The 57,671-nt window shown below is 42.2% G+C and carries 55 protein-coding genes (1 of these 55 only partly in view); 52 read left to right on the top strand and 3 right to left on the bottom strand.

Annotated elements, in window-relative coordinates; all coding sequences use genetic code 11:
• The 51 genes from B9A22_RS08405 to B9A22_RS08150 form a co-directional block, all read left to right on the top strand.
• Window positions 1-683: the 3' portion of a phage distal tail protein gene (locus B9A22_RS08405; protein WP_084575282.1), read on the top strand. It extends 61 nt beyond the left edge of the window; only the last 683 of its 744 coding nucleotides appear in the window; its start codon lies off the left edge, out of view; the stop codon is at window positions 681-683.
• On the top strand, window positions 683-1,885 hold the full coding sequence (locus tag B9A22_RS08400) for an XkdQ/YqbQ family protein (RefSeq protein WP_084575281.1): 1,203 nt from the start codon (window positions 683-685) through the stop codon (window positions 1,883-1,885). Before B9A22_RS08405 ends, B9A22_RS08400 begins: the two co-directional genes overlap by 1 nt.
• Window positions 1,882-3,255: a hypothetical protein gene (locus tag B9A22_RS08395; RefSeq protein ID WP_084575280.1), complete on the top strand. Its 1,374-nt coding sequence runs from the start codon at window positions 1,882-1,884 to the stop codon at window positions 3,253-3,255. Before B9A22_RS08400 ends, B9A22_RS08395 begins: the two co-directional genes overlap by 4 nt.
• Before the next feature lie 3 nt (window positions 3,256-3,258).
• On the top strand, window positions 3,259-3,609 hold the full coding sequence (locus B9A22_RS08390) for a BppU family phage baseplate upper protein (RefSeq protein WP_084575279.1): 351 nt from the start codon (window positions 3,259-3,261) through the stop codon (window positions 3,607-3,609).
• Window positions 3,609-5,804 carry an SGNH/GDSL hydrolase family protein gene (locus tag B9A22_RS08385; RefSeq protein ID WP_084575278.1) on the top strand — a complete coding sequence of 732 codons (2,196 nt, stop codon included), beginning with the start codon at window positions 3,609-3,611 and terminating at the stop codon, window positions 5,802-5,804. Before B9A22_RS08390 ends, B9A22_RS08385 begins: the two co-directional genes overlap by 1 nt.
• A gap of 86 nt (window positions 5,805-5,890) precedes the next feature.
• Window positions 5,891-6,460: a hypothetical protein gene (locus B9A22_RS08380; RefSeq protein WP_084575277.1), complete on the top strand. Its 570-nt coding sequence runs from the start codon at window positions 5,891-5,893 to the stop codon at window positions 6,458-6,460.
• A complete protein-coding gene (locus B9A22_RS08375) occupies window positions 6,453-7,028 on the top strand; it encodes an N-acetylmuramoyl-L-alanine amidase family protein (RefSeq protein WP_084575276.1) in 576 nt (191 codons plus the stop codon). Before B9A22_RS08380 ends, B9A22_RS08375 begins: the two co-directional genes overlap by 8 nt.
• Before the next feature lie 53 nt (window positions 7,029-7,081).
• Window positions 7,082-7,699, top strand: coding sequence for a hypothetical protein (locus B9A22_RS08370; protein WP_084575275.1), 618 nt, complete (start codon window positions 7,082-7,084; stop codon window positions 7,697-7,699).
• Window positions 7,700-7,804: 105 nt separating this feature from the next.
• The gene (locus B9A22_RS08365) at window positions 7,805-8,635 is read left to right on the top strand and encodes a YecA family protein (RefSeq protein WP_176215441.1); all 831 of its coding nucleotides are present in this window, start codon (window positions 7,805-7,807) and stop codon (window positions 8,633-8,635) included.
• 22 nt (window positions 8,636-8,657) lie between these two features.
• Window positions 8,658-8,840, top strand: coding sequence for a hypothetical protein (locus tag B9A22_RS08360; protein ID WP_084575273.1), 183 nt, complete (start codon window positions 8,658-8,660; stop codon window positions 8,838-8,840).
• Window positions 8,841-8,952: 112 nt separating this feature from the next.
• Entirely contained in the window at window positions 8,953-9,807 is an 855-nt protein-coding gene (locus tag B9A22_RS08355; RefSeq protein WP_084575272.1) for a hypothetical protein, read from the top strand.
• Between the two features lie 315 nt (window positions 9,808-10,122).
• Window positions 10,123-10,830: a phosphatase PAP2 family protein gene (locus B9A22_RS08350; protein ID WP_084575271.1), complete on the top strand. Its 708-nt coding sequence runs from the start codon at window positions 10,123-10,125 to the stop codon at window positions 10,828-10,830.
• A 78-nt stretch (window positions 10,831-10,908) separates the two neighbouring features.
• Window positions 10,909-11,361: a VanZ family protein gene (locus B9A22_RS08345; protein ID WP_084575270.1), complete on the top strand. Its 453-nt coding sequence runs from the start codon at window positions 10,909-10,911 to the stop codon at window positions 11,359-11,361.
• Window positions 11,362-11,537: 176 nt separating this feature from the next.
• Window positions 11,538-11,744 (top strand): LexA family protein, encoded by a 207-nt coding sequence (locus B9A22_RS24955; protein WP_139796205.1) that lies wholly within the window; start codon window positions 11,538-11,540, stop codon window positions 11,742-11,744.
• Window positions 11,737-11,940, top strand: a complete 204-nt coding sequence (locus B9A22_RS08335; protein WP_084575268.1) for a hypothetical protein — start codon at window positions 11,737-11,739, stop codon at window positions 11,938-11,940. Before B9A22_RS24955 ends, B9A22_RS08335 begins: the two co-directional genes overlap by 8 nt.
• 73 nt (window positions 11,941-12,013) lie before the next feature.
• Window positions 12,014-12,256 carry a hypothetical protein gene (locus B9A22_RS08330; RefSeq protein ID WP_084575267.1) on the top strand — a complete coding sequence of 81 codons (243 nt, stop codon included), beginning with the start codon at window positions 12,014-12,016 and terminating at the stop codon, window positions 12,254-12,256.
• A gap of 171 nt (window positions 12,257-12,427) precedes the next feature.
• Window positions 12,428-13,774, top strand: a complete 1,347-nt coding sequence (gene miaB, locus B9A22_RS08325; RefSeq protein ID WP_084575266.1) for a tRNA (N6-isopentenyl adenosine(37)-C2)-methylthiotransferase MiaB — start codon at window positions 12,428-12,430, stop codon at window positions 13,772-13,774.
• 29 nt (window positions 13,775-13,803) lie between these two features.
• Entirely contained in the window at window positions 13,804-16,413 is a 2,610-nt protein-coding gene (gene mutS, locus B9A22_RS08320) for a DNA mismatch repair protein MutS (protein WP_084575265.1), read from the top strand.
• Window positions 16,410-18,233, top strand: coding sequence for a DNA mismatch repair endonuclease MutL (mutL, locus tag B9A22_RS08315; RefSeq protein ID WP_084575264.1), 1,824 nt, complete (start codon window positions 16,410-16,412; stop codon window positions 18,231-18,233). Before mutS ends, mutL begins: the two co-directional genes overlap by 4 nt.
• Window positions 18,234-18,244: 11 nt before the next feature.
• A complete protein-coding gene (locus tag B9A22_RS08310) occupies window positions 18,245-19,069 on the top strand; it encodes a class I SAM-dependent methyltransferase (protein WP_084575263.1) in 825 nt (274 codons plus the stop codon).
• Entirely contained in the window at window positions 19,057-19,992 is a 936-nt protein-coding gene (gene miaA / locus B9A22_RS08305) for a tRNA (adenosine(37)-N6)-dimethylallyltransferase MiaA (RefSeq protein ID WP_084575262.1), read from the top strand. Before B9A22_RS08310 ends, miaA begins: the two co-directional genes overlap by 13 nt.
• A gap of 39 nt (window positions 19,993-20,031) precedes the next feature.
• The gene (gene hfq / locus B9A22_RS08300; protein ID WP_084575261.1) at window positions 20,032-20,295 is read left to right on the top strand and encodes an RNA chaperone Hfq; all 264 of its coding nucleotides are present in this window, start codon (window positions 20,032-20,034) and stop codon (window positions 20,293-20,295) included.
• A 233-nt stretch (window positions 20,296-20,528) separates the two neighbouring features.
• A complete protein-coding gene (locus B9A22_RS08295) occupies window positions 20,529-21,449 on the top strand; it encodes a helix-turn-helix transcriptional regulator (RefSeq protein WP_084575260.1) in 921 nt (306 codons plus the stop codon).
• A 57-nt stretch (window positions 21,450-21,506) separates the two neighbouring features.
• Window positions 21,507-21,794, top strand: a complete 288-nt coding sequence (locus B9A22_RS08290; protein ID WP_084575259.1) for a DUF3795 domain-containing protein — start codon at window positions 21,507-21,509, stop codon at window positions 21,792-21,794.
• A gap of 36 nt (window positions 21,795-21,830) precedes the next feature.
• Window positions 21,831-22,286, top strand: coding sequence for a GyrI-like domain-containing protein (locus B9A22_RS08285; RefSeq protein WP_084575258.1), 456 nt, complete (start codon window positions 21,831-21,833; stop codon window positions 22,284-22,286).
• A 495-nt stretch (window positions 22,287-22,781) separates the two neighbouring features.
• Window positions 22,782-24,215 (top strand): sigma-54 interaction domain-containing protein, encoded by a 1,434-nt coding sequence (locus B9A22_RS08280; protein ID WP_084575257.1) that lies wholly within the window; start codon window positions 22,782-22,784, stop codon window positions 24,213-24,215.
• A gap of 533 nt (window positions 24,216-24,748) precedes the next feature.
• Window positions 24,749-28,273: a pyruvate:ferredoxin (flavodoxin) oxidoreductase gene (gene nifJ, locus B9A22_RS08270; protein ID WP_084575255.1), complete on the top strand. Its 3,525-nt coding sequence runs from the start codon at window positions 24,749-24,751 to the stop codon at window positions 28,271-28,273.
• A gap of 32 nt (window positions 28,274-28,305) precedes the next feature.
• Window positions 28,306-29,235: a phosphate butyryltransferase gene (locus B9A22_RS08265; RefSeq protein ID WP_084575254.1), complete on the top strand. Its 930-nt coding sequence runs from the start codon at window positions 28,306-28,308 to the stop codon at window positions 29,233-29,235.
• On the top strand, window positions 29,225-30,301 hold the full coding sequence (gene buk / locus B9A22_RS08260; RefSeq protein WP_084575253.1) for a butyrate kinase: 1,077 nt from the start codon (window positions 29,225-29,227) through the stop codon (window positions 30,299-30,301). Before B9A22_RS08265 ends, buk begins: the two co-directional genes overlap by 11 nt.
• A gap of 133 nt (window positions 30,302-30,434) precedes the next feature.
• A complete protein-coding gene (locus B9A22_RS08255) occupies window positions 30,435-31,820 on the top strand; it encodes an FAD-binding oxidoreductase (RefSeq protein ID WP_084575252.1) in 1,386 nt (461 codons plus the stop codon).
• Window positions 31,821-31,822: 2 nt separating this feature from the next.
• Window positions 31,823-33,061 (top strand): (Fe-S)-binding protein, encoded by a 1,239-nt coding sequence (locus tag B9A22_RS08250; RefSeq protein WP_084575251.1) that lies wholly within the window; start codon window positions 31,823-31,825, stop codon window positions 33,059-33,061.
• 217 nt (window positions 33,062-33,278) lie between these two features.
• Window positions 33,279-34,025, top strand: coding sequence for a FadR/GntR family transcriptional regulator (locus B9A22_RS08245; protein ID WP_084575250.1), 747 nt, complete (start codon window positions 33,279-33,281; stop codon window positions 34,023-34,025).
• A 580-nt stretch (window positions 34,026-34,605) separates the two neighbouring features.
• The gene (locus B9A22_RS08240; RefSeq protein ID WP_084575249.1) at window positions 34,606-34,809 is read left to right on the top strand and encodes a 4Fe-4S binding protein; all 204 of its coding nucleotides are present in this window, start codon (window positions 34,606-34,608) and stop codon (window positions 34,807-34,809) included.
• A 15-nt stretch (window positions 34,810-34,824) separates the two neighbouring features.
• Window positions 34,825-35,892 carry a 3-methyl-2-oxobutanoate dehydrogenase subunit VorB gene (locus tag B9A22_RS08235; protein ID WP_084575248.1) on the top strand — a complete coding sequence of 356 codons (1,068 nt, stop codon included), beginning with the start codon at window positions 34,825-34,827 and terminating at the stop codon, window positions 35,890-35,892.
• 2 nt (window positions 35,893-35,894) lie between these two features.
• The gene (locus B9A22_RS08230; protein ID WP_084575247.1) at window positions 35,895-36,644 is read left to right on the top strand and encodes a thiamine pyrophosphate-dependent enzyme; all 750 of its coding nucleotides are present in this window, start codon (window positions 35,895-35,897) and stop codon (window positions 36,642-36,644) included.
• A complete protein-coding gene (locus B9A22_RS08225; RefSeq protein ID WP_084575246.1) occupies window positions 36,644-37,192 on the top strand; it encodes a 2-oxoacid:ferredoxin oxidoreductase subunit gamma family protein in 549 nt (182 codons plus the stop codon). Before B9A22_RS08230 ends, B9A22_RS08225 begins: the two co-directional genes overlap by 1 nt.
• Before the next feature lie 94 nt (window positions 37,193-37,286).
• Entirely contained in the window at window positions 37,287-38,576 is a 1,290-nt protein-coding gene (locus tag B9A22_RS08220; RefSeq protein WP_176215440.1) for an MFS transporter, read from the top strand.
• A gap of 46 nt (window positions 38,577-38,622) precedes the next feature.
• Window positions 38,623-39,918 carry an NPN-dependent 2-hydroxyacid racemase, LarAH10 family gene (gene larAH10, locus B9A22_RS08215; protein WP_084575245.1) on the top strand — a complete coding sequence of 432 codons (1,296 nt, stop codon included), beginning with the start codon at window positions 38,623-38,625 and terminating at the stop codon, window positions 39,916-39,918.
• A 110-nt stretch (window positions 39,919-40,028) separates the two neighbouring features.
• Window positions 40,029-40,715, top strand: coding sequence for a hypothetical protein (locus B9A22_RS08210; RefSeq protein WP_084575244.1), 687 nt, complete (start codon window positions 40,029-40,031; stop codon window positions 40,713-40,715).
• Between the two features lie 81 nt (window positions 40,716-40,796).
• Window positions 40,797-42,083 (top strand): MFS transporter, encoded by a 1,287-nt coding sequence (locus tag B9A22_RS08205; protein ID WP_084575243.1) that lies wholly within the window; start codon window positions 40,797-40,799, stop codon window positions 42,081-42,083.
• A gap of 172 nt (window positions 42,084-42,255) precedes the next feature.
• The gene (locus tag B9A22_RS08200) at window positions 42,256-43,530 is read left to right on the top strand and encodes a nickel pincer cofactor-dependent isomerase, group 22 (protein WP_176215439.1); all 1,275 of its coding nucleotides are present in this window, start codon (window positions 42,256-42,258) and stop codon (window positions 43,528-43,530) included.
• Between the two features lie 71 nt (window positions 43,531-43,601).
• Complete coding sequence (locus tag B9A22_RS08195) at window positions 43,602-45,380, top strand: methyl-accepting chemotaxis protein (RefSeq protein ID WP_084575241.1); 1,779 nt, start codon at window positions 43,602-43,604, stop codon at window positions 45,378-45,380.
• A gap of 474 nt (window positions 45,381-45,854) precedes the next feature.
• Complete coding sequence (gene spoVK, locus B9A22_RS08190; RefSeq protein ID WP_084575240.1) at window positions 45,855-46,823, top strand: stage V sporulation protein K; 969 nt, start codon at window positions 45,855-45,857, stop codon at window positions 46,821-46,823.
• Window positions 46,808-47,413 carry a GTPase domain-containing protein gene (locus tag B9A22_RS08185; RefSeq protein WP_084575239.1) on the top strand — a complete coding sequence of 202 codons (606 nt, stop codon included), beginning with the start codon at window positions 46,808-46,810 and terminating at the stop codon, window positions 47,411-47,413. The genes spoVK and B9A22_RS08185 overlap by 16 nt, the downstream gene beginning before the upstream one ends.
• Window positions 47,394-47,981, top strand: coding sequence for a hypothetical protein (locus B9A22_RS08180; protein WP_084575238.1), 588 nt, complete (start codon window positions 47,394-47,396; stop codon window positions 47,979-47,981). Before B9A22_RS08185 ends, B9A22_RS08180 begins: the two co-directional genes overlap by 20 nt.
• Window positions 47,978-48,199, top strand: a complete 222-nt coding sequence (locus tag B9A22_RS08175; protein WP_084575237.1) for a hypothetical protein — start codon at window positions 47,978-47,980, stop codon at window positions 48,197-48,199. Before B9A22_RS08180 ends, B9A22_RS08175 begins: the two co-directional genes overlap by 4 nt.
• A 52-nt stretch (window positions 48,200-48,251) precedes the next feature.
• Window positions 48,252-50,045 carry a GTPase HflX gene (gene hflX, locus B9A22_RS08170; RefSeq protein WP_139796204.1) on the top strand — a complete coding sequence of 598 codons (1,794 nt, stop codon included), beginning with the start codon at window positions 48,252-48,254 and terminating at the stop codon, window positions 50,043-50,045.
• On the top strand, window positions 50,038-51,291 hold the full coding sequence (locus B9A22_RS08165; RefSeq protein ID WP_245823899.1) for a methionine gamma-lyase family protein: 1,254 nt from the start codon (window positions 50,038-50,040) through the stop codon (window positions 51,289-51,291). The genes hflX and B9A22_RS08165 overlap by 8 nt, the downstream gene beginning before the upstream one ends.
• 114 nt (window positions 51,292-51,405) lie before the next feature.
• Window positions 51,406-53,004, top strand: a complete 1,599-nt coding sequence (locus tag B9A22_RS08160) for a tetratricopeptide repeat protein (protein WP_084575235.1) — start codon at window positions 51,406-51,408, stop codon at window positions 53,002-53,004.
• A gap of 45 nt (window positions 53,005-53,049) precedes the next feature.
• Window positions 53,050-53,856 (top strand): PRC-barrel domain-containing protein, encoded by an 807-nt coding sequence (locus B9A22_RS08155; RefSeq protein ID WP_084575234.1) that lies wholly within the window; start codon window positions 53,050-53,052, stop codon window positions 53,854-53,856.
• Between the two features lie 101 nt (window positions 53,857-53,957).
• Window positions 53,958-55,337 carry a VanW family protein gene (locus tag B9A22_RS08150; RefSeq protein ID WP_245823897.1) on the top strand — a complete coding sequence of 460 codons (1,380 nt, stop codon included), beginning with the start codon at window positions 53,958-53,960 and terminating at the stop codon, window positions 55,335-55,337.
• Between the two features lie 102 nt (window positions 55,338-55,439).
• Here B9A22_RS08150 and lexA read toward each other — a convergent pair whose 3' ends face one another.
• The 3 genes from lexA to B9A22_RS08135 all read right to left on the bottom strand — a co-directional run bounded on the left by lexA (window position 55,440) and on the right by B9A22_RS08135 (window position 56,951).
• A complete protein-coding gene (gene lexA, locus B9A22_RS08145) occupies window positions 55,440-56,066 on the bottom strand; it encodes a transcriptional repressor LexA (protein ID WP_084575233.1) in 627 nt (208 codons plus the stop codon).
• Between the two features lie 421 nt (window positions 56,067-56,487).
• Window positions 56,488-56,733 carry a hypothetical protein gene (locus B9A22_RS25315; protein ID WP_084575232.1) on the bottom strand — a complete coding sequence of 82 codons (246 nt, stop codon included), beginning with the start codon at window positions 56,731-56,733 and terminating at the stop codon, window positions 56,488-56,490.
• The gene (locus B9A22_RS08135) at window positions 56,733-56,951 is read right to left on the bottom strand and encodes a hypothetical protein (RefSeq protein WP_084575231.1); all 219 of its coding nucleotides are present in this window, start codon (window positions 56,949-56,951) and stop codon (window positions 56,733-56,735) included. Before B9A22_RS08135 ends, B9A22_RS25315 begins: the two co-directional genes overlap by 1 nt.
• Window positions 56,952-57,270: 319 nt before the next feature.
• Between B9A22_RS08135 and B9A22_RS08130 the strand changes: the two genes are divergently transcribed.
• The coding region (locus B9A22_RS08130; RefSeq protein WP_176215438.1) for a tetratricopeptide repeat protein at window positions 57,271-57,671 on the top strand (401 nt) is incomplete at its 3' end.

Below are 57,671 nucleotides of genomic sequence, written 5' to 3'. Positions count from 1 at the left end.
TTGGTGGTCACACGATCCGTACTGATGACGAAACCAGGGCTTATTCCCATGGTCGAATTGAAACCGGGGACGGTAAGGTTGACAGCAAAACTATCGAAGTTGAAGTCTATATATTTGGGGTAAATCGGCTTGATCACGATCAGCAGTACAATAGTTTACTGGCTGCGTTTAACCAAAAAAAGTATAAACTGTTCGTGCGTGACGACAGATACATGAATATTGAATGTATGTCAAAAGACACTCATGAATGGTTTAAAGGTTTTCAGTTTGTCAGGTCAAAATTAACCGTCACGCTTAAGGCAATTGACCCGTTTTGGTACGACACGGGCAGTATTATTGAGCGCCGAACGATCACCGAGACACCAAAAACATTGATTATTGATAACCCCGGCAATATTGATGTATCGCCTGTAATTACGATTACAGCCACTAATACTTGCCCAAGTATTTTAATTACGAATATCACAGACGAAAACCGGCAGTTTCAGTATGCTGACTTGCAACTAACTGCCGGTTCTACTGTTAAAATTGACTGTCAGAATGGCACAGTCTACAGGGGGACAGCAAACTCGCTGAACGCATTTAACGGGACGTTTCTGAAATTGCTCCCTGGGGAAAACGAAATAACCTATGCAGGCGAAGATTGTGTAATTGACTTTGAATTTACGCGGCGGTGGTTGTAATGAATTTTATATTCGGCAAAAAACTGTTTGGGCGGTATATATTTACTGGACGTGTAGGGGCTGCCAGTGGAGGCACGACAAAGTTTAGTCCGCCGCTGGTAAAAGACTCCTACGCGGTAAAAATATACAACTCTGACGGCAGTAGAATAGCTGAGTACGGCAGCGAAATACAAAACAATCCTATTATTAGCCTGGAATTTGAAATCGCGGATACTGGATGCGGGGCGCTTGAGATTGAATTTGGCAGTTATCAGCCTATTATAAGTTACGGGACCAGGATTGACATCCATTTATTTAACGACGTTGCCCCCTGGTACTCAGGCGAGATTATTGAAAAACCATTACTAGGCAGCACTCAAAAAACGTTTAAGTACTCAGGCCATGGGTATTATAACCAGGTTGAATATTGCCTGGTCAATAAAACATACGAGAATATGGATATTGCCGACATCGTGAAGGATATTGTATCTCGTATTATCGAGCCGCAAAAAGACGTAGTTTATCGGTCGTCAAAAATAATCTCAACTGAATATATTGCCAGCAAGCTAAAATTTACCTATGTTAACTGCAAGGATGCCTTGGAGCAGCTCGCAGAGTTTGCTGGTGATTATGTTTATGGCGTGGATGAGTACCGGGAATTTTACTTTAAGCCTATCTCGGACGAAATTAATGAGCAGGCCCGTTTCTGGGTGGGTAAACATATCAGCGAGTTTGAGCCCTCCGAAACGTTAGACGATGTGTATAACTATATTTTTGTTAAGTCCGGCAGCACAGATGCCGAGTTTTCCGGGCCATATCAAGACGCAGAAAGTCAGAAAAATTATGGAGTCAGACAAACGGTGCTTACCATACCATCAGCGGTTAACCAGGCCGATACAGATCGCTGGGGGCAGAGTCAGTTAAATAAGTCTAAGGCAGCTACTAAAAAGGCTGATATTAAAGGATTATCGGTGCTGTATTACGATTCTGCCGGCGTTTTAAAAGCAAGGAAAATAACAACTGATGGCAAGGCCAGGATAATCAGCGAGGACGGCCAAAACCGGTATGATTTCCCCATTACTAAAGTTAAGTACAAAATATCTTCAAAGGGAATTATTCCTGAGATCGAGCTAGGCGACCACTCCAAAAATCGAATTGATGGATGGTTGCTTAAATTAAACCGCGACATTAAAAACAATGAATACCTGGGGGATGTAACATGAGTGATTATCGTTATGACCCGTTTCAAAACAGCCTACAGGCCGTTAGCGTTACAAATGAAGTACATATAATACCTAATAGCAGCCCGTTTACAATACGGTTGCGAGAGGTGCCATACAAGGCAAATCCATCGACGCTGACAATGCGTGTGATGGATTTTTTAGTTGCCGCCATCACAGACACGCAAAACTATGTTACCGTGACAAATCCGGACAGCCACAGTGCAGACGAAGTGTTGACAGTAGACAGCGAAAAGCTGCAGGTAACAGCCAAGTCCAGCAGCAGCGTCGCAACAACATTGTCGGCCGCAATTACATCGACTACGGCAACGACTTGCACGGTAACAACCGGATCGGAGTTTTTGGTCGGTAACGTAATAAAAATTGATAACGAACAATTATTTGTTACTGCTGTTAGTGGTAGTACGCTGACCGTAAAACGTGGTCATAACGGCACAATAGCAACAACGCATCTTAACGCTGCCGAGATTTACATATTAAATAATTTAACCGTAACGCGCGGTTATGACTCTACTACGGCCACCAGTCACAGCATTGCAACGCCAGTATATATCAACAGCAGTATGTCTGAGGTAGCCACAACGCCAACAGCGGGGCAGTTCTGGCCTGATTATTCAACGTCGGCAGACGGCGACGATAGTTGGAACACCGGAACTATACAGTTTAACTCGGTGGATGCTGGTAAGTTAGTTGCGGTTAGCTATCAAAAAATAGGTACGCTGGTTGACTCGCTACTGCCTGCCGAATATCCTTGGCACCTTAGAGACTTAGGCGATGGATCCGAAGGTGATTTTGTTAGCGCTGGAAATGTTACTTTGTCGGGTGAGCACCATTACCGCAACTTTGTTTTAAATACAAACCATACAATTACAATTGGTGATCCTGGGTTTTTAATAATTAAATGCCAAAATGTTTGTATTGTTAACGGAACGATTAATGGTAATGGAGTAGCGACTAACTTTGACGGTACTGGCGGCGGCGCAGGCGGCACAAGCGCATCAAAATTTAAAAGTGTATTTGTGGCTGCAACAAGCGGTAACACTCCTACATTGCCCATACAAAACGCTATAATTAGTAGCGGCGAAATAGCACTCGGAGGATGTGGAGTTGTAGACGGCGGCTCCGGCGGCTACGGCGGTGGTTATTGCCAGATTAACTCAGAATCTGTATTGTTTAACGGTCAAATAAATTTAAATGGACTAAGCAGCAACGGCGGTGGCGGCGGTGGCGTATGTGTTATTGCAGCAAAAAAATATATCAGTGATGAGGGGGTAGTTAGTGTTAGTGGCGGAATTACTGCCGGTACGAGCGGCGGGGCAGGTTGGTACAGAAAAATAACGCTAGGAGGGTAATTTATGGCTGAATCTATTATGGCTGATATCGAAGTCAACGAAGGCGATACGGCGACAATTGAAATTGATGTAATCCAGGATAATGGCGAACCTATGGATTTAACCGGTTTTACTGGTGTTTGTCAAATCCGCAAAACCGTACAAAGCCCAGATATATTGGCTTCTCCTGTTGTTACAATAACAGATGTTGCAAACGGAAAATTACAGTTTCCACGGCCTCATAATTTACCAATTGATGGAGATTTTCAAAATTATAGTTATTTTGCTTATGAGGTAAAGGTTTTAGATGCACTGGAACGAGGTACGCCGGTAGCAAAAGGCAACTATATTGTGATACCAGGGGTGATTAAATAATGATTACAAAAGTTGGAATACAAGGGCCTCCAGGGGCGTCGGGAATGGTTAATAGAGGTACATACATTGCCGAAACTGCGTATATTGTAAGAGATGTAGTGCAATATCAAGGTTCGTCTTATTATTGCAAAACAAACTCAACAGGACATTTGCCAACTGACGAAACGTATTGGAATTTGCTTGTTAGCAAAGGTGACCAAGGAAATCCTGGCGCGTCAATAGCATTTGCTACCAAAGCGGCTATGGAAGCTGATCTAGCGCATGTTGTCGGCATATGGGCTTGGGTAACATCGGACACTACAACGGCAAACAATGGATTTTATCGCAAAGAAGGCGCATCTGGAACGGGTGGTTGGGTAGGTCCTTATGATATGCCTGTGCCAGATGGCTCCATAACCGAAAAAAAAGTTGTACCAAAAGCGATTAATATTAGTAAGCTTAGCGACGAAGTATATAAATCAATAGTGGGTTTTAAAGCTAGCTACAAAGCAGCATCCGGCCTCAATGCGTATGTTAAGTTTACGTTTGACGCTGACGGATTAGGACTGTTAGCCAGCCAGCTAATGCGTGGTGCTTTTGAAACATACATTTCGGATACAAACCTAACAGCCTGTAGTATAAAAACATATCTAAGTAACTCTCCAACTGTAATAAGCGGGGGAGTTAACTTTTCTTCGCCATCTCAACCCTTAACTTACGACCAGTTTAATTCATACGCCAAAGATGTTACCTATTACAATACAAGTTATCGGTATATCCATGTGTTGGTGCAGTTTACCATGACGGCTAATGTCCTAAGCGAGCTATTTCTCCGCAACGTGACAATGACGGTTGGGACAACTGCTGTACCGATGATATCCTACGGTCTTTACAGCTATGACGCGACCGTATCTTCAAGCACGCTGTTAACTGACAGCAGTTATGTGGGTAGGGCACTGCTGCCACGAAAAGACTTCGAGACAGAGTTTGTTGATCGGTTCAACGCTAACTTAAGCAACAAGACTAAACTCTGGGACCGCTTACATACTAATCACGACAGCGGGACTAAATTATACATTTCCAATCTCTATGACCTGCAAGCTGTGTCAGGGTCGTTGTCTGGGATGGTTGAGATTAAGCATACTTTTGATATGTACAGTGAGAGCGAAAAAATAAACTCACTTGTCGGAGAATTTTTCCTCACCAATAGCACTGCAAATGGTGCGCTTAGCGGATTTACTCAGTTGACGCCTAATGCTACATTCTCTGCGTACGAAGCTGGCGTAGAAAAGCAGATGACAGGTGTGGCTACTGTTACGTGGTCAAACCCCAATAATTACCGCTATTTACAAATTCTTACTGATGTATTAGTTGACGATGTTGTGGACTTTTTTGATATTGCACTAGCTAGCCCAACATTGACAATCGGTGGCCATATCATACAGCCGATATCGCATTTTGTGCCATATTCGGCTAAAACAGGCAGTTATGTTGCGGTGGCTCCATTGGATGGCAGTCTGGTTACTTACGCTGTTTTAAAAACAATTGTTACTGAGAGTAAATGGGCAGGGAAAGTTTTCGTAACATATGGCGATTCCATCACACATTATGATGGTGAGCCGTTTAACGAGAACCATATTGAGGCTGGGCAGATAGCCAAAGGATACCAATCGTACATGCGCGAAAAGTTAGGCTGTGTTGTAGTCAATAGGGGGTCTGGCGGTAAAACTATGCCTGAAATCTATGGGATTATCAATTGTGCCACCGATTTGGCTACGTTTGATGCCGTAACGATAACTTCTGGGGCAAATGACCATTTGCAGGCTGTTGCATTAGGGACTCTTGCAGCGGTAGGCGCAATATTTAACACTAACACATTTTACGGCGCATTACAGGCGGCAGTCGAAAAGGTGCTGACGGTTAAGCCTAGTATGAAAATATATTTGATTACTCCGGTCCCCGGCTTCTTTGATGACACGACAGCTACATACGGGAACCAAAACAAAATTAGTGTTGACTTTGTCAATGCTATTAAAATTGTTGGAGAACTATATGGTTGCCCTGTGCTCGATTGGTATCACACTGTAGGTATTAACCCTCTAAATAAATCAGTTTATTTAGGGGATATTTCCAGTGTGCCGTATGATCTACATCCTACACAAGCATTATTTGCTAGGATGGGAGAAAGCGCAGCATCATTTATGGAAAACAACTAAAGGCGCCTAGATGGTTATTTTTATGGGTAGCACAAATTTGAGGTGAGAATGAGCCAAGAGGCTCTATTTTTATTGGGGGTGGGGAGTTGGATTTTAGTAATTTAGCAATTGACTTTTCAAGGCCATTAGATGCTGTTATGCAAAGCTGGCTGGTTAAATTGGTGCTTAGTGTAGCTTTGACATTAGGTAATTATTTAAGCGGCGCTTCTTGGATTTGGCCATTTGTGCTGTTTTGGAGCCTGGTGCTGATGGACGGAGTCAGTAAGATTCTATCATTATCGGTTCAAACTCTGAAAAATAGCGGTAGTCAAGGCGGTATCGTTGATGGGTATCGTATGGCAGTTAATAAAGGGGTTATATCGTCCCAAATTGCGCGTGAAAAGTTTGTACCAAAAATACTATTTTATTTTATTACGGTCACAGGTGCCAATATTGTTAGCGTTATCGCTAAGTGGGCCATGCCTATACTTGGCGATATTGCTTTTGTACCTGCCGGTTTAGCGTATGTTTATCTATCGTGGGTAGAATGGCAGAGCATTTGCGAAAATGGCCGCGATGCCGGTATTAATTGTATGGGGCCGCTGGCGATTATGGCCAGTAAGAAAAAGAATGAATTGCTTGGAAATACGGACGATGGAGGAAAAGATAATGTTTAAAGACTGTATCGACCCTGGCCACGCAGGTCAGAACATTGACCCAGGAGCTAAAAACCAGGTAACAGGCCTGCAAGAAGCTGACGTAAACTTGGCGGTAAGTAAATTAGTAGCTCACTATCTGGACGCTGCCGGACACCAGGTGACGTTGACAAGGACTGAGCTGGAGCAGCCGGAGACTGATAGCCTGCAGTACCGATGCGATGTATCAAATAATTGGGGAGCAGACGTATTTATTAGCCTGCATTGCAATGCTGCAACGCCTGCAGCCAAAGGATTCGAGGTTTGGACATCGCCGGGCCAGACTCAAGGGGATAGACTAGCAACGTGTATTTACAATCAGATTACCAGGGAGTTTCCCGATCGTGTTGGCCGGACTGATTACTCAGACGGAGATCCAGACAAAGAGAGTAAATTTTACGTGCTCACTCAAACCAATGCTCCTGCTTGCCTGGTCGAAATGGCTTTTATCTCAAATGCGGAGGAAGCGGCTCTGCTGGCTAATTCGACATGGCGGGATAGGATGGCAAGGGCTATTGCCAGGGGGATAACGGATTTCCACAGCCAATAAAAATAGCGCCGTAAACGATCGGCGCTAATAAGGTAAAGGAGAGGATTGGAGTTATGTTTAGTTTAACCAAGCGCCAGGCGGCTATACTGCTTGGCGTTGTTTTATTCGCGGTGGGAGGATACCTTGTTTACCAGTATTTTAACCAACCAGAGCCGGTAACGACTTTATCCCAGGAGCAAGCCGAAACATCGGCAGGGGTAGAGAAGGCAGCAGAAAATGCCCATGTAAAAATGTTACAGGAACAGCTTGATGAAGCCGCCAAACAGATTGCCGAACTTAAAAACAAGCCTCCGGACACAATTGTAAAAACCGTCCCGGTGGAAGTACCTAAAATAATTGAAGTAGAACGTAAAAAATCTGGTGCCGACTTTGCTATTGTGACCGATCCGGCGAATCCTGACAAGCAGGTTGATTTAAAGGAAATAGAAAAGCTGCCAGCTGATACGTCAGTAACACTGAATCAATATAATGTACATGCTTATAAAAAGGTTATTCGAGGCGTGAATGTGTATCCTGATTGGGGCGAAGTGGCCCAGGGTAAGTTTAAGTTGGATGAAGTAACTGTTGATATTAGTCGGAGAATCAGTAAGGATGGTAAGTATATAGGCGTTACTGCTGGATATAACTTTAAATATGACCATGCCAAAACTGGAATTAGGTATTCGTTTTAACCATAGCCACCTACCGGGTTCGTCCCGGGGGAGTGTCTTTTTGTGCAGGAATTATTTCCCTTTTGCCGAACGTTGTATAAAAATGGTAAAAGGGAGATGTTTCTTTTGGATTATAAGTCAATTAGTAGTAATAATTTCTGTCCCTGTATGAGCGGAAAAAAATATAAAAAGTGTTGTGAACCTATAATTGATATTATTAAAGTGTTGCCCGGAGTAAGAATTGACGAGCAGTATGCCTTGAAAGATGTACTTGCTAATTCGGAAACTTTTAGGAGTTTCTATAACTCAGAACGGGATAAAATAAAGAATTTTATTTTTTGGTGTATAGATCCAAATCTCAACGCACAAATGAGGACAGCTAGTATGTCTATGCAGGGAGATCCAGTTGTTTCTATATACATCATAATCATTAAGAAAGCACCAATAGCAGCGGAAGATGCTTTTGACGTTGCGCACGAACTACAACATTTGATATGTGCAGATGAGGGGTACTGCAGTATCGGTTGGTTAGATCAAAAATATAGTAGAAGCAATTTTGCATCTTTAATAGCTAATATTACAAACGACCCAACGGTTAATAGTAGATTGGCGAAGTTTGGATTTGATTTATGGGCGTATTATGACAAGGCCTGTTCATTGCAAAAAGGTTATTTTGGGAAATGTAATGATAATAATATTTCAGATCAAAGGCAATTAATTCCACTATATCTTCAAAAAGCATTAGACTGGGACGTTGCATGTAAAATAAGTAAGAGAAGCAATAATGATTTTTTAAATTGGTTTGATAATCAGTACCCAATATCATCGGCAGAAGCCAGAAAAAAATTAGAAGAGATTAAACAAATGGGATATGATACTCCAGAAAAAAGCCAGTATATATTAAAGAATATTATAAAAAGTCTCGGCTTAGATAATATTTTGCATGTAAGTAACTGAATAAACTATACGAGGTGTTAATATGATGAAAACTGATAAGCATGGGAATTTTCAAGATAGTTATATACCTAAAGAAGAGTTATCTTGTAAATTTTCGATTATATCCGACGGGATACCTGAATATTTTTCGATAGATAAAAAACTGATTGAAGAGTTAGGAGAGCGTCCTCAAGGGGGCGCTTTTCTTTTGCATGATATGTTATGATGAATATTGCCGCTTCATCCTTCGGGGTGGGGCGGCTTTTTTATTGGTACAAAAAAATGTTGTTAATGAGGTATTTACAGAGTATAATTTAGGAAATAATCCCATTAATTAAATGAAAGGTAAAAACATGACAAAAAAACCACAGGGAAAATGTATATTCTGTGGAGGTGATGGTCTTTCTAAGCAGCATGTATGGCCAGAATGGTTAAAAAATGTAATACCACGAGAGACATCGACTCATATTCAGCACCGTATGAAAATAAATTACCTGTCACCAGAATGTATATTAGTTCATCCCAGTTTTGAATTGCATCAAGGTCATGGTGGAGTTAAGAAAATTAGAAATGTTTGTAGGAAATGCAATTCTGGTTGGATGAGTAGTCTTGAAACTAAAGCAAAGCCTATTCTTACTTCATTGATTTTAGGTGAACCCATTACGCTGGATGCTCATTCGCAGCTTGTTATTTCAGCATGGTCTGTAATGTCGAATATAATGAATGAATTTACTGATCAACCGACTGCGGCAATACCTTCTTTTCATCGGCAAATACTTATGGAATCGAAACGTCCTGCAGAAGGATGGAATATTTGGTTAGGATGGTATAAGGGAGTTAATTGGAAACTAAGATGCAGACATCATGGATTTGCTGCGGTACCAGCGTCACAGCTTATTAACAATAATGTCAATAAAATCAAAGGCAATACTCATGTTTCTACGTTTGTACTTGGGGAGCTTATGATTTACTCAATGAGCTCAACATTACCAAACTTTAATATCGAATTTCCAGGTCCGTTAAGTCAGAGTTTGAGACGTATTTGGCCAATCAATCAGGAAAGCATTGTTTGGCCACCATGCCAATTGTTAACTGATTTAGATGTGAATTTTATAGCAGATGCATTTTGTCTCGACCTTATGAAAAACCACTCAAATAGGGTGGTACCATTTACCCCCTCTTTTCACCCTTAGAACATTTGTTCTGAAATATAACCAAATACACATTCTGAGGGGCATATTGTAAACTTTCGTCTGGATCACAGCCGAACACTACAAGAGCAGGCAGCGCTGTTCTATTTATAGGACTCTCCCCTTTTACTAACACTTTTGTACCTGGCGACTTATGTTGCCAGGGTATTTTTTATTTTGCATAACAAAGGTAAGGTTTAGTTAGAAATCCAGTGTTGTAGCAATTGTGGAAAAGTGTTACATGGTTTAATATGAAGATGCTACAAATAAGTGATAAATAACTTAGCCGTCCGCCTTCGGTGGGTGGCCACTAAAGGAATGGCTCAAATGTCAAAAATTAGACTAATCGTCTTAGTTCTTTTGCTTTTCTTATTCAATCGTCCAGTCGAAGCACATCACTACAACCATCTGATTGAGTCCGAGTTGGCTCTGAAGGTATATTCTTTTGACAAAGATATACAAAGCTGGGCTCAAGAACATCGTAATTCAAACAGCGATTGGTTATCAAAACAAGCCAGAGGATTTGGAGAAATGAAGTATACCGGTTCAGTTTTAGGGGTAATGTATTTTACCGCCAAGAATAATGGAAATGAAAAAATGAGAAGGACAGCAGTGATGGGGGTTGAAAGTATGTTAACTGCAAACGTTATAACTGGTACTATAAAATTACTTGCGCATAGAAGCAGGCCTAGAGAATCGGAATCACCGTATAACTGGGGTGGACCGAGCTTGTCAAAGGAACACGTATCATTTCCATCTCAACATGCAGCGACTGCATTTTCAGTGGCAACGGTTATTGCTACTGAATATCACGATAAACCATATGTATCACACATTATGTATGGATTGGCTACTTTGACAGCTCTATCACGAGTAAACGACAATGAGCACTGGGCCTCTGATGTTGCTGTTGGTTCATTGATTGGTTATTATACTGCAAAGCATGTAGTACATTCGAAATGCAGTAAAAATGATAGTTCTAGTGGGGCTAGTGCTCTAATAATGCCAGTAATAAAGAAGTTCTGATAGATCTAAGTTTTAGCTGCTTCATTCTTTGGCGAATGTGTTATAATAAGAAAAACATTTCTACGAAAGGCACTTTATATGAAGAAATGGCCGTATTGGTTGGCTGCAGTCTTAATAATATCATTGATCTACGTACTATCTGACCGAATTATAACTGTAAAAATATCTGTTACCAAAGAATATTGGCGTTTTATTCAAAAATATACTTTTTATCTAGGTTTTGGAGATGGTTTTTTCTCTTATATCATAAGCCCTAGCCCAAGTTTAATTTTGCAGAAACTAGTCCACGTTGTTACCTATTCTAGCTTAGGCTTGGCGATATACTTTGCAACAGGAAAGCAAAAAATAAAGACCTTGTTATATGTTACGGCTTTAGCTGTCTTTGATGAGTTGCACCAATACTATGTTCCCGGAAGAACTGCACGGCTTGGTGATATCATTCTTGATGTGTTTTCTGCGTATACCGTAATTAGTTTAGTTAAGTATTGTTGCGGCAAAAAGGCACTACAGAGTAATGATAATTTCCGATAAGTACTTGCACCTTGGCCGATGGCAACTAAGAAATAATAATGCGTATAATATTCATAGCCGTATTCAGCGAAATACGACTTCTTTCCCTTCATCCAAGCCGTTCACATCCGGGAGCGGCATTTCTCATTTATCCCCTCTTTACACTTACGAACATTTGTTCTATAAGGAGTGGCATTATGCTCTCAGCAAAGCAATCAGCAATCATTAATTTTTTACGCGAATATCCACCTTCTTGCCCGCCTACAGTTAGGGAGATTGGCGCTGCCGTTGGTCTGCGTAGCAGTGCTACAGTACATACCTATCTTACTCGCCTAGAAGCCCAAGGCTTAATTGAGCGCAAGCCAGGCTGTCCAAGATGTATAACGGTGGTTCGTCGTGACTAAACTATTTGTCAGTATCACCGCTAAGCACGATGTAAACGGAGTAATAAAACCAATCACCTTGAACTGGGTCGATGGCCGCAAATTCGAAGTTGACAAAATCCTCGACGTTCGCCAGGCTGCATCACTCAAAGCTGGCGGCCAGGGAATAAGATATACCTGTAAGATTGCTGGCAAGCAGGTATATCTTATTTCATGATGATGGTAAGTGGTTTGTTGAGAAATAACAGGAAAAACCGCCCCGCTGTCTAACGTAACAGTGAGGTGGTTTTGTGTTTAAGAACGCGCATTGGGTTGCCTTGATATCCGTAGTTATTATATTTGCGGCTGTTGATTCGGCTTTATATGTAGTTGGCTTTGGCGGCATGCTCTTGAGCGGTATCGCCAGTGATGATGTTTATGCACAAGTCTGGTCCCTGATCGGCGCTGTGTCCTGGGTTGCGAGTGTTGTTTTGGGCGGGGCTTGTGTTGGTGAGTTGTGGGGGCGGGGCTGGTGTAGGTATAAAAACGAATAAAGCCTCTGGCGTAAATGCCGGGGCTTTACTTGTTCTTATTATATAGAAGGAAGTTTTTCAGATGCATTGTTTGGGATATATATTATCTATCTTGTTTCCTTAATTTGTACAAGCCTGCAATTTAAGCTATAATAAATTTTACAATATAAGCAATTGGAGTTGAACATATAAATGGAATCGAAATCTGTCGAACAAAAACAAGGGCCAAAACTCTTTTATACTGAGACATACGGGTGTCAAATGAACCTTAATGACTCGGAACGTCTGGCTGGTCAACTGCGGACAATTGGTTATGAAGGAACAGAGAACGCTGATCAAGCTGACTTAATTTTGATAAATACCTGTTGTGTCCGGGAAAGTGCAGAAAAGAAAATTCATGGTCGGATTGGTGAGATGAAGCGGCGCAAACTTGTCAATCCCAATATAATTATTGGGGTTGTTGGTTGTATGGCGCAAAAGGACAAAGATAAAATATTAAAGAAATTTCCTCATGTCAATTTAGTAATGGGTACACACAACATTCATCAACTTGTTGAACTTGTTGCACAAATAGAAAAAAGCCGCGAACCTGTATTGGCTGTTTGGGACCAGGCTGAACGCCTGGCGCCTGATGTTCCAACAGTGCGCAAAGGTCAAATATCGGCCTGGGTGCCTATTATGTATGGCTGCAATAACTTTTGTACATATTGTATTGTCCCTTATGTCAGAGGGCGCGAACGGAGTCGGCCTCTTGACGATATAGTAGCTGAGGTTCGACAATTAGGAATAGATGGCTTTAAAGAGATAACACTGCTTGGTCAAAACGTCAACTCCTATGGTAAGGATAGCGAGTCACAGCCTGATTTTGCCGATTTGCTTCAGGCTATTGATAAGATTGATACAATTGCTCGTATTCGTTATATGACATCCCATCCACGGGATATCAACGACAAAGTAATTGAAACGATCAAAAATAGTAAAAAGATTTGTGAACATTTCCACCTGCCTGTTCAGTCAGGTAATGATGAGATACTTGAACGTATGAATCGCGGCTATACTACAGCATATTACCGTCAGCTTGTAGCTAAAATTCGTGAAGCTATTCCGAATGCTAGTCTTACAACTGATTTAATAGTAGGATTTCCGGGAGAGAGTGAAGAACATGTTATAGAAACTTTGGAATTCATAAAAAATATCAGATATGACGCGGCCTACACCTTTTTATATTCACAGAGATCTGGAACTCCGGCGGCTAAATATCCGGACCAAGTGCCGTTGCCAACGAAAAAAGCACGGCTTAATCAACTGATGGATATTCAGAATGAAATTAGCCTCGAAATAAATAAAAAGCTTGTAGGTAATATTTTAGAAGTACTAGTCGAGGGGCCAAGCAAAAACGATGAGAATAAGTTGATGGGGCGAACTCGTACCAATAAAATTGTATTGTGGGAGAAAACCGGAACAGAGAAAATCGGCGAGTTAGTCAATATACAAATTGATACAGCTCAGACTTGGGTTTTAAAAGGTCGCTTGATTTAACTTCTAATGGCAGAGGAGAAATTTACAGCATGGCAATAAGCTACACCCCGATGCTGGAACAATATCGGGAAGTAAAGAGCAGGCATACCAACGAGATACTGTTTTTTCGATTAGGTGATTTCTATGAGATGTTTTTTGAAGACGCTGAAATAGCATCACGTGAAATGGAGATTACATTGACTTCACGTGACGGCGGCCAAAATACTCGAGTGCCAATGTGCGGTGTTCCCTATCATGCCGCTGATAATTATATTGCAAAACTAATCAACAAAGGGTACAAAGTAGCTATTTGCGAGCAAGTTGAAGATCCAAAACAAGCTAAAGGTATTGTAAGGCGGGAAGTTGTCAAGATTATTACTCCAGGTACCATTTTAGCCGAATCTTTGCTGCCTGACAAAGCTAACAATTATCTAGCACTTCTACATGAGGAAGCAGATGAATTATGTTTAGCTGCGGCTGATATTTCGACTGGTGAATGCGTTTGGGCGACATTTTCAGGTAGTTCCAGGGCAAATACAGTTTGTGATCAATTATATCGCCTGCTTCCGGCAGAATTGGTGCTGGCAGGCAAACTCGGTGATCTCCCGACCATAAATAGCTTCTTAGCACAGCGAGTATCTACTTGTACTATTACTACACTATCTAATGCTGACCTTACGTTAGTTTCAGAATTACCGAGTAAGCATTTTGTCCAACAAGAGCTACCTAGTAGTACAGTGGCTCAGGCTGCAGTTGGATATCTGCTATATTATCTTCACTATACCTTAAAGAGTGATCTTTCTCATATAAATAAGCTGGCAAGAGTCAATACGCAGGATTATTTAATTCTAGATGCTTCGACATTGCGCAATCTTGAGATTACCCGTAATATGCGTGACGGTGGTCGCAAAGACACCCTACTGGCAGTACTGGATTTTACCAAAACAGCTATGGGTGGCAGGTTGCTAAAAAAATGGTTGGAATTTCCTCTTTTAAATCCGCTTACTATTTCTAAGCGTCAGGATGCAATTGCCGATTTGCTGGATAAGCGGGCAGTAAGAGAGTCGCTAAAAGAGCTTCTTAACAACATATACGATTTTGAACGTATTCTAACCCGTATTGAGGTAGGTAGTGCTAACGCTCGGGATTTGACAGCGCTTAAAACATCACTGGCTGTGCTGCCTGAGATAAAAATAAGGCTGCAAGAGTGCCATGCTGAACAGTTGGCAGGTATTAGTATCGAGGCCAGAACCCATGTAGATGTAGCCAACATGATTGAAACAGCTATTGCAGATAATCCGCCGTTAGGTGTCCGTGATGGCGGTATTATTAGAACTGGTTATGACTTAGAACTAGATGAGCTTAGGAGCATCGCTAGAGATAGTAAAGAATGGATTCAGGACTTAGAATTGCGTGAACGTGAAACTACAGGAATTAAGTCACTTAAGATAGGTTATAATAAAGTTTTTGGCTACTACATTGAAGTAACTCACGCCAATACTGGTGCAGTACCCCCAAACTATGTCCGTAAGCAGACACTGGTCAATGCTGAACGGTATATTACCCCAGAGCTCAAGGATTTTGAGACCAAAGTCCTTGGTGCTCAAGAAAAAATTATCAATATTGAGTACCAACTATTCGTGGTGATCAGGGATTATATCAAAGAGCGTATCAGTGAAATTCAGCAGACTGCCCGCCAAATAGCCCAGTTGGATGTAATTATTTCGTTGAGCGAAGCTGCAGCACGCTATAATTATATCCGGCCCAATTTGAATCATAGCAGGGAGCTTATCATTAAAGATGGGCGTCACCCAGTAGTTGAGCGTCTCTTAAGTGGCGAGATGTTTGTGCCTAACGATACTGAGCTAAACCACCGCGACAGTGAAATAATGATAATTACCGGTCCTAACATGGCTGGTAAGTCTACTTATATGAGACAAGTAGCGCTTCTTACAATTATGGCTCAAATAGGTAGCTTCATTCCAGCAAGAGAAGCCTCTATCTGTCCTATTGATCGGATTTTTACCAGAGTAGGTGCTAGTGATGATTTGGCAACTGGTCAGAGCACTTTCATGGTTGAGATGACAGAGGCTGCTCAAATCATTAAATTTGCTACAACGAATAGCTTGATTATCTTAGATGAAATAGGGCGTGGTACCAGTACCTTTGATGGTATGAGCATTGCTCGGTCTGTTGTCGAATACATCAAAGATAAGGTTAAAGCTAAAACATTGTTTGCTACCCATTATCATGAACTAACCGAGCTAGCTGAATCTAGTAAGGTAATTAAAAATTATTCAGTTGCTGTAAAAGAACGCGGCAATGATATTGTTTTTTTGCGCCGGATTATACCAGGTGGTGCTGATAAAAGCTATGGTATTCATGTTGCCCAGCTTGCCGGATTACCGAAACGAATTATTGAACGGGCGCAACAAATTTTGCATGAATTGGAACAATGTAAAGCAAATTCTGATCTTATTCCACCAACTACTAAACAGCAAAATAACAAACATACCGCGCTCGCCACAGTATCACTGTTTAGCTCAAGTATTGCCGATGAATTACTCAACATTGATGTTATGACGCTTACCCCGCTGGAGGCGCTCAATACGTTGTATCGTCTGCAAAATAAGGCCAGAGAGGAAAGCGGAATGTTATGAGCCAGCAAGTAATTCATATATTAGACGAGAATACAGCCAACAAAATAGCTGCAGGAGAAGTTGTCGAACGTCCGGCTGCCGTCATTAAGGAGCTTGTTGAGAATTCAATAGACGCTGGCAGTAAAAATATTGAAATTGAAATCATAGATGGTGGAATAAAATTTATTCGTGTCACAGATGATGGAAATGGTATGAGCCGTGAAGATGCGCAACTTGCCGTAAAGCGTCATGCTACTAGTAAAATTCGTACTGCCGAAGATTTAGCAGCAATAAATTCATTGGGATTTCGCGGCGAAGCCTTACCTAGTATTGCCGCAGTATCTAATTTTACATTGACTACCCGTTTGCTAGATGAGCCGATGGCGAGCTATGTAGAAATTCAAGGCGGCATATTTGCCGATGTTCGCGAAGCTGGGGCGGGATGTGGCACTACCATTACGGTATCTGATTTGTTCTTCAATACTCCGGCCCGGCGTAAATTCTTAAAAACACCGTCTGCTGAGAGTGGTCATATAAGCGATATAGTTACAAAGCTGTCAATGTCTCATCCTCAGATCGCTTTTAAATTGATAAGCAATCAACGCATGGTATTATCTACCAGAGGCAGCGGGCGGTTGACTGATGCAATTGCTGATATCTATGGGCATAAGGTTACTCCAGAACTTTTGCCGGTGGAGTATAGCAACGAAGGTATTGAGGTGTCAGGCTACGTGGCTAAGCCAGCATTACTTAAGAGCAGCCGCCAATGGCAGACGTTTATGGTCAATCAGCGGGTGGTAAATAGCAGAATGATGGCCAAAGCATTGGATAATGCATATTTTTCGCTACTACCTAAAAACGGTTATCCATTGGCTGTGCTTGATATCCATATTTCCGTTGAATCAATCGATGTTAATGTCCATCCCCAAAAAAAAGAAGTTAAATTTAGTGATGATCAAAAGATATACAGGGCAGTATATAAAGCAATATCCTCTAGCTTGGCTGCGCCTGGATCGCACACGCAAGCAGCAGCAACTGTGCAGTCTGGGCCGATGGTAAGCCAGGGATTGCCAGGTGGTAGCGAGAGTTACGGCAGCGCCAATGTTCAACCTCGTAACCCTAATATAATTGACTCTAATACGTCCGTAGCCTCCCGGCAGTGGATGCCAGAATTGTGGCGGGAAGAAAGTGTTTCCTTTTCTGATGTTAGAGAGTCGATTAAACAGGAGGAGCAACTTACTGAATGCGCCACTTCCGTTTCCCGGTATACGGATGATCAGCTTTATCCATTAGGGCAGATCGACTCTTGTTATATTGTAGCTCAGGGGCAAGATGGCCTTTATATTATTGACCAACATGCTGCCCACGAGAGAATACTATATGACCGGATGAGCCGCTCAAAAGGACGTGTACCGGTACAACAGCTGTTAGTAGTACAATATCTCGAATTTACGAACGATGATTGTGACATCATTACTGGGAACCAGGATACTTTTTATCAACTGGGGTTTACTCTCGAACAAGTTGGTCCTGATACCATGCGGCTAATAGAGATGCCTGCTGATATTCCCCTGGCTGATGCGGAAGCGGTATTGCGGCAAATCTTAAAATTAATTGCTGAGATGCATCAGCCTACTGCCCAGGAACTACGGCATGCCTATCTCCAAATGGCAGCATGTCGCAGTGCCATTAAAGCAGGTGAGAAACTTAATATGCGGCAAATTCAGGCTCTGATCAGTGAGCTGTATACAACTGATTTGCCATATACTTGTCCACATGGCCGTCCAACTATCGTAAGATTTGGCCCAGATGAGTTGGCAAAAATGTTTAAGCGTACATAGGTGTGATTAATATGGATTTAGTTGTAACAACAGTTCATAAGCCACCATTGAGTGTTATCCAGATGGCGAAAGATATGGCTGCCGAAATGTCTATACCGTTTGTTCCACGTGACCGCCATTCACTGGCAGCTATCAGAGAGCAGTATGAGGTAAATGAGCTTATTGTGGCAACTGCCGATGGCCCAATTGCACACTCAGAAGCCGGTGAGTACTTTTTTCACTTAAGCATGGCCGAACTGCGCATAAAAAACTTAATAAATGGAAAACATGACCATATGGTAACCGCAATGGGGCTTAAAGCCGGTATGTCAGTTCTTGATTGCACATTGGGTCTGGCGACAGATGCCGTTGTTGCCAGTTTTGTAACAGGCGCAAACGGGGCGATTACTGGACTTGAAAGTTCCCCGGTAATTGCTTTGATAACAAGATATGGCCTGCAAAATTTTTCAGTTCAATCTGAAGCTGATATTACAAGCGCGCTGCGCCGAATAACGGTAGACAATGTGGACTATTGCCAATACCTTGAATTCTTGCCAGACAATAGTTTTGACATTATTTACTTTGATCCCATGTTTCGTAATCCTATTAACAAAAGTTCCAGCTTAAAGCCAATTAGGACTTTGGCAGACATGCGCCCGCTTACACTTGAAGCGATTAGGCAAGCTTGCCGGGCAGCCAAGCAAAAAGTTGTAGTAAAAGAAGCTGCAGGTAGCAGTGAGTTTGCGCGACTGGGAATAGTTACAACCGTTGGAGGAAAATACAGCAGTATTAAATACGGTATTATTGATTGTATGCCAGAGAAGATGGCTGGCGGAGGCCCACCATGGAACGGTTAATTGTAATTATTGGACCTACTGCTGTAGGAAAAACCAGAGTTAGCATTGATTTGGCAAAAAAAATTAATACACAGATCATTTCGGGCGATTCCATGTTGGTATACAAGGGGATGGATATAGGTACCGCTAAACCTGACCTAGATGAGCGCAGCGGTATTATGCATCATCTTATTGACATCCTAGATCCGTGTGAAGAGTTTAATGTTGTAGATTTTCAGAATTATGCCCAAAGACTTATCACACAAATTAATAGTAACGGGCTTATCCCAATCTTAGCAGGCGGAACCGGCCTTTATATTCGGGCATTGCTTGAAGGCTATCAGTTCAATCAGGCACCAAGCGACGAAAACCTTCGGCAGAAATTAGCTAGAATGGCAGAACAACATGGCAATCAATACCTACATGATATGTTGGCTCAAGTCCAGCCGCAAACTGCGGTCAGGTTGCATGTTAATGACCTGCGTAGGATAATTAGAGCACTCGAAGTATATCATCTGAGCGGTGAAGCTGTTTCGCAGGATAAAGCGGCACCAAATAGGCTGCTATATGATGCTGTCGTGGTTGGTCTTACTATGGAACGTGCTGCGTTATATGATAGGATTAATAGGCGTGTTGATCTGATGTTGGAACAGGGATTAGTCGATGAGGTATCACGGCTATTGCATAAAGGTGTACCGCCAGACTGTCAGGCCATGCAGGGAATTGGATATAAACAAATAATTGAGCACCTTATCGCAGGAAAGGATTTGTTAACTGCTACAGAGAATGTAAAACAGGCTACTCGTAATTTTGCTAAGCGTCAACTGACTTTTTACCGGAGTATGCCCTATATAGCATGGTATAATATTGATGAGTTCGATAATTATAACAACTTAATGGAAATAATTTACAATAATGTTGCAGGAAAGTTCTGTCTAAGGTAAAATAGGAAAGAGTAGAACATCAATACGGAGGGATTTCATTTGACTAATAAAGTCATTAATCTGCAAGACAGTTTTTTAAATCAAGTACGAAAAGAAAACGTGCCGGTCATTATATATCTGGTTAATGGATTTCAATTACGCGGAGCCGTAAGAGGGTTTGATAATTTTACAGTAATCATCGAAAACGAAGGAAAACAACAGTTGGTTTACAAGCATGCTATCTCAACTGTGACCCCATTTCGCCCACTGTCTGCCGCTAATTTACATGAGAAAAAGGACGAGGCTGCCAAAACTGATAAGTAGAAGTTGGCTTGCAGTACTCCAGGCAAAATGCCTGGGGTACTTTTCATTTTCTTAGAGCGGAGTTATAGGAGTGGTGATTTCTTTATGCTATGTTTATCCTTTAAAAGCTACTCTTGTGTAGTGTTATACTTGCCCCAATAAATACAATGCTCATCATTTACTGATTAAGTAATTTATGAGTATAATCATGCACATCACTCCGTTATATGTTATAACTATGGTAGGTGATGGAAATGAAAATAGCCAGATTATTGGAAATAACCACCCTGCTGCTCAGCCGCGGCACACTGACCGCCAGCAATTTAGCAAAGCGCTTCGGTGTCTCTACCCGGACCATCTATCGGGATGTTGAAGCATTATCTACTGCCGGTGTCCCTATCTATATGAGCAAAGGCAATGGCGGCGGTATTTCGCTCCTGGAAAACTACACGCTGAACAAAACACTGCTGTCCGATCAGGAGAGCGGCAGTATCTTGCTGGCTTTAAAAACGCTCCAAGCTACCCAGTATCCTGAGATCGACAAGATACTGGATAAAATGGAGGCTGTTTTTAAAAATACGCAGGCTAATGACTGGGTGGATATTGACTTTTTCTATTGGGGAAGCCACCCCAATGAGCGAAACAAATTTGACGCCATTAAACATGCCATTGTCAACCGAAAGGTCATCACTTTCGAGTACGTCAATGCGAACGGTGACAGAGGCAGCCGCGCAGTCGAGCCTCTCAAGCTATTTTATAAAGGCAGCTCATGGTATTTGGTTGCCTATTGCCGCAAACGAAACAGTCAACGCCTGTTTCGCATATCACGGATAAAGAACGTCGTGACAACGACTGAGTCCTTCATTCCGAAGCAACTGCCAGACTCAGAAAAAGAAGCCATGGAAAAACCGCCTCCCATGATAACGTTTAAATTAAGGTTTTGCGACAAGGTACTTAACCGGCTTTATGATGATTTTGACGATGCCTATATTGTAAAAAAGGAAGATGGAACGCTAGAAGTGGAGGTCGCCTTTCCTGAGAACGAATGGCTTTATGGCTATCTTCTGTCTTACGGCCACTTTGTCGAGGTGCTGGAGCCGCCCCACATCAGGAATATCCTCATCGAGCGAATGAAGGAAACATTAAAAATGTATGAAGATTCTTCTCATATATGACATACAGTTGTCTTATTCGCTGTGCTATCATCAGATTATGAAAGGAGCTGATAGAAAATGATATGTGTTTGCGGCGCCAGTTGTGATGGGTGCACCTATCATGACAGTGAATGTAATGGGGGATGCGAAGCCCGGCAAGGCCGAGTGTTTTGGACAAAGTATATTAATGCTGATGTATGCCCTGTTTACCAGTGTGTAGCGGATAATGGCTATAAAAATTGCGGTGATTGCGCAAAATTGCCTTGTGAAACCTGGTGTACTCTAAAAGACCCTGAGATGAGTGATGAAGAACATCAAAAATCAATTGACGACAGAGTGGCCAAGCTAAAGACTATACGCATTTAAAGCACGGATACATGATCGTGAAGGAGAGGATGAACAATGTTAGCGATTGAGCTAAGCGAAGAAAAGGCTCAACCAGTAGTGTCAATCAGAACCACCACCAAGTTGGAATTGCTTCCCCAGGTCATTGGCGAAAGCTACATGAAAATTATGTCCTATTTGCAGGAGTTTGGTGAGAAACCAGTATGTGCCCCGTTTACCGCCTACCACAACCTGGATATGCAAAACCTCGACGTTGAGATGGGCTTCCCTATTGCCAGACTGTTGCCGGAAAAAGACGACATAAAGGCTCGTGAACTTCCTCCAGGTAAGGTAGTTTCCAGTATATACAAAGGCCCCTACAGTGGCATGGAGCAACCCTATAACGAAATGTTCAAATGGATTGAGGAAAACGGTTATACTTCGACGGGTATTTATTTCGAATACTACTTCAATTCCCCGCAGGAAGTTCCTGAGAGCGAACTGCTGACGAAAATTGTCATGCCATTAATCTGATTGACATTGCCCTCCCCGCTGATTTCTAACGGCGACTGGAGATAACATACGGGCGGACAAATAGCGTGAGAAAAACTGACGCATAGCGCAAATACATTACCTAGGCTTGCTCAAGACAGATAAAGAGAATAGATAATCAAGTAAGAGAAGCTAAGAAAGAGATCCTGTAAAATTAAGTATGTGAAGCCTTAGAGACGGTGGAGAAGAGTCTCTAAGGTTCACATACTTTTCTGCAGTTTTTCCCGTATTATCATAAGAACGGGTCTTGTAGGTTCCGAGATTCATCACTATTGCAGCGAGCGCCCGCGCCCATTCTAAGATATTTGTTCAGATATATACAAAAAAAGAGGAGTTTTTGCTATTAAGATATAAACTATTCTACAGTTATAAAGTGTTTTGGGAGTCTTTTAGAGGCAGGCAGGCCTCTCGCCGTATTGACAGTCAGTATACGGCGTTGTTATTTCAGGAAATTACAATAATGGAGTGAGCTCTGATATGGCCGTTGTATCCTCGCCGCCGCATTCACAAAATATCAATCTTACTTTCGAAGAGATATCTGCTGTATTTGAGCAATCCTACGATGGTATACTTGTCCTCGATGGTAATGCGGATGTGGTGTTAGTAAATGACTCTTACTTCCGGATAACAGGCCTTGACAAGAACGACATCGAGTGTAAAAACTTTCGTGAGTTCGCACAAAACAGTCCCTATAAAAAAACAGCTTGCATCGAGGCACTAGACACCAAAAGACCGGTGACCCGAACCCATAACAACCTAATCCCAGGGAAGGTGGTCATGGTTACTGCCAAACCGATTCTGGATGAAACTGGACGCGTGCGCCTGGTGATTGGTAATTGTCGGGACATGTCCGAGATGGTGCAATTGCGGGAACAGCTCGAAAGAGCGCAGGAAATTGAAGAACTATATTATAAGAGTTTAAAAAATCCTAAAGCAACAGGCCTTGTTGCCGTTAGTAGTAGAATAAATGAGATTTTCCATGCTGCACTAAAAGTAAGTTCCGTCGATATTACCGTCTTAATAACCGGGGAATCCGGTGTAGGCAAAGAAGTATTGGCAAGGTATATTCACGAAAACAGTTCCAGAAGGGAGGCTCCTTTTGTTGCCATCAACTGTGGAGCTATTCCAGATACTCTTTTGGAATCAGAATTCTTTGGATATGTTGGTGGTGCATTTACCGGATCATTGAAGCATGGAAAGAAAGGCCTGTTTGAAACTGCTGACGGGGGAACGATCTTCTTAGACGAAATCGGTGATTTGCCATTTAGTCTGCAGGTAAAACTGCTCAGGGCATTGGATGCTGGTGAGATTACCAGGGTAGGAGCCAATTCGCCAACTCCGGTAAATGTAAGGATTGTAGCTGCAACCAATAAAGATTTGGGAAATATGGTGCGTGAAAACAGATTTAGAGAAGATCTTTACTATCGCTTAAATGTTATTCATTTCCACATTCCGCCACTTCGGGAGCGTCCCGAAGATATCCGGCCGCTTTGCATGTACTTTCTGAATGAGTGTAACCGGCGTTACGGACAGAGCAAAAGGCTTAGTTTCGAAGTTCAAAAGGCATTAGAAAGCTACATCTGGCCTGGGAATGTACGCCAGTTAAAGCACATGCTTGAACGGATGGTTGTTCTAAGCGACGGAGAACAACTGGAATTATCATCTATTTCTGATGATGGTGATCTCCTGAGATGTAAGAACCTAACCGATGCGCCGACTGACATGATAATGGTAAATCGGTTTAGCCTGATCCCCCAAGTGGTCGAAGAGGTGGAAAAGCAGATTTTATCTCATGCAATGAGACTTCATTCAAGTAGCCGCCAAATCGCCAAAGCTACGGGGATTGATCAAACAACAGTATTGCGGAAGATCAAGAAGTACGGTCTTGATCAATTATGCCTAGAAAAGTAATGGGTTTGCACAATAATCCGGGAACGTGAACTCAGAAAAATAAACCTTACCAAATAACAATTCGAAAAAGAGAAGGTTCTTGTTGAACAGGAATCTTCTCTTTTTTTGTGAGATTATCTTGTCAAGGACTACTGAGCGATCAAGCTGATTTCATGACGTCTTCGATTATATGTTCTGAGGGAAAATGCCTCAAGTTGGCTGCAATAAATTGAGTGCTAATTGCGAATTCAACGCATTTGTACCTATGAGGCAAGATGCATCGAATGAGGCAGCATTTTATGCCCATACATAGTATTTTTTTATTATTGGTTCGTTATGAAGTCTTACCGCAATCCGGCAAAGAGAAGCAAATCAGGTATACTAGAGGCTGCCTAGCGTGGTGCTACAAAGTCAAAGTTTTATTGGCACAATATTTGCATTGGTAAAAGATATAACAATGGCCAATCTGGCTGGGCGTCTACCTGGGAATGAGAAAAGCCTGGAATTTGGGGCTCTACCTACATATCGAGACAATAGTGAAAGGGGCAATTTATATGGAAAAAGTAATGCATACAATGGATGGTAATGAAGCAGCAGCATATATATCTTATGCTTTCACTGAGGTTGCAACCATTTATCCGATTACACCATCTTCTCCTATGGCGGAGTATGTTGATTTATGGTCGGCAAAGGGAAAGAAGAATTTATTTGGTCAAACAGTCCGGTTAGTTGAAATGCAGTCAGAGGCAGGGGCTATCGGGGCCATGCACGGCTCCTTGGAAGCAGGAACCTTGACAACTTCTTACACAGCATCACAAGGATTGCTTTTAATGATACCGACGATGTATCGGCTGTCCGGACAATTAAAGCCGGGTGTACTTCATGTGAGTGCTCGTACAGTGGGAACTCATGCTTTCTCAATATTTGGCGACCACTCGGATGTTATGGCTTGCAGGCAGACAGGTTTTGCCATGCTGTCTACGGGAAGTGTGCAGGAGGTTATGGATTTATCCGGTGTGGCGCATCTAGCAGCTATTAAGGGCAGAATTCCGTTTTTACACTTCTTTGACGGATTCAGAACTTCACATGAAATTCAAAAAGTAGAATGCTTAGATTATAAAGATCTCAGCAAACTATTGGACGAAGAGGCTTTTGAAGAATTTCGCAAGAGTTCCTTAAACCCTGAAAGACCCGTAATGAGAAGTGCGGTAGAAAATCCTGACGTTTTCTTTCAAGCCAGAGAAGCAGCAAATCCTTTCTATGATAAACTGCCGTTTATTGTAGAAAACTATATGAATGAAATCAATAAACTTACAGGCAGAAATTATAAGTTATTTAATTATTACGGAGCAGAAGACGCGGAATATGTGATTGTTGCCATGGGATCTGTAAGTGGAACAATTCAGGAAACAGTAGATGCTTTAAATAGACAGGGAAAAAAATCAGGCTATCTTCAAGTGCATCTTTACAGACCATTTTCGCTGGAGCACTTTTTTAGAGAGATGCCAGGTACCGTGAAAAAAGTTACTGTTTTGGATCGAACCAAGGAACCGGGTGCATTGGGTGAACCGTTATATCTCGATGTTTGTTCAGCATTTATTGACCAAAGAATAAGACCTCAGATTTTTTCAGGACGGTATGGGTTGTCCTCGAAAGATGTTACTCCGGCCCAAATGGTAGCTGTTTATAATAATATGATGAATGTTGAGCCCAAAAAGTACTTTACTGTAGGTATCAATGATGATGTAACTCATTTATCTCTAACGGTAGGGGAAGAATTAGATCTTGCCGATGAGGGAACAATCAGTTGTAAACTTTGGGGTCTTGGCTCCGACGGTACCGTAGGCGCTAATAAGAACTCCATTAAAATTATCGGGGATCATACAGATAGATATGTTCAAGCCTATTTTGAATACGATACGAAAAAGTCTGGCGGTGTCACGAAATCACACCTGCGTTTTGGGAAAAAACCCATACGTTCAAGCTATTATGTAAAAATGGCAGATTTTGTAGCATGTCATAATCAGTCTTATATCGATAAATATGATATTGTCTCCGATATTAAAAATAACGGCATCTTTTTATTAAACTGTAGCTGGACAGGTAAAGAGCTGGATGAAAACCTCCCGGCAACTGTAAAAAGAGTACTGGCAAAGAAGAATGTTCAATTTTATATCATTGATGCAATTAAAATTGCCAAAGAGATTGGACTGGGAAATCGTTCGAATACCATTCTTCAAGCAGCGTTCTTTAAATTATCTAATGTGATTCCTGTGCCGCAGGCTGTCGAGTATATGAAAGAGGCGATTCTCAAAACCTATGGCAAAAAAGGCGATAAAATTATCGCTATGAATTATGCTGCGGTGGATCAAGGTGTAGATGGTCTACAGAGAGTAGATATTCCTTTATCATGGCTAAATGCAGCAGACGTAGTTGCTGAATTTAATGGGAATGTACCTGATTTTATTAAGAATTTAATGATTCCTATGAATGCCCAAAAGGGCGATGACATTCCTGTTAGCTTATTTGTTGGGATGGAAGACGGTACATTCCCTATGGGAACATCGGCTTTTGACAAAAGAGGTATTGCTGTTGACGTCCCTGAGTGGATTGCGGATAACTGTCTCCAATGCAATCAATGCTCGTACGTATGCCCTCACGCAGCAATAAGACCTTTTCTGATTACAGATGGAGAAACAGCAGCAGCACCACAGGGCTATGAAACGAAAAAAGCAAAAGGACCAGGCTTAGAAATTTATAATTATAGAATGCAGGTAGACGTATTAGACTGCTACGGTTGTGGAAGCTGTGTGCAAGTTTGCCCTGCAAAGGAGAAAGCGCTTGTTATGAAACCTCTGGAAAGCCAAAATGAGGAAATAGCAAACTGGGATTATTCCTTAAAGCTTTCACACAAAGACAATCCTTTGGATAAGTTTAGTGTAAAGGGAAGTCAGTTTGAGCAGCCGCTACTTGAGTTTTCTGGTGCATGCGCAGGCTGTGGAGAAACTCCATATATGAAACTTATGACCCAGCTTTACGGCGATAGAATGTATATAGCCAATGCAACCGGTTGTACCCAGGCCTGGGGTGCGGCAGCACCATGTTTTCCGTACACAGTCAATAAGGATGGATTCGGTCCTGCATGGTCAAATTCCTTATTTGAAAACAATGCGGAATTTAGCTTGGGTATGTGCCTGGCAGTGAAGCAGCAAAGACAAAGACTTGCCATGAAGTTGGAACAACTATTGAAACTTACCAAGGATGAGGTTTTGAAAGAAGCCATTGCTAAATGGCTGGAACATATTGACGATGGTAACGTTACAAAAACTGTAAGCAAAGAGTTACTAGCGGCGTTACAGGCGGTAAGTTTAACTGGTGTGGAACAAGCAGTTAAAGAATATGTATTGAATAATAAAGAACATCTTGTAAAGAAGTCGATGTGGATGTATGGCGGTGACGGATGGGCGTATGATATTGGATACGGTGGATTGGATCATGTGTTGGCATCGGGAGAGGATGTTAATATTTTAGTTGTAGACACAGAAGTATATTCCAATACAGGCGGACAATCTTCAAAAGCGACACCAATTGGCGCGGTTGCACAGTTTGCAGCTTCCGGCAAAAAAATCCAGAAAAAAGATCTTGGGATGCTTGCGATGACTTATGGCTATGTATATGTGGCGCAAGTAGCCATGGGCGCAAATCAGGCTCAATTAATTAAAGCACTAAAAGAAGCGGAAAGCTATAAAGGCCCATCGCTGGTCATTGCCTATGCGCCATGCATTAGTCACGGGCTGACAAAAGGAATGGGGTACGCCCAACTAGAAGCCAAGAATGCGGTGGAAGCAGGTTACTGGCATCTGTACAGATACAATCCCCTGCTTAAAGAAGAGGGTAACAATCCATTTGTGCTGGATTCAAAAGAACCCAAGGCAAGCTTTAAAGATTTCCTGATGGGAGAAGTAAGATACTCATCATTATTGAGAAGTTTCCCTGAAGAGGCAGAAGTATTATTTGCGATGGCAGAAAAAGCAGCCACTGAAAAATATCAAGCTTATAAAAAAATGGCTGAAAAATAGGGTTTCGGGAAAACAATGAGGATGGTAATGCGATGATAAAAAAATTCGAAGAAATTGTAAAGACTGCACAGACGAAAGGGCCTAAAACGATTGCCGTGGCAGTCGCACAAGATTGTGAAGTACTGCTGGCAGTTAACAGCGCCAAGGAATTAGGGATAGCAAACGCTATATTGGTAGGCAATGAAGCGGAAATCCGGCAGATAGCGCAAGAAAATCATATCGATATAGGTAAGTTTAAAATAATTGAAAAAAAAGATAACACTGAGGCATGTAGAACGGCGGTGCAGCTTGTTGCGAATGGTGAAGCACAAGTTGTTATGAAAGGAATGGTAGACACCGCCATAATATTAAAGGCTGTACTTGACAAAGAATTTGGACTTAGGACGGAAAATGTATTATCCCATGTTGCGGTAGCAGATGTGGATGGCTATGACAGATTGTTCTATATTACCGATGCGGCAATGAATATTGAACCGGATTTACAGACAAAAAAACAAATTATTGAAAATGCAGTGCAAGTTGCCAATGCACTAGGCAATGATAATCCCAAAGTGGCTTGTGTTTGTGCGGTTGAAAAAGTCAATTCAAAAATGAGGGCAACCCTAGATGCTGAGGGACTGGTAAAAATGAGCGAAACCGGTGACTTAACAGGATGTATGGTGGCAGGACCACTTGCTCTTGATAATGCAGTATCGGTTGAGGCTGCGAAACATAAGGGGATTACAAATACGGTCGCAGGTAATGCAGAAATACTCTTAATGCCATTTATAGAATCGGGAAATATGTTGTATAAATCAATCGTTTTTTTTGCAAGGGGCAAAATAGCGGGGATTATTGTGGGAGCCAAGGCACCTATTGTTTTGACATCAAGGGCTGATTCCGATATCGCAAAGCTCAACTCAATCGCAATCGGTGTTTTAATGGCAAGTAAATACGAGGAGAAAAAAAGTTGTGAAAGATAAATTTAGAGTATTAGCCATTAACCCAGGATCAACATCAACAAAAGTTACCGTCTATGATAATGAACAGCTACTTTTTGAAAAGGTAGTAAGATATTCGAATGAGGAATTGGCACCATTTGCAAGTGTTATAGAACAATATGAATTTAGAAAAAATGGGATACTCAGATTATTGGCAGAAAACAACATAAATATTGGCACCATGGATACCGTAGTTGGGCGGGGCGGGCTGTTAAAACCTATCGAAGGCGGCACTTATGCGGTTAACGAAGCTATGATCGAAGATTTGCGTCATGCGGAAAGAGGTGAGCACGCATCGAACTTAGGCGGAATTATCGCCAAGGAAATAGCCGATAACCTTAATATTCCTTCTTTCATTGTTGATCCTGTTGTAGTTGATGAACTTGCAAATATTGCGAGAGTATCCGGCCTACCAGACTGCGAGAGAATAAGTATCTTTCATGCATTAAATCAGAAGGCTGTTGCTCGGAGAATTTCAAAAGAATTAGGTAAGTCGTATGATGAAGCTAATTTAATTGTTGCTCATATGGGCGGTGGTATAACGGTAGGTGTTCATCAAGGCGGGAGAGTCATTGATGTCAATGACGGTCTTTATGGTGAAGGTCCATTTACGCCGGAACGAACAGGCGGAATCCCTACAGGGCAATTAATTAAGCTATGTTTTTCAGGAAAATATTCGATGAACGAGGTCAAGAAACTAATTGCCGGCAAGGGAGGCTTAGTGGCCTATTTAGGTACAAATGATGGCAGAGAAGTTGGAAGAATGATCGAAGCAGGTAATGAGAAAGCAAAACTGGTTTATGAAGCGATGGCCTACCAGATTGCAAAAGAGATTGCGGCAGGTTCAGCCGTATTATTCGGAATGGTGGATTCTATCGTTCTAACTGGTGGCCTTGCTTATGATAAGATGCTAGTCAAACTGATTGCAGATCGAGTAAGGTTTATTGCCGATGTAAAAGTTGTACCAGGAGAAAATGAAATGAGCGCTTTGACAGAAGGTGCGATAAGAGTGCTTAGAGGCGAGGAGAAAGCAAAGGAATACAAATAAATATTGAGTTGCTTAATTTAAGTATCCTTTCGAAAAATCACATATATAACCATGAGATAGGTGTTATGTACTTGCGCTCAAAAAGTTTTAGACGAGGCTGGAGCAATAAGGGATATTGGAGGAGAGGAAAGTTATGTTGAACGAGCAAATCATTAAAAAGCTGCGCAGTATAGTTGGCAAAGACGAGGTATTCACATCGAAAGAGGATCTAATCTGCTACTCCTACGATTCGACGTGGATATCTCACTTGCCTGACGCAGTGGTTGCGCCTGCCAACACCAAGGAAATCGCCTTGATCGTAAAACTGGCCAACGAAGAAAAAATACCGATAGTTCCGCGTGGTGGTGGGACAAATCTTTCAGCCGGCTCGGTGCCTGTCGAGGGTGGAATTGTCATCGCCCTGCACCGGATGAACAAGATACTGGAGATCGACACCGATAACCTCACAGCGACGGTCGAGCCGGGCCTGATAACAGCGGCGCTACACAAGGCCGTTGAGAAAGTAGGACTTTTTTATCCGCCCGATCCGTCAAGTATGTTTATGTCCACCCTCGGTGGGAATGTCGCCGAGAATGCTGGCGGGCCACGGGGCGTCAAATATGGTATTACCCGCGATTATGTCCAGGGCCTGGAAGTGGTCACTCCTACGGGAAGCATAGTCCGGTGTGGCGGCAAAACCATCAAAAATGTTAGCGGCTACGATTTGATGCGGCTCTTTACCGGCTCGGAAGGAACGCTGGGCATAATTACGGAAATCACCGTCAGACTCCTGCCATTGCCGGAAGCCAAACGGACTTTGCTGGCCGTGTTTGACAGTCTGGATGATGCGGCCAAAGCTGTATCGGATGTCATTAAAAATCGAATTATTCCAACCTCCCTTGAACTCATGGATAACAATGCCATGAAACTGATTGAGGCCTTCAAACCGGTCGGCTTGCCGTTGGACGCCGATGGCGTCGTTCTGATCGAAGTGGACGGCGGCGCCGATGAAGTCGGCCGACAAATCCAAAAAGTAGAAGAAACTTGCAAAACTTGCGGCGCCCGCGAGGTAAGGGTCGCGCAGGACGCGGATCAGGCGGCTAAATTGTGGGAAGGGCGGCGCTCGGCTTTCGGGGTAATGGCCAAGAGCGCACCTACGGTCATCACTGAAGACGCCACCGTACCTCGCAGTAAAGTGCCCGATATCGTCCGCGCCATCCAGCAGATCGCTGCCAAATACCAGCTCAATATTCCCATTTTGGGTCATACCGGCGACGGGAACATGCACCCGATTATTCTGACCGACGAGCGCAATGTAGAAGAAATGAAACGCGTCGAGTTGGCGATTGACGAAATGTTCCGGGCGGCGTTGGACATGGGCGGTACCCTCAGCGGGGAACACGGAATCGGTATAGTTAAACAGAAATATATGCAATGGGAGTTTGGCGACGATGGTATAGCGCTCATGCGTGCGATCAAAAAGGCGGTCGATCCCAACAATATTTTAAATCCTGGCAAAATGTTCATACGAGGTGAGTAACCATGACACATTCAATCAGCGATTTTCAAGAGGAATCGTTCAAATGCATCCGATGTGGGCTGTGTCAGATGGTGTGTCCGATCTATGCGGAACTTGGTTCTGAACCGGCGGTGGCTCGTGGCAAAGTTAGACTGGTAAAGGAACTGATCGACGGCAACATTACGGTTTCGCCACGCTTTAAAGAAATTATGGATCTATGTCTTAACTGCAAAGCATGTGTAGCCAACTGCCCGCCCGCGGTGCATACTGATAAACTGGTTTTAGCGGCCAGAGCCCACATTGCCGACAAGGTCGGACTGCCCTTCCCGGTCAAAGCGGCGTTGCAGAATTTTCTTCCCAACAATGACATGCAGGGATTTGCGGCAAAAATGGCTTACTTTTATCAAATCTCCGGCATGCAGAAGCTGGTGCGGACCAGCGGCATCCTCAAAGCAGTATCCACGGATATGGCCCATCAGGAGAGCTTGATGCCGAATTTCGCACCCCAGACTTTTCGCAGTATCCTTTTCCAACGGTCGCAGAAAAAGGGCGGCAAAATCCGGGTGGCCTATTTTATCAGTTGCATGACCAACATGGTCAATCCTGCCCTTGGGAAAGCGGTTATTGATGTGCTTGAGCGTCATGGCTGTGAAGTCGTAATCCCAACGGACGTCCAATGCTGCGGTACGCCCCACCTGGCTTACGGCGACAGGGAGATGGCTAAAAAACTGGTGGCTCACAACGTCAAATTGTTGATGGAAACCGGCGCAGAAGTAATCGTAACTGATTGTGCGACCTGCGGCGGTGTTCTGAAAGAATACGGAGAATTGCTGCCTGAAGCCACCGATTTTGCGAAAAAAGTCCGCGACGTATCTGAATTTCTGGTAGATACCATCGGTGTCAAAGCAGGGAACAAACCCACCGAAGCAATCGTGACCTATCACGACTCGTGTCATCTGAACCGCGGCCAGGGAGTCAAAGCGCAACCGCGCGAAATCCTCAAAGCCATACCGGGTCTCGTATTCAAAGAAATGTCGGAATCGGATCGGTGCTGCGGCAGTGCTGGCAGCTTCGGCATGACCCACTACGAATTGTCACAACGCATTCTGGACCGGAAGCTCAACAACGCAGCAACCGTAAACGCCGCCATAATCGCAACCGGGTGCCCGGCGTGCCGAATGCAGATTAATCATGGTATAGCCCGCAGAAATCTGCCGATGACAGTAGAACACCCAATTGAACTATTAGCCAAAACCTTTTAGAAGGAATGCCATTGTGAAACGATTCCAACAAAGGGAAATTTCCTCCGTCATCGTGATCGACTGAAGGAAGTGCAGAGACTAGAGTTCTTTAAAAAATGTAGTTCGAAAAGTGATTGACATATGGCTTTTAGTATACTACACTGAAATTAATAATAGTTAGAAAATTTAATCAACTCATCATACCAGTAATACAGGAGAACTGTGAAAGGGAGATTTAATGGGTACAAATCACCTGCTCCACGACAGAGAAGGCATAGTGCGTGGTAATATTTTTGATGCTACTGTAGCGCGTTTACGAGCATTTATTGATTGCGGAAGTCTGAGTGCAGGAGACAAGTTGCCGTCGGAACGTGAGCTCGGAGAACAGCTTGGTGTTAGTCGATCTGTATTACGGGAGGCACTAAGAGTTGTAGAATCGCAAGGCCTTATAACTATGATTCAGGGCAAAGGTGCATATGTTAGAAAACCTGGAATTCGAACTGTCATTGAACCGGTTCAGCGACTGATAAGGAATGGATCAATCACATTAGCAAACCTAATGCAAGCAAGGGCTATTATTGAGCCAGAGGTTGCAAAAATTGCTAGTCTTAATGTCACTGAGGATCAGATTAGTAGGCTTGAGCAAGATTGCCGCGAGATGATCAAATATTTAGATTTTCCTGAAAGATATCTTCAAGCTGACACAAACTTCCATAGAGGCTTGGCGGAAGCCACTGGCAACCCTGTGCTTATTATTATGATGTGGCCTCTAATTAACTTATTTGCTGGGTTTGTTCCATTGTTTTACGAACGACCTGGGACTCCGCAGAAGGTATTTTCAGCACATGAAGATTTACTTAATGCGCTTAAGTTGCATGATCCAGAGGGAGCCGAAAAATCGATGCAGGCACATTTGGCAGAGGTAACAGAATGGTTCGGAAATCTCGCCGGCGAAAAAATTTTCAATAGTGATGAGGACTATTGATGGAATTTGTAATAAACTAGGAAATTTCACAGGTAGAAAGGTGACGGATTTTTGAACATTGTATCTCTGCAGTAATTATAAATATCTGCGAAGTGTAATAGTTTAAGTGTCGCGTCGTGATATTTAATATATCACAAGTAACTTGTCATACCAGTCATACCAGTTGGCGTTATTCTGGTTTCCCTGAGATAATGTATTCTTTTTCAAGGAGTACCGATATTCATAAAAGTATAACATATTGTATTATGGAAACCACTTGTCATACAGGTAATACAGGTGGTTTGATCAGAGGGCGATCTGATGAATTTACGACAGGAATTTCAATCTAAGTTGTTTTCTGCGGATCAGGCCTAAAGCTTCATCAATATTGTTCATCCGGATTCTTACGAGGAGTTAATCAGAGATACGAGAGATGGTATATGGCGGAAGACCAACAAAATCTCCTAATCTTTATTTCGTGGTACAGGCGAATATTACAATGCTTCAAAAATAGCGTATGCCCCAGATAATATAATTTGCGTTCGGGGAAGCCCTATACAAGTGCTTCCGATAATATAAAAAACTTAAGGAGGAATGGGTTATGCCAAAACCGGTTATTCGAGAGGAAAGGTGTAAAGGGTGCGGGCTGTGTGTAGATGTATGCCCCAAAGACATTATTGTTATGTCTTCGGATTTTAATGCCAAAGGATATCATCCTGTGTCTTGCCCCGATGATTCAGAGTGTGTTGGGTGCACGCTATGTGCGAAGGCCTGTCCAGATGTAGTAATTGAAATTTACGAATAGAATGGGAGTGAAAAAATGTCAGAAAAAGTATTGATGAAAGGTAATGAAGCTATCGGTGAAGCTGCTGTCATCGCCGGTTGCAGGTACTATTTTGGTTATCCTATCACACCGCAGTCAGAACTTATTGAATACATGGCAAAGCGTTTACCGCAAGTTGAAGGTGTATTTTTGCAAGCTGAGAGCGAAGTTGCAGCAATTAATATGGTTTATGGTGCCGCTGGTGCCGGAGCCAGAGTCATGACTTCCTCATCAAGCCCGGGAGTGAGTCTTAAACAAGAAGGAATTTCTTATATTGCGGCCGGTGAATTGCCCTGTGTAATTGTGAACATTATGAGAGGCGGTCCAGGACTAGGCGGCATACAGCCAGGCCAGGCCGATTACTTTCAGGCAACAAAAGGTGGCGGTCATGGTGACTACCACTGTATTGTGGTTGCGCCGAACAGTGTACAAGAAATGGCTGAACTAACAGTGCATGCTTTTAATCTTGCGGATCAATACCGTAATCCGGTAATGATTTTAAGTGATGGTGCTCTCGGCCAAATGATGGAACCAGTTAACTTTCACGATCTCCCTGTAATTCCGGTAGATAAGCCATGGGCTACAACGGGCATGGGTGAGCGGGATAAACCTAATATGATCGATACTCTTCGGCTTAAGGCTGATGAGTTAGAAGAATTAAACAATACGCTGCAAAAAAAGTATGCGTTGCTTCAGGAACGGGAAGTTCGTTGGGAAGAAACCTTTACTGAAGATGCAGATCTTGTGCTTGTGGCTTACGGAATATCGTCGCGTGTTGCATATTCAGCCATGGAAATGGCGAGAGAAAAGGGCTATAAGGTAGGTCTGTTCAGGCCCGTTACGTTGTGGCCTTTCCCGAAAGAAGCTTTGGCGAAGGCTGTAAATAAGGCATCAGATGTTTTAACGATAGAGCTCAGTGCTGGGCAGATGGTTGAGGATGTTAACCTTGCAATCAAGTGTTCCAAGCCGGTTCATTTCTATGGTCGCACTGGCGGCATGATGATGAATCCTCAGGATGTTTACAAGCAAATAGTCAAAATATTTGAAACAAAAGGGGGCAAATAACAATGACGAAAAAGTTGTTTGCTAGACCGCAAGCGTTGACTGATGTGTCGACTCACTACTGCCCAGGTTGTCAGCACGGAATAATTCATCGCTTAGTGGCGGAAGTGATTGATGAACTAGGAATACAGAAAAAAACAATTGGTGTCGTACCTGTTGGCTGCTCAGTACTGGCAGATCAATATTTTGATATAGATTCTCAACAAGCAGCTCATGGTCGTGCTCCTGCAGTTGCCACCGGCATTAAACGTGTACATCCAAAAAATGTAGTTTTCACATACCAGGGAGACGGCGACATTGCTGCGATCGGCATGGCGGAAGTAGTGCATGCAGCCGCGCGTGGCGAAAAGATAACGACAATATTTGTAAATAACGCTATCTATGGCATGACTGGCGGTCAAATGGCACCAACTACGTTGGTAAACCAAGTAACAGCGACATCTCCCTATGGCCGCCAGCTTTCATCAGCCGGGTCGCCAATACGTTTATCCGAGCTGCTGGCAACCTTAGATGGGGCAAAGTATATTGCTCGAGTTTCAGTCAATGACCCGGCTAATATGACTAAGGCAAAAGCAGCGATTAAAGCGGCTTTCGAAGTTCAAATTCGCGGGGAAGGTTTTTCGTTGGTGGAAGTATTGGCTACATGCCCAACAAATTGGGGTAAGTCTCCGGTAGAAGCGAAAAAATGGTTGAAGGAAAATATGCTACCACAATTCCCACTCGGCATCTATAAAAATATTGAGGGGGTGAAATAATGAGGCACGAAATTATTATGTCAGGCTTTGGCGGGCAAGGGGTAATGGTCATGGGCCAACTTCTAACCTATGCGGGAATGCTGGAAAATAAAAATGTGTCATGGATGCCTTCCTATGGTCCTGAAATGCGGGGCGGGACTGCAAATTGTTCCGTCATCATCACAGAGGGGTCTGTGGGTGCGCCAATTGTTACCGAGCCGACGGCGGCTGTAATAATGAACTTGCCATCACTAGATAAGTTTGAAGCAACAATCAAGGCAAATGGGGCTCTGATTATCAATAGTTCGCTTGTTAATAAACAGGTACAACGCGATGATATCAAGGCCTATCTTGTTCCTATTAATGAAATTGCCAATGAGTTGGGTAGTATAAAAATGATCAATATGGTGGCTTTAGGAGCACTATTGGCTGCCACAGATGTCGTAGAGAAAGAATCACTTATGAATGCTTTTGCGAAAAAGTTTGCTTCGAAGCCCGGAATGGTGCCTGCAAATCAAGAAGCTCTTAATAAGGGCTACGATTTCGTGATGCAGATTAAGGCGAATTAGTTAAGTGTTTTTGGTTTAATGAAATTACATAGAGCGGAAGGGGGAGTGTTAGGTTTTCCCAAGGTGCAAATTTTTTAATTAGGAGGGGCCATACTTGAGTAACGTAACCGTGCGGCAGGTAGCTGGTGTCAAGCCAACTAAGGAAAGATGGGTGTTAGTGCTTATTCTACTCTTGACGTTGCTGATCGCTTATTGGGATCGGGTTAATGTTTCTATACTTTTGGCAGATAATTCATTTCTTACTGAAATGGGAATCAAAGGTGATCCGGTCCAGATGGGGTTAATCATGACGCTCTTTCTCATCGCTTACGGTCTAGCTAATGTATTGCTTAGCCCATTAGGAGACTGGATGGGACCGCGGAAAGCAATGTCTCTGTCTATTCTTTTGTGGACAATTTCAGTTGCCATTGGTGGTTTTGCTACGGTTTTTACAACCCTACTAGTATCGCGTGTTATTTTAGGCGTTGGCGAGGGTATGCATTGGCCAATGCAGAGCAGTTTCGTTAAGAATTGGTTTCCGCCAAGTGAACGCGGCAAAGCAAATGCTGTATGGCTCATTGGTCTTATGGGGGGACCGGCTCTAGCGATGCCTTTCTTTAGCTGGGTTCTTTCAATGTGGGGCTGGCGCGGCACATTCTTTTCTTTAGTCCTGCTAGGTATGATACCGCTATTAATTCTATGGTTTTACGTTACTGACCATCCTCGCCAACATAAACGGGTAAATCAGGAAGAGCTTGATTTGATCGAGAGTGGATTGAAAGTTGAAGCAGAACTACAAAAAGGAATTGCAACCGAAACCCTAGTGCAACGGATTAAGAGTTTCGCGACAGACTATCGTTTTTGGCTGCTAACTGTCAACTATTTTTGCGTTGCGTCTATTTGGTGGGGAACAATGGCTTGGTTACCAAGTTATCTCAAGGAAGCACGGGGATTTTCCTGGGCTGCTATGGGGGCGCTTTCTTCATTGCCGTATTTGCTGGGTGGCGTGAGTCTACTGGTTTTTGGTCATCTTGCAGATAAATGGGGTCGGCGGGCACCTTTCATTTGTTTTGGACACGTCGGTGCTGCTCTTGGAATTTATTTTGGCGCCCATGCACCAGATGATCTTACGGCTGCAATACTAATTTCCGGTGGTATCGCATCAATCGCTCTTGCTCTGCCTCAATCTTGGACAATATTACAGCAAATCGTTCCTTCTAAAGCTGTAGGTGCGGCTACTGGTTCGATGAACGGTCTAGCAAATGCCGGATCAGCGTTTGCTCCGGTATTGATTGGCTATTTCATTAGTGTTACAGGGGGATATGTGGGTGGACTAATGTTTCTAGTGGGAGTAGCAATTCTCGGAGCGCTTTGCATGGCAGTGTTATCTCTGAAAAACTACTAAGAGAAGTAGAGTATAGATTAATATTTGAGTTTAGGAGGTACTTTTTATGCCGGAAACAGTATTTGAATTTGGTTATGGAAGTAGCAAGATAAAGGTAGGTCTGTCAGAAGAAAAAATTATTAACAATGTTTTGGGCAAGCCCTGTCCAGCAATTGTAGATGTTCCGGCTGCAGTACGTGAGGCGCTCCGCAATCCAATTGGAACTCCTCCGCTTAAGGAGGTTGTTAAATCTGGTGACAGGGTTGCAGTAGTGGTCAGTGACATTACTCGTGCTTGGGTCAAGTTCGATCAATTTCTTCCGGTTTTACTAGACGAATTGAATGAAGCAGGCATTCCTGATCAGAACATATTCATTATCATCGCTCCTGGTGCTCACCGTTTGAATACGAAAGAAGAGTTTATTGTGCTGTGTGGGGAAAAGGTATGCCAGCGGGTTGCCGTCTATAACCACGAATGCCACAATCAAGATGAACTGGTGTACACCGGCAAGACCAAGAGTGGAGTCGAGTGTTACATTAATAAGAGAGTAGCCGAGGCCGATAAAGTAATTTTGACTGGTGGCATTGTTCACCACCTGATGGCTGGTTTCGGTGGCGGTCGCAAGGCGATATTACCCGGCATCAGCGGGTTTAAGACTATTCAAGGAAATCACCTATTTTGCATGAATAAAGAAGTGGGTAAGGGACTAAACCCGAACTGTATTTCCGGCAAGCTTGACGGAAACGAAATGAATGAAGACATGATTGAGCAAGCTGCTTTGGCAAAGCCGGATTTTTTACTAAATGCCGTGTTTACGCCGGAGAATAAGTTTGCCAAGTTTGTCGCTGGACACTGGTATGAAGCTTGGCTGGCGGGAACAAAAATGGTAGATGAAATATACGGTATTCCCATTAATGCACAGGCTGATTTGGTAGTCTCGTCTGCCGGTGGCTTTCCCAAAGACATTAACCTATACCAGGGTGTAAAGACAATTGACAATGCCTATATGGCTGCAAAACCAGGCGGAGCTGCTATTTGTTTTATGGAACTGCCAGATATTATGGAGCCGGCTGAATTTAGCGATTGGTTTAAATATCCAACAATGCTAGAGCATGAGATGGCTCTGCGGGAGAATTTTACAATTCCCGGATTTTTGGCTTACCGATTATTGGATATAGCTCGCCAATTGTCGTTAATCATTGTTACGAAAAAGGAAAATACCGAATTTATTAGAAAAGCTGGCATGATTCCAGCGGCTACAACAGAAGAAGCACTCGCGATTGCTCAAGAGAAGCTGGGACGTGAAGATTACACTATTACAGTAATGACTACCGCCGCAAATACAGTGCCTGTGCTGAAATAGGCAGTCGAAGTACAAGCGGATGAAAAAAGAACCTGCTTGCTGTTGTGGGGCGGGTGGCTCATTCAGTTTGGCACACTATGATATCAAATTTGTATAGGTGGTGGGATCATATGCAGGATACCGATAGTCCACTGATTCAAGGTGCAAGAATAAAAATATTTCTGGGCGAATTTGGTAGTGGCAAGACCGAACTAGCTGTAAATTATGCATTGCAAATCAAGGGGCTGGGCTTTAAGACGGCAATAGTCGATATTGATCTCGTAAAACCTTACTTTCGTACCCGGGAAAATCGGAGCTTGCTAGAAAAAAATGGAATAGAGGTCGTAGCTCCAGAACAACGCTTGGAAAGTGCAGATCTTCCGGTTCTGCCGCATAACTTGACGAGAGTGCTAAGTCAACCAGATTACCAAGTGGTAATGGATGTAGGGGGAGGGATGGCCGCTACTGTTTTGGGACAATTTAATGAGTTGTTTACCAATAATCCGTACCAGGCGATGCTGGTTGTGAATACTTGTCGTCCTTTTACGAGCACGGCGGCAGCAATCGTGGAGTTATTTCATTGTATTGAACATGCATCAAGACTAAAAATAGCTGGGATCATTAGTAACACTAATCTGGCAGGCGCAACCACTGAGCAACATATTCAAACTGGATTGGCTATTACTGAGGTTGCGGCTGCGCAGTTAGCGTTGCCTATTCATTGTGTTGTAATACCGGAATGGCTGTCGGGCAAGGTAAGCACACACTATCCAATATTTATCCTAAAGCCATATACCCAGTATCCGTGGATTGGTTAGATGCGTCGATGAAAGAGCACTTGTAATTAAGTGGAAGAGTATTCATTAAGTTCGTGTAAAATGGAAAAGGGGGCCCCATATATGAAAAATTTCAGATGGGTTTTAGCGGCATTAATGTTCCTTATAACTTTTATGTCTTATATGGACCGGGTCAATTTATCGGTTGCTACACCTGAAATTATGCGAGAGTTTAATTTCACGAAGATGGATATTGGCTTTTTCCAAACGGTTTTTTTCATGGGGTATGCCGCGATGCAAGTGCCTGGGGGCATACTGGCGGAGTACTTTCGTCATCGGATAGTTGTTGTAGCCGCCGTTACCTGGTGGTCGGTATTTACGGCCCTTACTGCAGCAGCTAGCACATTTTCTCAGTGGGTGATTATTAGGGGGGCGTTTGGGTTAGGGGAAGGTCCTGTTTATCCGGCGCTCAGTACTTTTATCGCCCGGTGGTTTAATCCGGCTGAAAAGGGGAAAGCATCTTCAATTATGCTTAGCGGTGCTTTTGTTGGTCCGGTATTTGGACCCGCGATTACTGTCGCATTGATGCTAGCCTTTGGCTGGCGTTCCGTATTTGTGATCTTTGGTGTGGCAGGTATTTTTATCGCATTAGGATGGCTGATATTTGCGAAGAACTCCCCGAAAGAAAGTCCATATGTGTCGGCGGCGGAATTGCAGTACATTGATGAGGGGCGCAATGCGGCAGTTGAGGATAAGAAAGAGCTTGCTCCGTGGAAAAGTTTTATTACTTCAACACAATTTTGGGCCATAGGGATTCAATATTTTATCGTAGACTATATCATGTATGTATATCTTGCTTGGCTGCCCTTATATCTTATGGAAGCTCAGAATTTTTCGCTGGCAAAAATGGGTATTGCCGCCTCATTTCCATGGGCTGCATTATGTATTGTGACACTCTCGGTAGGCGCATTCAGCGACCGGTTGGTGGCAGCAGGCGCTTCCAAAGCTAAGGCGAGGTCTTACCTGGGGATAACAGGATTAGTATTGTGTTCATTATTCCTCTATTTAGGGGCCATTGCTACTAATCCGACGATGAATGTGTTTTGGCTTACCTTGTCATTAGGCTCTCTTGGCCTGGCGTTCCCTGCAGGTTGGTCAGCGTGTATCGATCTTGGCGGGAAGTTTTCGGGCTCTGTTTCAGGTTGGATGAATTTTTGGGGTAATATTGGTGGCTGCATAGCTCCGCTACTCACAGCATGGATAGCAACTAATTATGGTTGGCAGGCTGCTATAATCGTAACAGCGTTGTCCGCAGTAATTGGGATTATCGCTTGGTTATTTGTTAAACCTGATATTCCACTTCAGCGTAGCGAAGTAATACATACTGGGTCCCAAAGTAAATGCCATTAATATCCGAATATTTTTAGAGCATTAGAAAGATTAAAATAAATTATTTATCGCCTGGCCTCAGAAGTTAAACCTGCTAATATGACGGCAGGTATATACAAATCTGTGGCCAGGCGAGTTGTTAGCAATGGATCGGGAGAGTCAATGGAAAAGTCGAGGGGACGAGGTGGAAATTATGTACGCAGAAACCGTTAACTTTCCTAGAATGGCTAGGGTTAAACAAATCATAGCACAGTCAGCTATTAAGGACATTAGAAGCGCAGTCAGCGAAGAAGTGAAGCGAATTAACGTAGCAGACCTTATCAAGCCTGGGGAGAAAGTCGGTATAACTGTTGGTAGTCGTGGTATAGCTAACTTAAAAGTTATCGTGGAGGTGCTTATTGAGGAGGTGGAACAGGTAGGCGGGGAACCCTTTATTCTACCGGCAATGGGTTCGCATGGCGGAGGAACTGCTGAAGGACAGATAGAAATGCTCAAGTCTTTAGGGATCAGTTCGGAAACAATGAATGTTCCTGTCATTGCCTGTGGTGAAGCCAGTCAGATCGGTACAACCCAGCAAGGAATACCTGTCTATGTTAATAACATAACACTGTCGGAACAACTCGATAAGGTCATTATTTTTAACCGAGTTAAGGAACACACTGAATTTGAGGGAGAGATCGAAAGTGGCATTCACAAGATTTGCGCAATAGGGATCGGCAATCCAAAAGGGGCTTTAACCGTACACCAATATTCGCTTGATTTTGGTTATGAAAAAACCATTACCGAGGTCGGCGCTTATATTATTAACCACTTGCCAGTAGCCTTTGCTTTTGCTACGGTAGAAAACTATTATCACAAAACAGCGCACCTTAAAGCGATGTTGCCTAATGAAATCGCTGATGAAGAAAAAAGGCTGTTAAAGTTGGCAAAGTCGAACCTCGGCAAGATACCTTTCGAGGAGCTAGATGTTCTTATTATTGATGAAATGGGCAAAAACGTAAGTGGTGCCGGTATGGACACCAACGTTATTGGTAGAATTCTGGTATTTGGCCAAAAGGAACCGGAAAAACCTGTCATAAAAAGAATTGTTGTACTAGACACCACTGAAGAAAGCCATGGTATGGCTACTGGTGTCGGTCTGGCAGACTTTACGACCAAGAAACTGGTAGATAAACTGGATTTATGGTCTACTTATTTTAATTGCATTACGGCCCAGGCTCCAGAAAAAGGCAGAATACCCATCTACTTTGCTACGGAGAAAGATAGTATTGGGGCAGCTTTGACTTGTATTGGCATTACTAAGCCTGAAGACGCTAGAGTTGTCCATATTCAAAACACTAATGAAGTTGAGATTATTGAGGTTTCTGAAAGCCTGGTTAAAGAAGTGGTGGATAGATCAAATTTGCAATTACTAGAAGAACTAAAACCAATGCAGTTTGATGAGGTAGGAAACATCATTAGAATTTAACATGAAGAACAACAGTTACACTATTTTAGTAATTAATAGAGCAAAAGGTGAACAGGAGAGGATATTTTTTAATGAACAGTTTGCGCACAAAAGCAGTAGCTGCAATATGCGCTATTTGCTTTTTTACGGTAGCCGTTCTAGTGGGGTATAACTTATATCGTATGAAAATTGAAACACAAAACAACATATCTTTAATGCGCCAAACCATGATGGAACAGTTTGAGCGGACGTTAAAACTGCAGGTTGAGAGTGCAGTAAGTATCATTGAAGCGAGTTATAAAGAACAGCAAAAAGGTATTCTTACTGAGCAAGATGCCAAAAAGAAGGCGGCTGATACTATCCGCGAGATTCGGTATGACAATGGAAATTACCTATGGGTTGATACCTACGAAGGCTTAAACATTGTCTTATTGGGTAATAAGAACTTTGAAGGCAAATCACGCTGGAACTTTAAGGATGCCAAGGACAATCCGGTTGTACAGGATTTGTTTAACGCAGCTAAAGCAAACGGCGGTGGTGGCTTTAGCGACTATTGGTTCCCTAAACCAGGGCAGAATGAGCCTTTGCCTAAGCGCGGCTATATTAAGATGTTTGAGCCTTACCGCTGGACGGTGGGAACTGGGGCTTGGTATGATTCTATTGATGCCGCCATTATCAAGCGTCAGCGCGAGTACGAAGAAGCCATGCAAAATTCTATGATGACTCAGGGAAGTATTGGCGTAGTTTTTCTTTTAATGGCTTGTGGATTAACCTTAATTTTGGTACGGTCTATAATTAATCCTTTGCACCACACACAAACCATCGTTAGCGAAATGGCAACAGGTAATTTAAGGGTAAACATAGATGATCGTGTTTTACAACGCAAGGATGAGATCGGAATTTTGGCAACTGCTTTCAGCAATATGAATACTAATTTAAAACGACTTATCACTCAAGTTGCGCAATCTGCCGAGCAAATAGCCTCCTCCTCCCAACAATTCACAGCTAGCACCGACCAATCCGCAGAAGCTGCTAATCAAATTACCGCCTCCATTGTCAATGTGGCGAAGGGGGCTGAACAGCAGCTTATCGCTGCGGAAAACACGAGCACGGTAGTAGAAGAGATGTCTTTAGCTATTGAGAAAATAACAGCTAGTGCCAACTATGTTGCTTCCCAATCCGCCAAAGCTGCTGATACTGCGCAAGATGGCAGGAAATCTGTCGAGCAAGCAGTTAGTCAAATGGGGCATATTGAACAGACAGTCAATGCCTCTGCTAAAGTAGTAGCCAAGCTGGGAGAACGATCCCATGAAATTGGCCAAATTATCGATACTATCTCCGGCATTGCCGGACAAACAAACCTTTTGGCCCTCAATGCCGCTATTGAAGCAGCCCGAGCCGGAGAACAAGGTAAAGGCTTTGCCGTTGTGGCAGAAGAAGTAAGAAAATTGGCCGAGCAATCGCAAGAAGCCGCTAAACAAATTGGGAAACTAATCACTGAAATTAAGGGAGAAACCGACAAAGCGGTAGCGGCCATGAACGAAGGGAATAGCGAAGTAAAAACTGGAGCCGAAGCGGTCAATGTTGCGGGTCACACATTTACCGCGATTGCAGGCATGGTAACTGATGTATCGGCCCAAGTCCAGGAGATTTCAGTAGCCATCAGGCAAATGGCTGGTGTTAGCCAGCAAATCGTCAGCGAAGTAAAGCAAATCGACAGCTTGAGTAAAAATGCGGCTGGAGAAGCACAAATGGTATCAGCAGCCACAGAGGAACAATCGGCCTCCATGCAAGAGATTGCATCTTCTAGTCAAGCTTTGGCCAAATTGGCTCAGGATCTTCAGCTTACAATTCAGCAATTTCAAGTTTAGAAAACCCTCACACAATTTTAAGCTTAGACTATATCAGGTGTTAGAGCAGGTACATCTAGGTAACAATGAATGCACCGAATCTATAGCGGAACAATTGCTTCAAAACGCAACATGTCTATATTAGGCTGCTGAGGATTTAATATACATAAAATATTGATTGAGAATTACTTGGCAAAAAAATGAAACCAGGCAGCGCCTGGTTTCATTTAAATTTTAAGCATCTTGCGCTGTAAGCAAAAAGCAAAAAAGAAAAGTAAAACTCCATCATAGGCTAACAACAGAGGGTTCTCATCGAATAGAGACGTTCAAACTTCTTGATATGTCGCGGTACACGACAAAACTTCCGGGGAGTTTTCCTGACAGAAAAGTAGGTTCATACCTGGAGTACTTTTTCATTTTCACAGTCGAAATGAATCACCATTCGCTGTCTTTTGCGTATAATGTATATCACGAAGACTGCGGTGGGGTGAGAGTATGGCTTACCTGTGGCCTGAAGATCTATTAAGCGCTATTGAATCTGGACAAATGTCTCCGTTAGAAGCGTTTAGGAAGTTACGTGAAATGGAAAACACCTCTGTCAGCCGCGATTCCGCTAGTCTACAATCTAGTGTAGAGCAACGTATTGAAACTATTTTGCGTGAACTGGATAGTCTTATTGGTCTTACTGAAGTCAAGAAATTAGTACGTGAGATCTATGCTTTTATCGAAATTCAAAAACGCCGGGAAAGAGAGCACTTGAACACCGAGCCTATGGTATTGCATATGATTTTTAAAGGCAATCCAGGTACCGGTAAAACAACTGTAGCCAGAATTATGGGCAAAGTATTCCGAGAAATGGGAGTTTTATCACGAGGGCACCTTATCGAAGTGGAACGGGCAGATTTAGTAGGCGAGTATATTGGTCATACTGCCCAGAAAACAAGGGAACAATTAAAAAAGGCATATGGAGGAATACTGTTTATTGATGAGGCGTATTCTTTGGCTAGAGGTGGGGAAAAAGACTTCGGTAAAGAAGCAATTGACTGTATGGTGAAAGCCATGGAAGATCATAAGGATGAACTTATATTAATTTTGGCCGGTTATCAGAAAGAAATGGAAAAATTTCTTCAGACAAATCCTGGCTTGAGATCCCGTTTCCCGATACATATTAATTTTCCTGATTATAATAAACAGGAGCTATTACAAATTGCTGAGCAGCTATGTGCTAAACGTCAGTATCAACTTAATAGTCAGGCCAAGACTGTGCTATTAAGTTTGTTTAACCCTCCTGAAAATAATAGCGATGATAATTTTGGTAATGCTCGTACTGTGAGGAATATTATTGAGAAGGCTATCAGGAGGCAAGCCGTACGCTTAATTCGCAAACATTCTACTACCAGAGAAGAGTTGATGGTTATTGAACCAAGCGATTTATCGGGGGTGGAAAAATGCGGGAATGTGTAATTATCGGGTGTCCTAACTCGGGGAAAACTTTGTTTGCCCTTAATTTTGCCGGATACCTGGGGGCAAAAAACGTTGATGTGACGTTTCGAACCTACGATGGGTTGATGACTTGCCGCCATTTTTCTCTTGAAGAGGCTAAAAGGGAATTGTGTGGAATGGTTTTGCATAAAACACGATCCTTACAGTCGATGGTTCTAAAAATGACTATAGGAAAAACAGCGGTTAATTTTAAACTTACTGACACCTGTGGTGTAAGCGAGCAAATACATGCCGACGAAGGCATACGGAAGGGTATGGCCCAAACTATTGGTTTGTTGCGTTCGGCTGATTTTATTCTTCATATAATTGATCTATCACTCGTTAACAAAGATTATGCAGCTAATAAAGCCAGTATTGATTATGAGTTTTATAACTACGGTATTGCCCGCAATGCTTATATATTGTTAGGTAATAAAATTGACCTTGGTTCAGCTAAAGATAACCTGCCACGACTGACAGCCGCTTTCTCTAAGGCAATCGTTGTTCCTATTTCTGCTTTATATAGCCAAGGATTTAGAGAGGTGAAAGCTTATGTGGCCAGAAATATTTGAATTTCTATCCACGGCAGCAGCGGTGGCGTGTTGTTCGGCTTCAGTAAAATTAGCTGATGATTACTTAGATAAAGAATATGACGCTGTAGCTGGAAAAACTAACTGGGCTGAAGTATTGGGCAGAGGAACCATGCTCTATGCGATGTTTTTACTGGCAATGTCAGCTGGAATTAATACTAGATTAAGTCTTTCCCTGTTTTTGGCTAGCTATATTGTTGGGATGTTTAACAGCATGTATGAAAAATTGCCCAGCCGATTAAATGGATTTCAAGAATCACTAGTGGCTCTGATTATTGGCGTGGTATTCTTTGACTGGAATAGTATGTTGTTTTCACTTAGCTTTGTGGCAGCCGTACAATTATTTGATGATTACTTAGACGCCCAGTATGATCGTTTATCAGGACAACGCAATTTGGCTAACCGGTTTGGAGGGCTAGAATGCTTGATTATGGGTTTAATATGTGCACTGGCAGCCTGGGGAATAAATGAAAATTTGTTTGTCCCTGCAGTGGTTGGGAGTGCAGTGGTTTATATATCCTCACTGAGCTGTGAGAGGGTACGGATGTGATACTATATGTTATTGTAAGCTTGCTGGTTTCATTTCTATTAGGGTATATCCTGGGCAAACACCAAGGGTGGGTAGCAGGTTGCTCCGAAATGGAGGCTGATATGCCGCTAAAGATACGGCAGAAATCACTGGAACAAGGAAAATGTAGTATCTGTGATGAATACTGGACAAAAATGTCGAGCAATGAAAAAAATAACAAGGATTTGGAGACTTTGTAACAAAAATAGTGTAAAGTACTAGTAATAGTTTAAAGTTAGGGGTGTTTGATGATTGCCTGAGATATATGGAGAAACGGACGGCTTAAAAAAAATGATTCTGGATAGTTTGGAACAATTATATGAGTATACGGTTCCTTTTAGCCAGACAATTACCAATGAGCTTGCCCAAGGCATGGCTACTATAACAGAACAGGTAAACCGTGAAATTGCCGTGTATATAAACCGGCGGGGAAGCGTTATTCGTGTCGCTGTAGGGGATACCAAGACAGTATCGCTACCAGAAACCGATGGACGGCGCGCTCTTAACCGGTTGAGCGGTATTCGGTGCATACATACCCATCCTGGCGGGGACAGCCGGTTAAGTAATGTAGACTTGGCATCACTTAAAGAAATGCGTTTTGATATCATGACGGCAATTGGCGTTCGAGATGGCATCCATGAAATTAGTTTTGGCTTTATTTCAGGCCATACAGCTGATAGTTATGATGTAGGAACCGTTGGTCCACTTTCCTTGTCCGAGTTTACGCAGCTTGATTTAGGCTATTTGACTAATCAGATTGAGCGCCAACTAGAAAGCAAAGATATAACTTCTACTATGGCGCAAGTTGAAAAGGCACTATTAGTCGGTGTTGAAAGGCAAGGATTATGGGATGTCAGTGATTCTCTTAGTGAATTAGCACAATTAGCTGAAACGGCAGGGGCTGCAGTTGTAGGCTCCGTTTGGCAGAAACGAAGTCGTCCTGATGCTGCATTTTTTATCGGACGAGGTAAGGTTCAGGAAATTAGCCTTAGTCGCCAAGAACTAGGTGCCAATTTGATTATTTTTGATGACGAGCTTTCTCCCGCTCAGCAACGCAACCTAGAGCAGACGCTGGGGATTAAAGTCATTGACAGGCCGGCGCTAATACTAGATATATTTGCGCAAAGAGCGCGTTCACATGAAGGGAAACTGCAGGTTGAACTAGCTCAGTTAAAATATAATCTTCCCCGCTTGGGCGGGCAAGGACTGGTATTGTCTCGCCTTGGAGGTGGCATTGGTACTAGGGGGCCTGGTGAAACAAAACTCGAAGTTGATCGACGACGAATACGTTCAAGAATTAATGATATCGAACAAGAAATTGAAAATCTAAAAAAACATCGAAATTTGCATCGTGAGCGACGCCAGGCAGCTAGAATACCAACAACCGCTCTGGTGGGTTATACCAATGCCGGCAAGTCTACACTCCTAAATAAACTTACCGATGCGGGGGTGTTGGCAGAGGACAAGCTGTTTGCAACATTGGATCCAACTACTAGGAGAACTAAACTTCCCGGTGGTAGAGAAATTTTATTGACAGACACTGTGGGCTTTATTCAGAAGCTACCCCACCAGTTGATTGCGGCGTTTCGGGGAACACTTGAAGAAGTTATTCAGGCTGATTTGTTATTGCATGTTATTGACGCCAGTCATCCCCAATATGAAAAGCAGAGCCAAGCAGTGTATCAAGTGTTGCGGGAGCTAGGGGCAGACACTAAACCGGTAATAACAGTTTTCAACAAGGTAGACAAAATAGAGAGTCAACATGTCATAGAGCGTATGCTCCGGGAGCCCGGAAGTGTTGCTGTTTCTGCAGTCACAGGGGTAAACTTGGATAACTTGCTTGGTCTGATCGAAGATAGCCTTAAAGCAAAAACAGTAGATGCAATATTAGTTTTACCGTATGACGATAGCGGTGTGCTATCTAAGCTATATGATACTGCCACAGTAAATTCTGTTGATTACAACCCAGATGGTATTTATGTCGCTGTATCTTTACCACCAGAGCTATTTGAACGTTATAAGAAATATGTATCAGGAGATGAATAAATTAGTGAGCCTATTCCCTGAAAGTATTATAATCCTAAAAAATAAAGCCCTTGAACAGGCACGTCCACTTTTTACAGCCATTGATGAAATATCAGAACAGAATACCGCTAGAGTATTAAGGGCTTTTCGGAATCATCAAATTTCTGAATATCTCTTTCGAACAACTACCGGATATGGATATGGCGATAGTGGGCGGGAACGTCTGGAAGCAGTGTGGGCTGAACTCTGTGGAGCTGAAAAGGCTTTAGTGCGAACTCAGTTTGTGTCGGGAACACATGCATTGTCCTGCGTCCTATTTGGATTACTGCGCCCTGGAGATGCATTATTAGCCGTTACCGGAGCACCCTACGACACAATGCAAACCGTCATTGGACATACGGTACACACTCCCGGCTCATTAAAGGAATGCGGGATCAGCTATCAAGAAATATCCATGACTGCAGACGGAATAAATATCGGCGCGATTGCTGGATATATTAGGAACAATACCAAAATCGCACTTATTCAGCGTTCCCGGGGCTATAGCCTGAGAAAGCCGCTAACTATTGAGGAAATCAGGGAGGCATGTGCCGAAATCAAGAAACATAAGCCTGATTGCATATGTTTTGTTGATAACTGTTACGGCGAGTTTGTTGAGGTAGCTGAGCCGACAAGTGTTGGCGCTGATATAATGGCTGGGTCGCTTATTAAAAATCCAGGTGGTGGCTTGGCGCCTTCTGGCGGATATATTGCCGGTAAAGCGGAATTAGTAAATATGGCTGCGTGTCGTCTAACAGCACCGGGGCTAGGGGGAGAACTGGGGGCAACGCTGGCAGATATCCGCTTATTTTACCAGGGGTTGTTTTTAGCGCCTCACGTTGTGAATCAGGCCTTAAAAGGCGCAATATTTGCGGCTGTGTTATTCGATTTATTAGGTTACAAGACTTTACCGCGACCAGATGAATTACGAAGTGATATCATTCAAGCCATTGAATTAGGATCTCCAGACAAGATGATTGCATTTTGCCAGGGCTTACAGCAGTACTCGCCAGTCGATGCGCATGTACGACCTATACCAGGACCGATGCCAGGGTATACTGATCAAGTCATTATGGCAGGAGGAACTTTTATTCAGGGGTCATCAATTGAACTTAGTGCTGACGGTCCATTGCGCTCGCCTTATATTGTCTATTTACAAGGCGGATTAACGTTTGAACATGCTATGTTAGGTATCTTAGGAGCAGCTAGCGCAATCGCTAGACAATAATCCAACATTTCTTTTCATATTTCTTAATCGTGGTTAATTTTGTGACAGGAAAAAACATACGAGCGTCGAATAGAGCAAAAGTATGAAAAAATATGCTTTTTTTGGTGGTTAAGTGTGGAATATGTAATTGCCAGTTTAGTAGCTATCCTTGCCGCAACTCTAATTGTATATAAGCTGGCCAACAGCATATTTGGGCTGAGTTTGCGCTTAAGACCACTATTGTTATGTGCAGCCTGTGCTATGTTTATTAGCTTAGTGTTGCCTAAAATTGTTGTTGGATTTGCTGGATTACCTGGTACGATTGCTGTCTTGGCGGTCTTTGCTATTATATTTGCTTATTTTGTTGCTAAGTATGAAGATGAACCGTCTCCTACGGAGGTTGGCGAAAATGAAAGCGCGTGTTGTTTATTAGTTGCTCAGAGCCAGCCGGATACGATAGTACAAGTCGGAATTACTAGTGAAGTGCCAAATGAAATTCGTAATAGTAATAACGATGAGAAAGAGATTAGCCATATTACAGAGAGTGAAAATGAATATGAGTCTGCTTTATATGAGCCATCGACTTCTAAAGTGGACGACTATTACTCAGTGCAGACCGATATTGTGGTAGGGAATGCTCATGATTATAATAGCGAAGGTACAACCAATATCTCAATAATTGAAGAAACTGAAGAACTGTCCATTAATGAGCAAACAACCCAAATTACGAACAATCTTCCTAAAGAGATTCACGATGATCCAGTGTATCTGAACTTATTTGAACTAGATAATTTGGTCTTGGTTACCGATGCATCGACTTCAGGGGTGGCCGAAAACTGTTCAACGCAGGCCGAGGTGTTGTTAGAGAATACTCACGATCAAAATAGCGAAGGTATAACCAATATCTCAGTGACAGAAGAACTTGAAAGACTGCCAATTAATGAACAAACTGCTGAAAGTACAAATAATCTCCCAGAAGAGATTGGCGAGATCGGATTGAGTTCAGATTTATCGGAACTAGATAATTTGGGTTCGGTTACCAATATTGTTAATGTTCTTGAAGAACCGACATTTGTAGAAGAGCGTGAAATCCCGATTGAAGTTGTCGAAGAACTAGAGATAGTTGACAGTACACTTAGGCAGAACACTAAGTTTGAGGAATTACTGGCAGAAGAAATTGAAGTAGTACAAGATTCCCTTAATGATACAACAGTCCAGGAAGAACTTATGCAAAAACGACCTGATACAACATTTGCGACGTCAGGCGTTACAGTGCAGGAGGATGAAAACTCAATAATGCCCTATAATGAAACAGCAGTGGAAAAAATACTGCCTGAGTCAGACCAACTGGATGATCTAATTGATTTTGCATTTTCAAGTAAAGAACGGCATGATTATGAAGCCGCGCTTACTGCTTTTAAACAGGCTTTAACTTTATATCCGTATAGTGAAGCTGCTCCTTTTTTAGTAGTTGAAGTTGGCAATCTTTTGAAAAATAAGGGTGCCTATGATGAAGCTATTGAAGTATTTTCAGATGGTCGTAATCTTTGTCAAACTAGAGAAGATGAAATGATGGAGCAGGAGTTTATCAGCACTATTGCATATCTTCGTATTATCAAAAATGTTTTATTGCAACATCGCTTAGGCTGTGTTCGTTTTTTAGAAATCCCACAGCATATAGTAAAAGAAATTGATGACGAATTTAAAGAATGGCGCAGTGTAGGCAATAACTAATTAAATAACTAAAATTAATTAATAGAATATGTGGAGGTTATAAAGATGAAAAAGAGTGTAGAAATTGTTGGACAACCAATTATTAGCATTACGGAAGGTGTAGAGTTTGGTAATGTTAAAGAGCTTCTGATTAATGCTGCTAATGGTACAATAGAAGCATTGGTTATTGATGATGCCAAATGGTATTATGGAGCTAAGTTTTTGCCTTTTGAAGCTATTACTGCACTTGGTGAGCATGCAGTTACCATTAATAATAGTGGGGATATTCTGACTATGAAAGATAGGCCAGAATTTGAAAAGTTGCTCGAAGCGGGTATAAAAGTCATCGGGACTAAGGTATTAACTAAAGGTGGCAGATTTCAGGGAAAAATCAATGAATTTATAATTGATAACACTGGAAAAATTAACGTCTGTGAAATGGAGAATGCTGAAGGTGAGGTTTTACATCTCCCTGCAGAACGAATAGTTACATTTGGTAAAGAAGTTTTAATTATTTCCGAGGAGGGAGAGATAATTGCTGAAACTATTGAAATTCCTCCTGTTCAGTCCGAACAAGTTGAAATTTTGCCTGATGTAGATGTGACAACACACCAAGTTGAAGAGCCTGCAGCCGTTGCTCCAGTAGTTGAGATAGAGACAAAAGAAAATGAACAGCAACCTCCTGTTGATGATTCGGCTAAAAAGTTTGATGATAAGCATCGCAAGTTTTTGTTAGGTAAGAAAGCTGCCCGTCGTATTGAGACTGATAATGGTATGCTAATTGTTGAGCAAGGTGGCGAAATCACTGAAGAAGTATTACAGAAAGCCAAGCTTGCCGGTAAATTTGTTGAATTATCAATGAATATTCAGTAATTGGAGGTAAAGTCCCCGCTACTTAGCGGGGTTTACTTAACTACAAAAGTTTGCTTTGTTTATTACAACACTTAACGCAATGAAAGGATTAAGTGTGCTTTGTGCAAACTGTAACATCTAAAAATTCTAGTATAATATTATTTTTAATCATCATTATGATTTTTAGTTCTATAAGTATGATTGCAGCTAACACCACGTTTATGGTAACAGACGGAATTTATCAGGGTGTTACCGTTGGCGATATACATGTTGGTGGCTTATCAGTAACTCAAGCCGAGCAAAAGATCATAGCTGAGTTTAGAGAACGAACGGCAAAAGCACCCATTACAGCAGTATATCAAAATCAAAAATGGACGATTACTGCTCAGGAGATTGAATTAGGTATTGAAGCTGATAAATTGGCTCAACAAGCTTATGATGTTGGCCGCAATGGTAATATTGTTCACCGGTTAAAAGAAAGATATTTGGCAGTTAACAAGGGACATAGTTTACCATTGACAGCTCACTATAATCATGATAGAGTACATGCTATCTTGCTGGATATTACTAGGAGCATTGATCGGCAACCGCAAAATGCTAGGCTGAGACTAACAGGAAACTCTTTTAATGTTGAAATAGTCCCAGAGACAATTGGTCGCAGGGTTGATTTAACCAAGACAATAGCTGGTATCAGTGAAAATCTAAATACAAGCCTTATGTTTACGCTTAACATATCTGTAGAGGAACTTATACCGCCTGTAGTAGCCAGTGATTTTGCGCATATTGACGGACTAATTGCTTCTTATACCACGCAATTTGACTTATGGGATCAAAATCGTACTCAAAATGTTTTGTTAGCGGCAAAGAGTACCAATGGGATCTTGGTTAGAACAGGCGAAGTATTCTCCTTTAATAATATTGTTGGGCTGAGGTTGGCGAAATTTGGATACAAAGAAGCCCCTGGATACATTAATGGCGTTTTAGTTCCTGATTGGGGTGGAGGCGTGTGCCAAGTTAGCAGTACGATATATAATGCTGCCTTGTTAGCTGACCTAAGTATAGAAGAGCGGACAGCTCACTTTCGACCGCCAGGTTATGTACCTATTGGACAAGATGCAACTGTGGCTGATAATCAGCTGGATTTCAGGTTTAAAAATACATTATCGCAGAATATTTATATTACTACTGAAGTTTTTGGTAATCAGCTTATTGTTAATATCTTTGGCAAACGCATGGACAACCTTCCTGAAATTTATGTGGTAGCTACAGATAAAAAAGTTTTTGAGCCTAACACTATTATTAAGCAGGATACTAATTTAGAACTTGGGAAAGAAATTGTCGAAGTTGAAGGTCAAAAGGGTTTTCAAGTATCTACTTATCGTATAAAAAAAGTAGATGGAAAGATTGCCAATAAAGAATTCTTGGCATCAGATGAGTTTAAACCTGTTGACAAAGTAGTACGAGTAGGAACTAAAATTCCCCCGCAGCAATCCAAGAAATAGCACTAATACGATTTTTTTGTAAAGTTAAGAAATAGGTAAAATAGAAGCTCGCAATTTGCGAGCTTCTATTTTACCTATTTCTTATTATTTATCCAGTTACTACTATTGCATGAGACGAAATACACCGATAACTTTACCCAATATTTGAACATTACGGGAATATATAGGTTCCATGGTTGCATTTTCAGGCTGTAACCGAATATAATCTTTTTCTTTAAAAAAACGTTTTACGGTAGCATCTTCTTCGTCAATAAGAGCCACTATGATATCGCCGCTATGAGCTGTATTTTGGCTACGAACTAAAACATAATCACCATCTAAGATTCCCGCATCAATCATGCTATCGCCTTGTACCGTAAGCATAAATACATCGCGGTCTCCAACTAGCTCAGTAGGAAGAGGATAGGTTTCCTCAATATTCTCTACTGCTAATATAGGTTTACCTGCTGTTACTCGTCCAACAAGTGGTACTGGAGTAACTTGTTTTTGGCGCCACGGTGCTTCATCTAAAACATCAATGGCGCGCGGTTTTGTGGGATCGCGGCGAATGAATCCCATTTCTTCAAGTTTTGACAAATAGCTATGTACCGTGGAACTAGAGCTAAGTCCAACCGCTTCACCAATTTCCCGAACCGAAGGCGGATAGCCTTTACTTCGAAGAGTTTCTTTAATGTACTTAAGAATTTGTTTTTGTCTGGTATTAAGCAATATCTCTTTATTAAGACTCATTATGGCACCACCAACCGTATTTGATTATATTAATAGTATAACATTATTAGGATAAAATGCAAACACTCGTTCGAATTTTTTCAATATAAGGGACAAGGTTCATATAAAAATTTATGTCCGATAATATCTATTATGTTAAGTTGAAGCTGAGGGAGGCACAAAAAGCGTGCGCCTATGGAATTAACTGCCAAACGCTACAGAAAACTCGCATAATGACTGCAAAATAAAAACGCATTCATTACGCCAGGTTTCTTCCGCTCTTAGACATAATAGATGTTATACGACGTGCTCTTAAACCCTGCGGGGCTATGGTAACAACGAACTGCGTTGTCGAAGGTTTATGTTTATTTGGTGGTTATCCGCATGGATTGAAATGCTGTGTATGGCGTGGATAAATCAATAATGGTTGAAAACTGATTGGCTAGATATGTTCTTTCTGGCAAAGTGCATTGGATTGAATGTCCTGACCAAATATTAACTGTGAGATGTCGATGTCATCTATAGCAGAGCGTAGTTCTGTTTCGTTTCTCATGCATTGTATTAATCTTATAAAAACAGCTTTACTTTCTATACTTTTCATATTTGCACCTTTTCGCCAGAATTCAGCAAGGCACTCTATAATTTCCTTACTTCCGTAAACACAAATACGTGCTTTAGCATCACACATTAATATTTTACTTTCAAATTCTGCCCAAAATTCTGCGACATTGCTATACTACTTACAGAGCGAATAAAGTCAACATAGGCTTTTGTCTTTAATATCTGCAGTCTTTTGTTTGTTTCAGCCTTTCGCGCATATATATATTGTAAACTAGCACCAATAATAACACCTATTACTGCAACTATAGCGGGTACAAAAATTTTGAAAAAACTATCTATATCCATCTAATCCCTCCTATTACACATTTTCATTTTTTCTATAAATAATCCAAATATCCTGCTAAAAGTGTTTGCTTTGCTAGGAATTGAGATTAGGCTACTATTTATATTTATGTAACCTAAACGACTTTATTAGTGGCATTTTAAGGCTTGTTTATTTTGTTGTTCGTTAGAAACCCTTAGCGATAATGTTAAGCAACCTATAAGGCTTATGGTGAGTTTTGATTTTATCTTGAATTAATACTAATCCCAATTAAAGGTAATATCGCAACTTTGTAGAATTGTAGAATTTAGGAAGAAAAGTTATTCTATGGAGTGTGATTCTATGCTTGCTGGAAAGTTGCCTTATCAATTACTTACTAGTTTATTATTAGTCGCTATTCTCCTACTCCCTTCATCTGTTTTCGCAGTAAAGGAAAGCATTGCAGTTCAAAACGAGCATGTTTTAACTTCTGAACAATGGTTCTATAAAGCTAAGGATTACCTGAGTAAAAATGAATATGATAATGCAATTTTTGCATACAGTAAAGCTATTTCACTAAATCCTCAGTATGTGGAGGCTTATAACAATCGTGGTATTGCTTATCATAACAAAGGACAGTATGATTTAGCTATCGCAGATTATAATAGTGCTATTCAATTAAATCCACAGTCCGCGGAAGTGTATAATGGGCGTGGTAATACATATCAGTTAAGAGGACAACATGATTTAGCTATAGCAGATTA

Source organism: Sporomusa malonica, assembly GCF_900176355.1.
Taxonomy (GTDB): Bacteria; Bacillota; Negativicutes; order Sporomusales; family Sporomusaceae; genus Sporomusa; species Sporomusa malonica.
This window is presented reverse-complemented; position numbering and strand designations above follow the sequence as displayed.

Bases quoted from the DNA above. Each gene is read 5' to 3' on its own strand.
- B9A22_RS08290 (WP_084575259.1), top strand. From the start codon at position 21,507: ATGATATGTGTTTGCGGCGCCAGTTGTGATGGGTGCACCTATCATGAC.
- B9A22_RS08185 (WP_084575239.1), top strand. From the start codon at position 46,808: ATGCGGGAATGTGTAATTATCGGGTGTCCTAACTCGGGGAAAACTTTG.
- B9A22_RS08345 (WP_084575270.1), top strand. From the start codon at position 10,909: ATGAAGAAATGGCCGTATTGGTTGGCTGCAGTCTTAATAATATCATTG.
- nifJ (WP_084575255.1), top strand. From the start codon at position 24,749: ATGGAAAAAGTAATGCATACAATGGATGGTAATGAAGCAGCAGCATAT.
- mutS (WP_084575265.1), top strand. From the start codon at position 13,804: ATGGCAATAAGCTACACCCCGATGCTGGAACAATATCGGGAAGTAAAG.
- B9A22_RS08310 (WP_084575263.1), top strand. From the start codon at position 18,245: ATGGATTTAGTTGTAACAACAGTTCATAAGCCACCATTGAGTGTTATC.
- B9A22_RS08245 (WP_084575250.1), top strand. From the start codon at position 33,279: ATGGGTACAAATCACCTGCTCCACGACAGAGAAGGCATAGTGCGTGGT.
- larAH10 (WP_084575245.1), top strand. From the start codon at position 38,623: ATGCCGGAAACAGTATTTGAATTTGGTTATGGAAGTAGCAAGATAAAG.
- B9A22_RS08155 (WP_084575234.1), top strand. From the start codon at position 53,050: ATGAAAAAGAGTGTAGAAATTGTTGGACAACCAATTATTAGCATTACG.
- B9A22_RS08400 (WP_084575281.1), top strand. From the start codon at position 683: ATGAATTTTATATTCGGCAAAAAACTGTTTGGGCGGTATATATTTACT.
- B9A22_RS08295 (WP_084575260.1), top strand. From the start codon at position 20,529: ATGAAAATAGCCAGATTATTGGAAATAACCACCCTGCTGCTCAGCCGC.
- B9A22_RS08195 (WP_084575241.1), top strand. From the start codon at position 43,602: ATGAACAGTTTGCGCACAAAAGCAGTAGCTGCAATATGCGCTATTTGC.
- B9A22_RS08200 (WP_176215439.1), top strand. From the start codon at position 42,256: ATGTACGCAGAAACCGTTAACTTTCCTAGAATGGCTAGGGTTAAACAA.
- B9A22_RS08230 (WP_084575247.1), top strand. From the start codon at position 35,895: ATGACGAAAAAGTTGTTTGCTAGACCGCAAGCGTTGACTGATGTGTCG.
- B9A22_RS08240 (WP_084575249.1), top strand. From the start codon at position 34,606: ATGCCAAAACCGGTTATTCGAGAGGAAAGGTGTAAAGGGTGCGGGCTG.
- B9A22_RS08285 (WP_084575258.1), top strand. From the start codon at position 21,831: ATGTTAGCGATTGAGCTAAGCGAAGAAAAGGCTCAACCAGTAGTGTCA.
- B9A22_RS08210 (WP_084575244.1), top strand. From the start codon at position 40,029: ATGCAGGATACCGATAGTCCACTGATTCAAGGTGCAAGAATAAAAATA.
- B9A22_RS08235 (WP_084575248.1), top strand. From the start codon at position 34,825: ATGTCAGAAAAAGTATTGATGAAAGGTAATGAAGCTATCGGTGAAGCT.
- B9A22_RS08135 (WP_084575231.1), bottom strand. From the start codon at position 56,951: ATGGATATAGATAGTTTTTTCAAAATTTTTGTACCCGCTATAGTTGCA.
- B9A22_RS08360 (WP_084575273.1), top strand. From the start codon at position 8,658: ATGATGAAAACTGATAAGCATGGGAATTTTCAAGATAGTTATATACCT.
- B9A22_RS08355 (WP_084575272.1), top strand. From the start codon at position 8,953: ATGAAAGGTAAAAACATGACAAAAAAACCACAGGGAAAATGTATATTC.
- B9A22_RS08385 (WP_084575278.1), top strand. From the start codon at position 3,609: ATGATTACAAAAGTTGGAATACAAGGGCCTCCAGGGGCGTCGGGAATG.
- B9A22_RS08280 (WP_084575257.1), top strand. From the start codon at position 22,782: ATGGCCGTTGTATCCTCGCCGCCGCATTCACAAAATATCAATCTTACT.
- B9A22_RS08250 (WP_084575251.1), top strand. From the start codon at position 31,823: ATGACACATTCAATCAGCGATTTTCAAGAGGAATCGTTCAAATGCATC.
- spoVK (WP_084575240.1), top strand. From the start codon at position 45,855: ATGGCTTACCTGTGGCCTGAAGATCTATTAAGCGCTATTGAATCTGGA.
- B9A22_RS08255 (WP_084575252.1), top strand. From the start codon at position 30,435: ATGTTGAACGAGCAAATCATTAAAAAGCTGCGCAGTATAGTTGGCAAA.
- B9A22_RS08395 (WP_084575280.1), top strand. From the start codon at position 1,882: ATGAGTGATTATCGTTATGACCCGTTTCAAAACAGCCTACAGGCCGTT.
- B9A22_RS08375 (WP_084575276.1), top strand. From the start codon at position 6,453: ATGTTTAAAGACTGTATCGACCCTGGCCACGCAGGTCAGAACATTGAC.
- B9A22_RS08390 (WP_084575279.1), top strand. From the start codon at position 3,259: ATGGCTGAATCTATTATGGCTGATATCGAAGTCAACGAAGGCGATACG.
- miaB (WP_084575266.1), top strand. From the start codon at position 12,428: ATGGAATCGAAATCTGTCGAACAAAAACAAGGGCCAAAACTCTTTTAT.
- B9A22_RS08225 (WP_084575246.1), top strand. From the start codon at position 36,644: ATGAGGCACGAAATTATTATGTCAGGCTTTGGCGGGCAAGGGGTAATG.
- miaA (WP_084575262.1), top strand. From the start codon at position 19,057: ATGGAACGGTTAATTGTAATTATTGGACCTACTGCTGTAGGAAAAACC.
- B9A22_RS08265 (WP_084575254.1), top strand. From the start codon at position 28,306: ATGATAAAAAAATTCGAAGAAATTGTAAAGACTGCACAGACGAAAGGG.
- B9A22_RS24955 (WP_139796205.1), top strand. From the start codon at position 11,538: ATGCTCTCAGCAAAGCAATCAGCAATCATTAATTTTTTACGCGAATAT.
- B9A22_RS08180 (WP_084575238.1), top strand. From the start codon at position 47,394: ATGTGGCCAGAAATATTTGAATTTCTATCCACGGCAGCAGCGGTGGCG.
- lexA (WP_084575233.1), bottom strand. From the start codon at position 56,066: ATGAGTCTTAATAAAGAGATATTGCTTAATACCAGACAAAAACAAATT.
- mutL (WP_084575264.1), top strand. From the start codon at position 16,410: ATGAGCCAGCAAGTAATTCATATATTAGACGAGAATACAGCCAACAAA.
- B9A22_RS08350 (WP_084575271.1), top strand. From the start codon at position 10,123: ATGGCTCAAATGTCAAAAATTAGACTAATCGTCTTAGTTCTTTTGCTT.
- B9A22_RS08370 (WP_084575275.1), top strand. From the start codon at position 7,082: ATGTTTAGTTTAACCAAGCGCCAGGCGGCTATACTGCTTGGCGTTGTT.
- B9A22_RS25315 (WP_084575232.1), bottom strand. From the start codon at position 56,733: ATGTGTGATGCTAAAGCACGTATTTGTGTTTACGGAAGTAAGGAAATT.
- B9A22_RS08205 (WP_084575243.1), top strand. From the start codon at position 40,797: ATGAAAAATTTCAGATGGGTTTTAGCGGCATTAATGTTCCTTATAACT.
- B9A22_RS08165 (WP_245823899.1), top strand. From the start codon at position 50,038: ATGAATAAATTAGTGAGCCTATTCCCTGAAAGTATTATAATCCTAAAA.